Source organism: Streptomyces sp. NPDC001407 (genome assembly GCF_042895325.1).
Taxonomy (GTDB): domain Bacteria; phylum Actinomycetota; class Actinomycetes; order Streptomycetales; family Streptomycetaceae; genus Streptomyces.
On the sequence record NZ_JBIAWF010000002.1, the window covers coordinates 280,844 to 338,514 of the forward strand.

Below are 57,671 nucleotides of genomic sequence, written 5' to 3' on the forward strand. Positions count from 1 at the left end.
ACGGAGAACGAGTCGGTCGACTGGTCGCTGGGCGAAGGGGTGGCGCAGTACGCGGCCGCGTCGGACGCGCCTCGGTCGCCCTGACGGTGCGGTCACCGTCCTCGCACGCGTTCGCGAGGCGCGGGGAAGGAAGACTCCCCGCGCCTCGCGTCGCCGGCTCAGTCGTTCGTCGAGCCCTTGAGTCGTCGTATGCCGAAGGACCAGATGCCGCGGCCGTGAGTCGCAGCGTAGAGACGGTTGTCGGGGCCGAGCTTGAGCTGGAGGACGGCGGTGGTGGGGAGGCCGGTGCCGAGGACCTGCCACTCGCTCGCGCCGGGCGGGCGGTAGAAGGTGGCCAGGTCCGTGCCGAGGGCGAGGGCGCCGTTCGGCAGGAGCTTGACCGTGTCGGCGGGGACGTCGGGCAGGTTCGCCGAGATGTCCGTCCAGTTGCCTCCGCCGTCACGGGACTCGAAGACGTGCCCGGAGCCCGCGCCCGGGCCTTCGGTCCACTTGCGGGAGAAGCCGTTGACGGCGACGTACACGTGCTGCGCATCGGCCGGGTCGACCTCGAAGCCGGAGATGTAGCGGTTCGGGAGCGCGCCCTCGACGGGAAGGCCGAGTTGGTGCCAGCCGGTGCCATCGGCCTTGCCGACGGCGATGCCGCGGCTGAAACCCTGGCTGTCGCAAGGGCCGCACCAGCCGGCGTAGACGGTGCCGCCCGAGGCGGCGACGGCGGTGGCCACATGGCCGGCGCCGAGGTCGTAGGCGTTCTTCCACTCCGCGCCGGAGCGGATCGCGAAGCCCTTGTTCTGCACCCACACGTGCCGGCCGCCCGCCACCCAGGTGTTGATGTCCTTGGCGTCCGAGGTGATCGGTGCGATGAAGCGGGCGCCCGCGCCGCCCAGATCCTTGTCCGGCGGCGCGACTTCGTATTCGGTGGCCTTGGCCGGGTCCGTGGCCCAGGCGCCGTTGTTCTCGCCGCAGTCCTGGGTGACCCACATGTCGAGGTAGACGTATTCCGCGGCGATGTCGCAGCCGTTGCCCGGGTCGGCGAGGGTGTCGCCGCCGTCGCCGCCGAAGTTCGAGCCCATGACCTTGTCATGGCCGCGCAGGATCGACTGGCCGTTGTCCTGCAAACCGCCGGTGACCGAGACCCCGCCGTGGTTGCGGTCCTTGCCGACGCCGACCGAGTAGAACTGAAGGACGTCGATGGTGCCGTCGTTCAGCGACTGCCAGTCCTTGGCGTGCCCGCCGGAGTCGACCGCGCCGCTCAGCGGGCGCCGGTAGATGCCCCCGTCGTTGCCCACATACATCCAGGGCTTGCCCTTGTAGGTGCCGACGGCGACCGCGTGCTGGTCGGAGTGCGTGGTCGGCGAGCAGTCGCCGGTCTGCTTCGCGGGGTCGACGCTCCAGCAGGGGAAGGGGAAGTTCCAGTACGGGCCGGGGGTGATCCAGCTCGCCCCGCCGTTCTTGGTCTCGAAGACCTCTTCCAGACCCAGGTAGACGTGGTCGGCGTTGCCCGGGTCGACCTGGAGGAACTGGTTGTACCAGGACTGGATGCCCGGCATGTAGCCGGCGCTCTGGAGCGCCGATCCGGAGTTGCGCAGCTTGGTGTAGTCGGCGATCTGCGTCCACGGCCCGAGCGGCGAGCCGCCCTTGGAGACGTACACGCCTTTGAGACCGCTGTCCGGGTTGGACGCCATCTGCGCCGGAGACTGGGCCACCGCGTACAGCCGCGACCCGTCGGCGGCGGCCGCGAAGGTCACATTGCCGACGTCCTCGCTGGTGGACGGCAGGTCACCGATCCCGGTCACGCGCTTCCAGCTGCCGCCCTGCTTGCTGTACATGCCGTTGTAGGTGTCCCCGCCGCGCCAGCCGACGGCCAGCAGCACCCTGTCCGGGGCCTTCGGGTCCACGGCGATGTCGTTGGCGATGTTCTTGTACGGCGCGCTGGGGTCGGCCTGCTTCGAACCGCCCGGCAGATAGTCGGGGTTGGGCGCGAACTCCAGCTTCCACGGCCCCGAGAGCGTCGTGGTGGAGTGCGTCCACACGCCACGGCTGGTCGCGGCCCACACCGTGGTGCCGGCGAAGCGCAGCGCGTGGACGACCGTGCTCTCCAGTTCGGCGCCACCCACGCGTCCGCCGGGCTGGAACCGGCCGTGCCGGGGGTCGGCCAGGACGTAGACGCCCGTGCCGACGTAGGAGGTCGCACCGGTGTTGGACTCACCGGTGGCGTACCAGAGCCGGCGGGAGCCGTCGAGCGCGAGCGTGCCGGTCGACAGCGAGGGCAGCTTGTCGGCGATGGGTTCCCAGTGTCCGCCGCCGGTCCGCGAGCGGAACACCCCGCCGTTCGCGCCGCCCGCGTACACATATCCCTGGTCGTCGGCGGCGATTCCGGTGATCCGGCCCGTGACGTTCCCGGAGCCGCCGCTGGAGTTGGAGTTGATGTCGCGGTAGCGCGGATCGTCGGAGTTGTAGGGCTTCTTGGTGACATGGTCCCAGCCTCCGCCTGTGTGCCGCATCGACTGCAGCTGGGACCAGGCCGCTCCGTACGCGCCCGGCGCGACCACGCCGGGCGCGGTACGGGCCTCGGTGTACTGGGCGGTTCCCTCGGCGGAGTTCTCCGCCTCGTCGGAGCCGCCGTCGTCGCGTCCCGGTGCCACCAGGGCGGACTTGCCGGAGCCGAGGGACCGGACGTGCTGACGGCCGATGTCTGCCTGATGGCGCGCGTTCCAGGGCCGGGGTCTGGTGTCACCGGACGCGGCGGACGCCTGCGCGCCGGCGAGTCCGAAGGCGGTGGCGACGACGGCGCAGGTCATGAACCGCCGCCGGTGCCGTGGGGGCATCATGTGCTCTCCTCCCTACGATCGGGCGCGCCGGATGCGGCCCGACGCGGGGAGAGCTTGGCGTGCTCGCGACAGAACGGAAGGTGAAGCGGGGAAAGATGGGAGGGAGTTTGCCATTCCGGCCGGCTCGCGGGTACGGACGGCTACGCCTGTCGTCCTGCCGGGGAACGGCCGCCCCGAGCCGAGGAGTTCCCGGTCACGCCGGGGGCGCGCCAGAGCCTCGGCTCGGTCGGCGGAGCGGCCTCAGTGGTCGGAGTAGCTGAAGTCGCCGACGGTCCAGGCGCTGACGTCCTTGATCGCGACGCGGTACATCCCGCCCGTTTCGGGGATCCCGATGCTGCCCTGGAGGATCCGGGCGACGTGGAAGTGCAGATGCGTGGGCCCCTCGTCCGGGCCGGACCGGTTCGCCGCCCGTCCGGTGGTGAAGATGCCGGAGAACGGGCCGAGGTGGGCCGAGTCCGTCAGGACCTCCGACACGCGTTCCCTCCACACGGCCTCGGGGGCCAGCCGTCCGGTGATGACAGCGCCGGAGGTGACCACGGTCAGGGACATCTGATTGCTGCGCTCGGACTCCACGAGGGTGGCGATGTCGACGAGCAGCTCGTCAGGGTTCGACATGAGAGCCGATTCTATTCGCCGGACCGCCCGCCGGGTCGAGCCCGCCCCGGAACGGGGGGGTGTTGGGCAGTGCGCACATGAGCCGCCGGGCGCAGATTACCTCTGTCTCGAACGCTCCTCAATCTGTGCTCGCCGTGGTAGACGCCGGGCAATCGCGTAGTTAACGTTTTCCGCGGGGCCTCGGTGCCGCACATGGGCCGCCGGGGCCCCTCGACGCGCTGCACAACGAGGTGAGGATGACGGCAGACACCCCGCTCAGTGGTCGTCTGGACGACGACGACTACCCCGCGTACACCATGGGACGGGCCGCCGAGATGCTCGGCACCAGCCCCGGCTTCCTCCGGGCGATCGGCGAGGCCCGGCTCATCACCCCGCTCAGGTCGGAGGGCGGCCACCGCCGCTACTCCCGCTATCAGCTGCGGATCGCCGCCCGCGCCCGCGAACTCGTCGACCAGGGCACCCCGATCGAGGCGGCCTGCCGCATCATCATCCTTGAGGACCAGCTCGAGGAAGCACAGCGCCTCAACGCCGAATACCGGCGCGCCGCGGCCGAGTCGTACGACAATACGCGCTGAGCGGGCCGAGGCGCGGCATCGTTAAGCGGGGGCCCTCCGCCGAGCCGGCGCGTAACGCCACAGACGTCATTGACGCGTACACACGGCTCGTTGAGACTGGCGGCCTCACGACTTCACGGGAGGCACTCATGCGAGCACGCGTCCTTGCCGTCACCCTCGTCACCGCCGCCATCGCCGCCGCGGCGACCCAGGCCACCGCCCAACCGGCCGCGCCTCACCCCAGCACCCCCGCGAGCTGGTGCGCCGAGCAGGGCGGCGACGCCGCCGTCCACCGCGCGTACTTCGACGCCGGCCGCAAACTCACCCCGCTCGGCGGCCGGCGCGAGCTGTGCTTGTTCGAGGCCAAGGACGGGTCGCGCATCGCCGTGGCGGCGGACACTCTCGCCGCGGACCTGCCGACCCTCGCCGCCCTCGCCTACGTCCGCAAGCCCCCGCTGCCCGAACACCCCCAGGGCAACCCCTCGGCCGCCTACTGCGCCGCGATCGGCGGGACGACCCAGTTCGGCAACCGCAAGAGCGACACCGGTGGCTGGATCAAGGACGGCGAGCCGGTCGACCGCGATCACCTGCACACGCTGTGCGTCTTCGCCGACGGTTCCGCCCTCGACGCCTGGGGGCTGACGTACCACACCAACGGCGTCATCCGGGGCGCGGACCTGACGAAGAAGTTCCGTGCCACCGTCCCCGCCGGCGGTCAGCCGATCTGACGGCGGACCAGTTCGTGGAACAAGCCGCCCGTGTCGGCGAGCAGTTCCGCGGGGGATCCCTGCTGGACGATCCGGCCGTCCGCCATGGCGATCACCCGGTCCGCGTCCATGATCGTGGAGAGCCGGTGGGCTATCACGACGCGGGTGGAGCGCAGGGCGCGGGTGGATTCGATGACCACGCGCTGGGCCTCGTTGTCCAGCGCGCTGGTGGCCTCGTCGAAGAAGAGGACGCGCGGCTTGCGGACGAGTGCCTGGGCGATCATCAGCCGCTGGCGCTGGCCGCCGGAAACGGTGCCGCCGCCGTCGGAGAGCACGGTGTGCATGCCCATCGGCATGGCCTTGATGTCCTCGGCCAGGCCGGCCATCGCTGCGGCCTCCCACGCCTCTTCGAGCGAGAACGCCTCGGCTCCGCATATGCAGTCGCGGATCGAGCCGCTGAAGGGCTGGGCGTTCTGCAGGACGACGCCGCACTGGCGGCGTACGGCCGCCTGGTCGAGCGCCGCCAGATCCTGGCCGTCGTACAGCACGCTGCCGGAGGCCGGCTTGTCGAAGCCGATGAGCAGGCGCAGCAGGGTCGACTTACCGCAGCCGCTGGCGCCGACGATGGCGACGAACTCGCCCGGCCGCACCTGGAAGGACACGTCGTCGAGCACGAGCGGGCCGTCGTCGGTGTAGCGGTAGGAGAGGTTCTTCGCCTCGACGGCCCCGGTCAGCGCGCCCGGCTGGATGCTGGAGCCGCGTACCTCGGGGGTCTCCTGGAGCACCGGTCTGATCTGCTCGAACATCGGCTGCACGGCAGCGGCGGACAGGAGGGCGCCGGTCAGCTGGGTGGCCGAGGAGAGCATCATCGTCACGGCGGTGCTGAAGGTGAGGAAGCCGGCGGCGGACATGCTGCCCCGGGCCGGGCCTGCCAGCAGCATGAACATCACCAGTGTGCACAGGGGCAGGTGGACGGCGTTGAGCACGGTGACGATGTTCTTGATCCGGCCGATGCGCTGGTGCAGCTCGCGGGTGCGGGCGAACTCCCGTGCCCAGGCGGCGTAGGCGAAGCTCTCGGCCGCGGCCACGCGCAGCTTGGGCAGCCCGCGCAGGGTCTGGAACGCCTGGTTGTCGAGCTTGTTGCCGAGCTTGATCAGCTGTCGCTGGTAGCGCAGCTGCCACAGTCCCAGGCCCAGGAAGACGGCGGCGACGACGAGCAGCATGGCGACCGCCGCCAGCGCCAGGGGCACGCTGTAGCAGAGCAGCAGCACGAGGTTCATCGTGCCGACGGTGCTCGCCTGGAGGGTCACGGAGCCGATGCCGGAGAGGACGCGGCGGATCGAGCTGATGCCCATGGCCGCGGCGGCAAGTTCTCCGGTGGAGCGGCCGGTGAAGAAGGTCGTGGGCAGGCGCAGCAGCCTGTCCCAGACGGCTGGTTGCAAGGTGGCCTCGATGCGGCCTTCCAGGCGCAGGACGGAGATGTTCTGGAGCAGCATGAAGGCGGCCGAGACGACGCCGGTCGCGATGAGGGCGAGGGCCGTCTGCACGATGAGGCCGTTCTCGGCGGCGGGTACGTACTGGCCGAGCACCTTGCCGGTGGCGATGGGGACGAGCGCGCCCAGGCCGACGGCGACCAGCCCGCCCAGGGCGAGGCTGCCGAGCTCCCCGCGGGTGCCGCGCACGCTGAAGCGCAGCAGCCGCGGCAGGGTCAGCTTCGTGTCGGGCAGCGGGCGGTAGAGCATGACGGCGCTCGGGGCGAGGCCGGCGGCGGCAGCCTTGTCGACGCGCTCCCGCGCTCCGGTGGCGGGGTCGACGGCCTCGTATCCGCCGCGCCGCCACAGCAGGGCGACCGGTGTCCCGTCGGTCTCGCGCCTGCCTACCAGGGGGCCGCTGTTCTCCCGCCACCAGCGCCCGTCGAGCCTGACGGTCCGGGTGCGGACGCGTGAGGCGAGGGCGACGCGTTCGACGGGGTCAATCCGGCCGGAGGCGGTGGCCGGCGCGCCGGGTTCGGTCAGGGTGATGCGGGCCTCGTCGGCGACCAGGCGGCAGGCGGCGAACGTCGCGTCGTCGCCCGCGCGGCGGCGGGCCGCTCCGCCGGCGCGGTCGATGGAGGCCAGGAGCGCCTGGTCCGCCTGGGTGCGGGCGGTCTCGCCGGCCTCGATACCGGCCGCCGCGCGGTCCTCGTGGGCGCGCTCCAGCTGTTCGATCCAGCGGTCCAGGGCGTACAGCAGGCGGTACTGCTGGTCGACCATTCCCTGCCACATCGCCGGGTCGACGAGGAGGGTGCCGACCGCTTCCGCTTCGTACGCGGCTCCGTACTGCACACTGCCCGGGACGATCCGCATCCACAGGATGTCGTCGTCGGCCGCGCCCTGGCCGGTGGTGGTGCGGCTCTCCAGCGGTGCTTGGCAGAGCACGCGCAGGCCACGGCCGACGCCACGCGCGAAGGCGTCTTCGAGGGGGCTCGGCGGGACGTCGTACCCCCATTGGTCCGTGGCGGTGTTCCACGGGTCGCCGTACTCCGGGCGGGAGAGCTCGCGCAGTTCGATGCGGCGCAGCCGGCAGCCGGGCAACGGGCGGCCGACCAGGGTGTGTTCGGGGCCTTCGGCCGGGCCCAGCAGCAGTGTGCCCGCCGTCAGCCGTCCCAGGAAGTGCCACGGGCCCGCCTGGGCCGTGTCGACGGCGAACAGGTCGAGCTCGCCGTCCACGACGAGCCACAGCACGAGCGGGTTCTCCAGGGACAGGCTGCGCGGGCCGGTGCAGTCGGCCTCCGAGCCGAGTGCGCCCAGGGCCGCGACGACCGGGTCCGGGGCGACGTGGGGCGGGTGCGGGTACGTCACCTCAGTGCTCCTTGACCAGTGCGGCGTACGGGCCCCGGGCGGCGACCAGGTGCTCGTGCCGCCCGCGTTCGACGACGGTGCCCCGGTCGAGCACGACGATCTCGTCGCTGTCGCGCACCGTGCTCAGCCGGTGGGCGATGACCACGCAGGCGCAGCCGCGGCGCCGCAGGTTGTCGATGACGATCTGCTCGGTGGCCGCGTCCAGGGCGCTGGTCACCTCGTCGAGGACCATGACGCTGGGGCGGCGCACCAGGGCCCGGGCGATCTCCAGGCGCTGGCGCTGGCCGCCGGAGAAGTTGCGGCCGTCCTGCTCGACGCGGCTGTGGATGCCGCCGGGGCGGCGGGCGACCACGTCGTACACGGCGGCGTCCTGGAGGGCGGCGACGACGGCCTCGTCGGGGATGGAGGGGTCCCACAGGGCGACGTTGTCGCGGACGGTGCCCTCGAAGAGGAAGACGTCCTGGTCGACGAAGGAGACGGAGGCGGCCAGCGCGCCGCGCGGGATGTCCTCCAGCCGCATCCCGTCGATGCGGATGGCGCCCTCCCAGGGGGCGTGGAGGCCGGATATCAGCCGGGAGACGGTGGACTTGCCGCTGCCGGAGCCGCCGACGAGCGCGACCTGCTGCCCGGGGCCGACGGTGAGGGAGAAGTCCTTGAGCAGCGGGGCGTCCAGGGGGCTGTAGCCGAAGGTGACGTGGTCGAGCTCGACGTGGCCCTTGAGGCGGCGGGTGCCGCCGGGGGGTTCGCGCCGGGAGTGGTGCGGGTCGGCGGGGAAGTTCTCCACGTCTTCGAGGCGGGTGACGTCGGCCGCGAACTCCTGGATCCGTCCTGCCACGCCGTTGAGGCGGGTGATCGGGGCGGTGAAGCTGGTCACCAGGGCCTGGAAGGCGACGAGCAGGCCGACCGAGAGGTGTCCCTCCACCGCCCGCAGGCCGCCGATCAGCAGGATCAGCGCGCTGTTGAGCGCGGCCAGGGTGGGGGCGACGATCGCCAGCCACGCGCCGGGCACGCCGAGCCGCTGCTGCACGTCGAGGGTGACCGCGTGCTGTCCGGCCCATCGGCGGAAGAAGCCGTTCTCGCCGCCGGTGGCCTTCATCGTCTCGATGAGCGTGAGGCCGCTGTAGGAGGTATTGGTGAGCCGGGCGCTCTCGGCGCGGAGCTTCTGGGTGCCGGTGGCGCGCAGGTGGATCACGATCCGCATGGCCACCACGTTCAGGAGCGCGATCAGCACGCCGACGACGGTCAGTTGTGGGTCGTACGTCCACAGCAGCACGGCGTAGAGCACCACCACGACGGCGTCCACGCCCGCGGCCGCGAGGTCCCGGGCGAGGGTCTCGGCGACGGCGTCGTTGGACTTCAGCCGCTGGACCAGGTCGGCGGGGTTGCGCTGGGAGAAGAAGGTGACCGGCAGTCTCAGCAGGTGCCGGAAGAAGCGGGCGCTGCCCAGGGTGGAGGAGATGACGCGCCCGCGCAGCAGGTTCGCCTGTTGCAGCGCGGTGAGCGTGGCGGTGAGCACCAGGGTGACCGCCATCGACGCGAAGAGCACGCCCAGCGCGGACGTCTGGTCGCCGATCAGGAACATGTCGATGTACGTACGGCTCAGCGCGGGCACCGCCGCCCCGACGGCCACCAGCAGCAGGCTGGAGAGCACGGCGGCGAGCATGGTGCCCGATGTGCCGCGCAGCCGGGCGGGCATGGCGGCCATGACGCCGGGCTTGCGGCCGGTGCGGCGGAATCCCCGGTCGGGTTCGAAGGTGAGCACGACGCCGGTGAAGCTGGTGTCGAACTCCTCCATGGGCACGAACCGGCGCCCCTTGGCGGGGTCGTTGACGTACACGCCGCGGCGGCCGAAGCGGCGGCCCGTGCCGTCGTAGACGACGTAGTGGTTGAACTCCCAGAACAGGATGGCCGGGGGGCTCACCTCGGCGAGCGCGGCGAGGTCCATCTGCATGCCCTTGGCCTTCAGCCCGTAGCCGCGCGCGGCCTTGAGGAGGTTGCCCGCGCGGGAGCCGTCGCGGGAGACGCCGCAGGCGATGCGCAGCTCTTCGAGGGGGACGAAGCGGCCGTGGTGGCCGAGCACCATGGCCAGCGCGGCGGCGCCGCACTCCACGGCCTCCATCTGCAGCACGGTGGGGGTGCGTACGGTGCCCGGTGCCCTGCCCCGGGGTCTTTCCGCGCGGCGGGTGCCGCCCTGCGGTGCCGGGCGGTGGCGTCGGCGTCCGGCGGGCGGGAGTTGGGGGGCGGGGGGCCGGGAGCGGTCCTGGGCGGTCCGCGGTGACGCGGTCACGGGAGCAGCCAATCGACGGGGCGCTGGGCGGAGAGGTGGACGGCGGCGGTGACCGGTGTCGTGGAGTCGAGGGGGTACGGGGGTCCGTCCGTGGAGGACCAGCGGTAGCCGGACCTGGTGTCCGGCGAGCGCTCCAGTCGCACGAGCACCGCCACGGGGTTCCCCTGCCGGGAGAACTGTGCGGCGAGCCGGCTGTCGCCGAGGAAGCCGGCGAGCTGCGCGGGCGTCTGAGGCGTGCGGCCGACCGCGGTGACGCGGCCGCGCAGCACGCCGAACTGCCGGGGCACGGACGGGACGCTCAGGTCGACCTGGGCGCCGACGGGGATCGCCGCGCCGTTCCCGCCGGGTACGTAGACCATGGCCACCAGCGGCTCGTCCGGGTTCGTCACGCGCTCCACGACCGCCACGTCGGCGCCGGTCGTGACGACCGAACCGGTCCTGGCGACCAGGGTCGTCACCCGTCCCCCGGCCACCGCGCGCACGGCCCGGGTGCCGCGGTCGGTGCTGACCTCGAGCAGGGGCGCGCCCGGGGAGAGCGACTGGCCCTCCTTGGCGAGGACTCCGGTGACCTGCCCGGCGAACGGGCTCTGCAGCGTGTAACTGCCCTCCGCGTGGATGAGGATGCCGGGTGCGCCGAGCTTGGAGGCCACGGATCCGGTGAATGCCCAGATGCCCGCCACGGCCATGACGACGATCGTGACGGCCAGGACGAGGCGGCCCTGCGGGCGCGCGAAGCGTACGGGCAGATCGAGTTCTTCGGGCGATTGCAGCTTGGAAAGCGCCTTCTGGCGGAACTGCACGAACTATTCCTTCGACTGCATTCGTGACATGGGTTTCTTTATTGCATGCCTGTCGCCCGTCGGCCATGGGCCGACGGGCGGCCATGAACCCCGGAAAGGGGAGTTCCGGGGTTCATGGAAAACCTCACGGCGGCGTACGGGCCGCCGTCAGGCCGTGAATTCCACCGGACCGCCGGGTCCGGTGGCGGAATTCACGATCAGAGACCGGCGACACCGGCCTGGACGCCGACGATGCCCTCGACCTGGCCGGGCAGGGCCTGCGCGGCGTGCACCGTCTGCAGGGAGGTCACGGTGCCCAGCACGTTGTGAACGTCGCCGGTCACGGCGCCGACGAGGCCACCGGAGAGGCTGACACCACCGGAAACGGCGTCCAGCTCGGCGTCGGCGATCTCGCGGGTCTCGATGTCGTTACGCATGATGCGCACCCTTCATTTGGCTGACTGTTTATCAATGATTGCGGCAGGCCGTACCGAAACGGCCCGACCACACCGGGCAGCCCGGTCTGAATCGACCGCCGTTCCAAGAACTGCCGCGGTGCGCAGATATAAGCACGCGAACGACTGGCACAGCCAACCGCGTTGACGTCTCCCGGTTCCCGCGGCACCGCTCCGACCAGCCCTCTTTTGGATTCATTTGCCGAACCGTCACACCTTCTCCACAAGATCGAGTAACAGATTCCAGGGGTCCACCGCGCTCACGGAACATAAATGGACACACGATCACCAAGCGCGTCGGTCATAACCGGCATATCGAGGACGGCGAGAGGTCCGGCCCCTCTCCCCCGCGGGCAATGTAAAGATTTGCCGAAGCGACGCTCGGTGACGGGACACTCACGCGAGGTGCCGGACCGGCCGGAGCCTACGGCGGACGCACGGCGCACGGCGCGCTCGACGCCCCGGTCTTCGCAACCGCACCACCGGCCTGAGCGCCCCGGCCTAGGCGCGGCCGGTTTTCGCCGGTGGTGGCCGGGAATCGTCGGTGCGGCAGGGATTTCCGAGGGAACGGCGCATCGATCGGAGGAGTTCTGTGCCCGCTGCGCAGACCGGGAAGCAGCCCGCGGCCCGCTCCTCCGTACCGAGGACCGCTGCCGGCCAGGACGGAGAGGATCACCCGAGTTTCTTCGGCTGCTTCGAGCAGGACGCGTCGGGCCGCTTCTCCCCCGACCGGCTGCTGAAGGTGCTGCGCCAGGCCGGCATCCTGACCGACGACCCCAGGATCGCCGAGACCGTCGCCAATCTGGACCGCCCCGCACCCGCGCCCGCCGAGCCGTTACTCCTCTCCGCCGAGGAGTTCGCCGCCGCCACCCGGCGCAACCGCGGCATCATCGAGCGGGCCGCCCGCGGGGAGCTCGCGGTCCCCGACTTCCCCGCGCTGGTGGAGGACCTCCGGCGCATCCACCAAGAGGTGCGCGCCGACCGGACCGGCGCCGTCGCCGCGTACATCCCCCAGCTCGCACGGGTCGCGGCCGACCAGTTCGCCATCTCGGTGTGCACCGTGGACGGTCAGCGCTTCTCCATCGGGGACGCGGAGGTGAACTTCTGCCTGCAGTCGGTCTGCAAGACCGTCAACTACTGCCTCACGCTGGAGGAGCACGGGCCCGACACCGTCCACCGGCACGTCGGGCGGGAGCCCAGCGGGCAGGGCTTCAACGAGCTGACGTTCAACAAGGCGGGGCTGCCGCACAACCCGATGATAAACGCCGGGGCCATCATGAGCTGTGCGCTCATCCAGCGCGAGCTCGACGCCGCGGACCGCTTCGACTTCGTGGCCGAGACCTGGAAACGCCTCGCCGGCGGCCGCGGCGTGGGTTTCAACAACTCCGTCTATCTGTCCGAGCGCAACACCGCCGACCGCAACTTCGCCCTCGGCTACTCGATGCGGGAACGCGGCGCCTTCCCGCCCGGCACCGATCTGCTGGCCACCCTGGAGTTCTACTTCCAGTGCTGCTCGATCGAGGTCGACGCACGGCAACTGGCCGTCGCCGCCGCCTCCCTGGCCAACGCCGGGGTCTGCCCGCTCACCGGCGACCCCGTCTTCTCCGCCCGGACGGTGCGCCACTGCCTGTCGCTGATGTCCTCGTGCGGGATGTACGACTTCTCCGGCGAGTTCGCGTTCACCATCGGCCTGCCCGCCAAGAGCGGGGTGTCCGGCGCGCTGATGCTGGTCGTGCCCCAGCTGATGGGCATCGCCGTCTGGTCGCCCCGCCTCGACGCCCAGGGCAATTCGGTGCGCGGGATCGAGGTCTGCCGGCGCCTGGTCGAGTGCTACAACGTCCACCCCTACGACCTGCTCACCGGCACCGGTGCCGGCAAGCGTGACCCCCGCCTCAAGCGCCAGCAGAGCGCCATCGAGGGCATCGTGGGCCTGTGCCTGGCCGCCAGCCAGGGCGACCTCAACGAGATCCGCCGCCTGGCCGCCTGCAACGTCCCCCTCGGCGCCACCGACTACGACGGACGCACCGCCCTGCACCTGGCCGCCGCCGAGGGGCACCGGGACACCGTGGACTTCCTCCTGTCGATGGGGGTCGACCCGCAGCCGGTGGACCGCTGGGGCGGGACCCCCCTGGACGACGCCAACCGGTCCGGTCACCGGAGGCTGGCCCAGCAGCTCGCCGACGCCGCCGGCCCACCCCGCAATGCCCCGGGCGCCAAGCAGTAGTTGCCCCGGCGGCCCGGTTCACCGCCCGGCATACGGAGGGGTGGCGCCCGCCGCGAGGTGGGGCGGGGTGACGGACGCGTGACGGTTGAGGGTTTCGACGAAGGCGACGGTGAGCGGGTCGGGGCGGTGGCGGGTGTACACCGTCAGTGGCCGGCGTACCGCCGGTTCGGGCAGCAGGACACGGCCGTCGAAGTGCGCGGGCACGATGTTCGCGGGCACCAGCGCCGGGCCGATCCCCGCGGCCGCCAGCAGCGGTGCGGCCGCGGTCTGCTGGGTGCGTACGGCGGCCCGCGGCTCGAAACCCGCCCTGGCGCAGACGTGGTCCAGGAGCTTCGCCAGGCCGTTGTCGGAGGCGTAGTGGACCCACTCGCGGTGGGCGAGATCGGTCAGCCGGATGCGGGAGCCGCCGTACGCCGCCGAGGGAAGGCCCTGCACGGCCGGGTCGTCATGGGCCATGACCACGACGAACTCCTCGGTGCCCAGCGGTGTCATCCGCCCGGTCCACTCCGTCGGGACGGGCCCGATCGCCACGTCCGCCCGGCCCGCCGCCATCGTGTTCTGGAGCGCCGTGGCGTGCGGCTGTTCGGCGACCATGACGCGGACGTCCGGGTGGGTCCGCCGCCATGCCCGCAGCACGGGCGGCAGCACCCCGAGGCTGATGGAGTGCAAGGTGGCCAGCCGCAGCTCACCTCCCGCCGTGCCGCTGACCCGCAGGGCGGCGGCCTTGACCTTGTCGGCGCCGGCCAGCGCGGCCTGTGCGTGCGGCAGCACCGCCCGGCCCAGCGGCGTGAGCACGATCGGACGCGGTCCGCGCTCGATCAGGGGCCCTCCGCAGGACCGCTCCAGCGTCTGGATCTGGCGGGACAGCGCGGGCTGGGACACGTGCAGCCGCTCGGCCGCCCGCGTGAAGGAGCCGGTGTCCACGATCGTCACCAAATACTGGAACTGCCTCAGAGTCATGGTCATAGCCGGAGGTTATGCAGCGGTGATCAACGTTTGATGGACGGATCACCTCAGCGGGCAGCGCCCGCCCGCTCCTCGGTCAGGACCTGCTCCCCTTCCGTCGCCGTGGGGCGGCGGATGACCAGTGACATCAGGGCGGCCACGCCGCAGAGCGAGCCGATGGACACCCACACGGTGTCGTAGGAGCCGAAGGCATCCCGGGCGACGCCGCCCAGGAAGGCGACGGCGGCGGCGCCCACCTGGTGGGCGGCGTTCGTCCAGCCGAAGACGATGGCGCTGTCCTCGCCGTAGAACTCCCGGCACAGCGCCAGGACCGGGGGCACCGTGGCCAGGTCGAGCAGGCCGAAGAGCACCACGAAGAGCATCATCGACGGCTGCACGGTCGCCGTCATCATCATGGGCAGGAAGAGCAGCAGCAACCCGCGCAGCGCGAAGCACCCCGCAAGGAGCCGGCGCGGGTCGTAGCGGTCGGTCAGCCAGCCGGAGGCGATGGTGCCCGCGACGTTGAAGACGCCGATGACCGCGAGCAAGGAGGACGCCGTGGTCACGGCCATGCCGTGGTCGTGGGCGGCGGGGGTGAAGTGCGTCCACATGATGCCGTTGGTCGACGCGCCGCAGATGGCGAAGGCCCCGGCGAGCAGCCAGAAGGGGCCCGTGCGCGCGGTGTCCCGCAGGACGGTCAGGGCCCGGCGGGCGGCCCCGCGCGTGGGCGGCGGCTTCGGGACGAAGTCCCGTGCGCCGTAGGGCTCCCGGCCCACGTCGGCGGGGTGGTCGCGCAGGACGAACCACACGAAGGGGACCACGGCGCAGGCGGCCAGGGCGACCGTCACGAGGGCGGGACGCCATCGGTAGTGGTCGACGATCCAGGACAGCACGGGCAGGAAGACCATCTGGCCGAAGACGCTGCCCGAGGCGAGCACACCGGTGACCAGGCCGCGCCGACGGACGAACCAGCGGTTGGTGACGGTCGCGCCGAAGGCCATGGCCATCGATCCGGTGCCGAGGCCGACCAGCAGTCCCCAGTAGAGGGTCAGCTGCCATGCCGCGGTCATGACGGTGGTCAGGAGCGCGCCGGCGGCGACGACCGTGAGCGCGCCGCCGACGACCCGGCGCATGCCGAAGCGGTCCATCAGGGCCGCGGCGAAGGGCGCGGTGATTCCGTAGAGCACCATGTTCACCGAGCTGGCGAACCCGATGGACCCGCGTGACCAGTGGAATTCGTCGTGCAACGGGCCGACGAGCAGGCCCGGCATGGTGGAGAAGGCGCCCGCGACGACGATCGCCACGCAGGCGACCGCGGCCACCCACCAGGCGCGGTGCACGCCCCGTCGGTGGCCGGGCCCGGGGGCTTCGACGCTTTCGCTCATGGAGGGATTCCTTTGCGTGAGGTGGCTACCCGACGCGCGTGCCCGGCACGGCGCCCCTGACACCGTCCGGGCCGACCGGGCCCCGGACGGCCGGGTGCGCCGCGAACGGCGCGTACCGTTCGCGGCGCACCCGGCGCGCGGTCACCGTGCGGACAGCGGACCGATGCGGTAGAGCACTTCGTCGTGGTGCTCGCCGGGGAACTGGTCGCCGGGGAACAGCACCTTGGTCTCGATCGCGGCGGAGTGGGACTTGGCCAGCTTCCTCAGCACCATGATGATCGCCTTGTTGTCCGCGGAGACCGTGGCCTCCACATAGCGCGCGCCCGCGCCGGCCGCCCGTCCGACGGCCTCCTCGAAAAGCTTGACGCCGAGGAACGGGATGCCGTGGCGCGGCTTGGCCGCCGTCTGCCAGACCATGTACGTGTCCGGCTCGTCCGGCCTGAGGTATCCGGTCAGGAAGCCGACGACCTCACCGTCGACGGTGGCGACGAGCGAGCTCGCGGCGAAGTCGCGGAACCACAGCGCGTAGTAGTACGGGCTGTTGTTGTCGAGCTCCTCGCTGCGGTCGACCATGTCCCATACGGTGAGCGCGTCGCCGGGCTCCGGCCGCCGGTAGACGACGTGGGCGCGGGGCGCCGGTGTGCCTGTGGTGACGGTCATGGCGATGCTCTCCTCTCCCGGCCTCCCTCAGGCACCCGTCGGCTCGGTGAGCAGGGGGTAGACGCCGTTCTCGTCGTGGTCCTCCCGGCCGGTGACCGGTGGATTGAAGACGCAGACGTAGCGCGAGTCGGTCCTGGGCCGCAGCGTGTGCCGCTCGTGGCCGTCGAGCAGATACATCGTGCCGGGGGTGATCCAGTGCTTCTCGCCGGTCTCCTCGTCGGTGAGCTCGCTCTCGCCCTCCACGCACAGGACGGCCTCGATGTGGTTGGCGTACCACATGGAGGTCTCCGTGCCCGCGTAGACCGTGGTCTCGTGCAGGGAGAACCCCACACCCTCCTTGGCCAGCACGATGCGCTTGCTCTCCCAGGTGCCGCTCTTGGCCCTGACGTGCCGGTCGGTGTTCTCGATGTCGGCGAAGGAACGCACGATCATGGTGGTGTGCCTTTCGGTATGAGTCGGTACGAAGGCGCGGTTCAGGCCGCGGAGGTGTCCCCGGCGGGGCGTTCGGAGAGTACGAAATCGGTGAACGTGGCCACGGATTCGAAGTCGTCCACCTCCAGTTCCTCCGGGTCGACCTCCAGCCCGATGGAGTCCTCCAGGGCCATGAGCATTTCGAGCATGGTGGTGGAGTCCAGGTGCAGGTCGTCGAAGAGCCGGACCTCTCCCGTCAGGCCGGAGACTGGCCGGTCCAGCACATCGGTCAGCGCGGCTTCGAGGGCCTGGACAACGTCTTGACGGTTCATCACAACTCCTTGTGCGGGGGTGGGGGCGAGGGTGTTCACCGGGCTGTCCGGCTCTCGACGAGGGCCGCCAGGGCGCGGCGGTCGACCTTGCCGTTCCCGTTGGTCGGCAGGGTGTCGAGTTCCACGCAGCGGCGGGGCACCTTGAATTCCTCGATGTGTTCCCGCATGTGGTCGAGAACCTCCGAGGAGCTGATGTCCGCCACGACGGCGAGCAGCGCGCTCCGGTCGCCTTCCGGGGGCAGCACGGCGGCGGAGGTCACTCCGGCGACCCGCCGGGCCGCCGCCTCCACCTCCGTCGCGCTGACCCGGAAGCCCCGTTCCTTGTAGAGGTCGTCGCGGCGTCCGCTGAAGTACAGATAGCCGTCCTGGTCCTGCCATCCGTAGTCGCCGGTGCGCAGTTCGGGGAAGAGCCCGTCCCGGCGGAAGAACCGCTCGGCGGTGAGCTCGGGCCGACGCCAGTAGCCGGCCATGACGTGCGGGCCGCGCACGACGAACTGGCCGGTCTCGCCGGGCGGCAGGCGGTTGCCCTCGTCGTCGACGACGTGGACCTCCGTGCCGGGCAGCGGCAGCCCGCAGGATCCGGGCCGGTCCAGGTCGCCGTCGGGCGGCATGATGGCGGTGCGCTTGCACTCGGTGAGGCCGTACATCACCTGGATCCGCAGGCCGGGCAGGGCCCGGCGCAGCGCGGCCGTCGTGGTGTCGCACAGGGCGGCGCCGGTGGTGGTGAGAAGCCTGAGCCGGCGGAGCCTGCCCTCGCCGCGGCGGAGCAGCCAGGCGAGCCGGTCGGCCACGGAAGGGACGGCGGCGAGCACGGTCGCCCCGCTCTCCTCCAGGCTGCGCAGCAGCGGCGGGCCGGCTTCGGCGGCGGTGCCGAGCCGCAGGTGACCGCCGCTGAGGGCGGCCAGGAACAGCTGGTACAGGCCGTAGTCGAAGGACAGGGGGAGGGGGCTGTAGAGGATGTCGTCGGCGCGGTAGCCGAGGCGGTCCTGGATGGCCGTGGCGGCGAAGAGCATCTGTTGGTGGGTGCTCACCACCGCCTTGGGCAGGGATGTGGTGCCCGAGGTGTAGATGAGGCAGGCCGGGTCGACCGTCAGGGGTGCGGCGGCCTCGGCGGTTCGCGGGATGTCTGCCGGGGGTGCGCCGTCGGCGAGTGCCGTGCGCAGCAGTTCGCCGGCGTCGAGGAAGGGGACGGTGTGCTCGGCCGCGGTACGGGCCGCGGCGGGGTCGTCGCAGACCATCAGGGCGGGTTCGCAGTCGTGGAGCACGTGGACGAGCGGTGCTCCGCGGACCTGCTCGTGCAGCACGCTGAAGACGGCGCCGAGGCGGGATGCCGCGTAGACGAGGACGGCGACCACGGCCCCGTCGTCCGCCGACACGACGACGCGTTCGCCGCGCCTGACTCCTCGTGCGCGCAAGGTCTCGGCCGCGCCGGCGCTCGCCGAGGCGAGCTCCGCGTAGGTGAGGCTCGTCGTCGAGGTGGTCAGGGCACGGCCGTCCGGCCGGTTCCGGGCCGCCTCGTCCAGCAATTCGTGCAACAACTGAGGCGCTGGGCGCATCACTTCTCCTTACGGGCGGCTGCTTTCCTGACGGGGATGACCGTGGTCGCCGTCGCGGCACACACCAGGACGGGCGGCCGGAGGACTTCGGCGGCGCTCGCCGCGGTTTCCGGGCGGGCCGCGATGACCTTGTGCGCCTCCAGCTCGACGACCCTGCGCAGTCTGGTGGTACGGGTGAGGCGGGCGGTGGCTTCGATGTAGTCGCCGGGGCGGACGGGGGCGCTGAAGCGGACGGAGGTGTACTCCGACAGCAGCCCCTCGTCGCCGTCCGTACGGATCGTGATCTCTGTGACGAGGTCTCCGAAGAGCCGCAGGACGCGTGCTCCGTCGACCAGCCCACCGCCGTAGTGGGCATCTTCCTCGCCGATGCGGACGCGCAGCAGTGCGGTCGTCGGCGCTTCTTCGTCATCGCCGGGCGGCGGCATCGTCCGGGTCTCCTCTCGTCGTCGGCGTCGTGGGGGACGGCCGGACGATCGCGACCGCCGCGACGACGTCGTGTTTGTGGGTGATGGACACGGTGACGGCCGGTCGCCCCGGGCCGGCCGCGCGGCCGCGGAGGCTCACGCGCGGGGAGCCGTCGGCCGCGCGTTCGACGCAGATCTCCCGGGGGGCGATGCCCTGGAGCATGCCGGTGCCCAGCGCCTTGAGCACGGCTTCCTTGGCGGCGAAGCGGCCGGCCAGGAACTCCAGCCTGCGCTCCTCCCCCAGGCTCCCGGCCGCGGCCAGTTCCTCGGGGGCGAAGACGAAGCGGAGGAACCAGGGCCGGGTGAGGAGCCGGCGCAGCTCGTCGCGGTCGAGGACGTCGATGCCGATGCCGATCGTCTCCGCCGTCTCCGCCGCCTCCGTCCCGTCTGTCTCCGCGGGGATGGCGGCCGCGTTCACGTGTCCGTGCCGAAGTCGACCAGCCGCTGTCTGGCCAGCAGTTCCTCGGCCGAGTCGGGTTCCCTGACCAAGGTGGCCCGGCCTCGGTGGACGAGCACCTCGGCCGGGAATCCGTGGCTGAGGAAGTGCCCCGGCGAGGCGGTGGGGCCGTACGCTCCGGACCGCTCGACCCCCAGCAGGTCTCCCGGCCTGACTTCGGGCAGGGAAACGCGTTTGGCGATGACGTCGTTGGGGGTGCACAGCGGGCCCGTCAAGGAATAGCGGTGCGTCACCGGATCGTCCGGGCGGGTCAGGTGCCGGACCGGGAAGTTGCGTTTGACGAAACTCCCGACGCCGACGGCGGCCATGTGGTGATTAGTGCCGCCGTCCGCGACGATGAACCAGTCCCCCATGGACTCCTTCACATACCGCGCCTTCACCACGTACGTGCCTGCCAGGGCGGTGAGATAGCGGCCCAATTCCATGATCAGCCGACAGGTGGGGTGACGGCCGTGAAATCCTTCCACTGCCGCGCGCAGTCCTCGGCCCAGGGCGGTGACATCCGGATCGGTCTCGTTGTCGAAATAGGCGACGCCGAGGCCGCCGCCGAAGTCCACCGTCTCCAGTGGAATGCCGAGTTCACCGGCGAGTTCCTCGGCGGCCGCCAGGATCTGCTCGGTGTTGCGGATCACGTCCGACGCGTCGAGGAAGCGTGTGCCCATATAGGCGTGCAGACCGGTGACCGTCACGTGCCGCAGAGCGGACACCACGCCTTTCGAACGGCTCAGGGCCTCCTGGTCGATGCCGAACTGCCGTGGCTTGCCGCCCATGGCGAGCCCGGAGCCCTTGCTGTGAAAGGCCGGGTTCATCCGCAGGACGGCCCGGCACCCGTCGGCGCCCCGCAAGCCCGCCAGTTCGTCGAGCTGTCGCAGCTCTTCCAGGGATTCGCAGACCACGGCGTGGATTCCCGCGTCGACGCAGGCTTCGAGTTCGCGCCGGTCCTTGCCGGGCCCGAGGAAGATGATGTCCTCCGGTGCCATCCCCGCACGGAGAGCCGTCAGAAGCTCCACATAGGAGGAGACTTCGGCACCGGCTCCCTGCCTCCCCAGAAAGGCACAGACGCTGATGTTGGGATTCGCCTTGAGGGAGAAGAATATATCGACGGATTCCGGTAGCAATCCCCGCAGTTCACGATAGGTGTGCTCCAGGACATCGGTGTCGTAGACGAACAGAGGGGTGCCGAACCGTTCTGCCAGCTCCGACACGGGGTTTCCTTGAACGCGGGCTTCCGTTGCGCCCATCCGCCCTCCCGCCATGTTTTCCGTATGCGGTTTCGCTGATGGACAAGAGCTTCACCGGGCGCCTTCGCGTTGACAAGCATTCCGCTCTGGACCGATCCGGCCCCTGTCCTGTTCAGTCCAGCTCGTTCAGTCCGGCGGCGGGTCGTTCTCCGGCGGGAGGTCGAGCAGGAGAAGTGGCGCCTCCGCGCAGCACAACTCCCATTGCTTCAGCCAGTGTTGGGCTTCCCGGGCGCGAATCCAGAGTGCCTTTGCGGTGGCCTCGGCCGTGCGGAGATCGGCCGCTCTGAGAAAGAGCCCGATGACCGGCCCCGGCCGCGCGTCGGCGTGGACGACGACGTGCTCGACCCCGTCCCCGGGTGCCGCCGACTCGGTCAGGGCCATGGCCACCCGATTCGGAATCCTTCCCTCCGAATTCCGTGCGCGAAGGTGGAGATGAACGAGATACATTCCCCGACCATGACGAGCCCGGCACTCCGGCGGCAATGTGCGGGACCGGGCCCGTTCAGCCCATGTCCTAAAGCGTCCGCGATGCCGGTCGTGAGCCGGATGTCCGCCGGGGCGCGCCCACCACGGAGAACCAACGCCTGTAACAGGCATGCAATTTGCTCCGCCGGGCACGCTACCAACGCTCTGACGTCGATGGGATCAGGGAGGGAACGGGCGACGTGCTCGACATCCTCGGACTGGACCGCACCACCGAATCCGTCTACCGCGAGATGCTGGCCGCCCCGGGGGCGGGGGCCCGCACCCTCTGCGCCCGCCTGGGGCTCGCGGAATCCGAGCTGCGCGGCGCGCTGGACAGGCTCAGCGAACTGGGGCTGTTGCGCACCTCCCCCGAGGACCGGCAGGTGGACCCGGTGAGACCGGAGCTGGGCCTGGGCCTGCTGCTCGCCCGCCAGCAGGCCGAACTGGCGACACAGCAACAGCGCGTCGAGGCCAGCCGCATCGCGGTCGCCGAGCTGATCTCCGAGGCTCCCCCGGCTGCCCCGTCCCTGGGCGACAGAACCGTGCTGCATCTCAACGGGGCCGGGGACATCCGCGATTACGCCATGGCCGTCTGCGAGGAGACCGAGGAGGAGCTACGGGTCTTCGCCCCCACGGCGGGCCGGGCGGCACCCGAGCCGGTGGAACTGCGCCCGCTGCACCGCCGGCTGCTCGCCCGCGGTGTTGCTTCGCGGACCGTCTACATGGACAGCGTCCGTCTCGACCCCGCCGGCGTCGCCCACGCCGAGTGGCTCACCTCCCTCGGCGCCGGTGTCCGCACAGCGCCTTCCCTGCCCACCCGGATGATCATCTGCGACCGGCGGGTCGCGCTGGTCGTCCGGTGTGACGACGGCTCCGGACCGGGTGCGGTGGCCATCGCCTCGGCCGAAGTGGTCGAAGCGCTGGGCGCCTTGTTCGAGACGGTGTGGGACTCCGCCGCCCCATGGGGAGCCCCGCCCCGGCCCTCCCCCTCGGACCTCAGCCGCCAGCAGGCGGAGGCCCTCCGCCTGCTGGCCCAGGGCCACACCGACGAGGCGATAGCCAAGCGGCTCGGTGTATCGACGCGCACCGCGCGGCGCATCGCCTCCGCGGTGATGACCCACCTGGACGCACGCAGCCGCTTCCAGGCCGGAGTGCACGCCGTACAGCGCGGCTGCCTCCCACGGACCGACGTGCCGCCGTGACGGGGGCAGGCCGAGTGAGTTGCCACTGTGTTCATCAGGACCGGCTCCGAAGCCGTACCGCCCAGCGGACGAGGAGTGGAGTGAGCAGGACCATCGCGAACAGGCGGAGGCTCTGGACGCTGGAGATCAGCGGTACGTTCGCGTGTGTGGCCACAGCGGTCGCGAGGACGGCGTTGATGCCGCCCGGCGTGGTGGCCAGATAGGCGTCGGCCAGCGGGATGTGCGCGGTGGCCGACAGCAGCCAGGCCAGTGCCGCGCAGGCGGCGCTGACAGTGAGGGTGCAGGCCAGGGTGATCGGCAGCAGATGGCGTACGCGTGCCACGGCGGGGCGGGTGAAGCGCAGGCCGATGTCCAGGCCGATCGCGGTGAACAGGGCCGTACGCAAGAGGCCGGCCGGGGCGAAGCCGGTGGCGGTGCCGGTGCTTGTCACAGCGGCGGCGAGCAGCATCGGGCCGAGCAGTGCGGGGCTGGGCAGCCGCACCCGGCACCCGGCCGCGGCTCCGGCGAGTGCGACAACTGCCAGCATCAGCAAGCCGGTTCCCTGGTGCGGGCCGTCGACCAGGTACCGGGCCGCCGGGCGGAGCACTGCCCGCCCCGGCGCGGTGGGGCCCGAGGCCGGCAGCGCCTGGACGAGTACGGGGGCGGTGGCGGCGACGAGGGCGACGCGCAGGTATTGCATGAAGGCGACGAGGCGGGGGTCGGCGTCGAGCTCCTCGGCGCAGGAGACGACGGCGGCCGATCCTCCCGCGACCATGCCGAGAGTCGCGGTGGCCCGGTCCACGCGCCCGACCCGGGCCAGCACCGCGGCGGCGGCCAGGCTGAGCACGGCGGTGGCGGCGGTGACCGCCGTCAGCGGGAGGACGGCCGCCGATGCCTGGTCAAGGGTTCGCGGGTCGAGGTAGCTGCCCATCAGGACCCCGAGGAGGGCCTGGGAGAGGCGGTTCACTCGTACGGGGAGTTTTCCCGCGGTGAATCCGGCGAGTGCGAGGGCGAGTCCGGCCAGTATCGGGGCCAGCAGATGCGGGGCGGGCAATAACGGCTCGGCCGCCTCGCCCGCCGCGTACGCGGCCACGGCGAGGGCCGGCCATGCAGTTCGGCGGCGTCGGGGAGGGTGGGCGAGCGAGGGCGACGGGGCCACCGTACGCCGGAGAGTCGTGACCACATCCGTGAAACTACAGGATGTAGGAGTTCGCTACCGTCGTGACATGCGGAACGACGAACGACGCCCCGGCGCGGCCCGATTGGCGTGGCAGGTCCTGCTCGCACCCGAACTGCTGCCCGAGGCACTGGGCGTCTTCCTGCGCGGGGCCGAGATCTGCCGGCACCCTCCCCACCCGGAGGCCGGAGCCGCACCCTCGGGTGACGCCTCCCCGCTACGGCTGCCGGACCCCGCGGGCGTGATTCTTACCGCGCGGCGCCCCCAGGGCGGATTCACCCGCCGCGAGCGTGCCGGAGCGAAGGCGCTCGCCTGGCTGGCCCGTAGACCCGCGTGGACCCGTGCCCACCGCCGGAGGGTGACCCTCCCGGCGGGGGCCACCGTCACGCTCCGCCGCGCGGGCGCCGCGGACCTACGGGCGGTGACCGTCCTGCATGTCCTGTGCGCACCGCCCGCCGGGCAACGAGCCGAAGGTATCCCCGGCCGCGAGGAACTGCCCCGCCTGCTGTCCCCACGGGTGGGCACCAGCCTCCTCGCCGAGGCTCCCGGCCGGCGACCCGTCGCCTGGGCGTCCCTGACCTGCGACGGCCCCGACGCCGACGTGGTCCTGCTGGTCGCCAACGCGTGGCGGCACCGCGGCCTGTGCACCGCCCTGCTCCGGGAACTGCACCGGGCCGCCCGCGCCACCGGCGCCCGGACCCTGTGGATCCACACCGCGGGCGGCGACGCGGCCGTGCAGCGCGCGGCGGCCGAGCTGAAACTGGCCGTGGCCGCCACGGACGACGACGGCGCGACGACCCTCTCCGCTTCGCTCTCGCCAGTCGTGTGGCCGCAGAAAGCACCCGTCCGGGAGGCTCAGGGCCGGCGGGCGAAGACGTACACCGCGCTCCTCATGAGGAAGTCGGGGTCCAGCGGACGCCCGTAGCCCGTGGCCGCCTCGGGAGCCGGTACGTCCCGCGTCTCCCAGCCGAGGTCCGACAGGCGCGCTCCCGGTGTGGGCCGCTGGTCCGTGTGGAGCAGGTCGCCGACGTCGACGCCCGCGCTCCGGGCGTTGTCCCGGATCGCGTCGGAGTCCAGGGCTTGCCGCATGTCCCCTACGTACTCCACCGCCAGCCGGCTGCCGGGAGCGGAGAGCCGGTGGATCTCGTGGAACAGCTCCTCCTCGGCCTCGGGCGGGAGGTACGGCAGGAGGCCCTCGGCGAGCCAGGCGGTGGGACGCGCGCGGTCGAATCCCGCCTTCTCCAGGGCGGTCCCCCAGTCGAGCCGCAGATCTATCGGCACCGGCCGGTGGTCACAGGCCGTGGTGGCGCCGCACTTCCGCAGGACCTTCATCTTGAAGTCCAGCACCTGGGGTTGGTCGATCTCGAAGACGACGACGGCCTCCGGCCAGGGCAGCCGGAACGGGCGGGCGTCGAGCCCCGAGGCCAGCAGCACGATCTGGGTGACCCCGGCGTCGAGGGCCCGCTGGAAGTAGTCGTCGAAGGCACGGGTACGCACGGCCACATAGGTATCGACACCCGGCGCGCCCGACTCCCCTTCTATGGCCGTCGCCTCGGCCTCGGTCGTCGGCAGCGGCAGCGGAGACCCGGCCTCCGCGACGAAACGAACCGCGTACGGGTCCTTGGCCAGGGCACCGTCCCGGCTCGTCTCGACAGCTCTGCTGGCGGCGACCGCCAGCGCCGTGATGCCGATCCCCGAGACGATGTCCCACTCTTGTTCCGAGCTCACGGGTGCCTCCGCACAATCGGGCTGCCCGCTTCCCGCGCATCGGCCGCGGGACGACAGCCGCTGAAACGTTGGCCATGCTAGGCCGCGCCCTGTGGGCCTTGTGCCCAGGTCCGCGGGCCGATCACCTATCGGAGGTGAGTTGGCCTGATGTGGGTGCGTGTGCACGCCTGTTCCGGGCAACGACCGGCACACTGGAGCACCTCACGAGCCACCGGACGACCTGTCAGTTTTCGGCATACCGCCTGGAACCGTGGCCGATGGCCCTCCGACGTTCGCAGCCCGGGGGAGCCTTCGACATCAGTCTTGTCGAACGCCATGCCGTAGGGCTGATACTCGATATCGAAGTTGACAGACCGAGCCCGACCGCCGTTCATTGGGTGAACCACGCACCCACCGGCAGAATGCGGACCATGAACGACCGGACCGACCACGTCCCCGACGCCCCCACGGCGGCTCAGGCGACCCACTGGATCACCACGCCCATCACCGCGGACCTCCTGCGCGGCGCCCTGGACCTGGAGCGCACCGAGCACGGGGTGCTGCCGCACCGGCTGCCCGCCCGGGCGCGTGCGCAGTGCGCCGACGGGCAGCTGGCCATGGCGGAGGCCCAGCCCTCGGGTGTCAGGCTGGTGTTCCGTACGCGCGCCACCGTCGTCGAGCTGGACACGCTGCCCACCAAGACGGTCTATGTGGGCGCGCCGCCGCGTCCTGACGGGGTGTACGACCTGCTCGTCGACGGCCGCCTGTCAGGGCAGGGCAGTGTGACGGGCGGCAATGTGCTGACCGTGGACATGACCACCGGATCCGCGGAGACCCGGCCGGGTCCGGTCGGCACCGTCCGGTTCCCCGGCCTTCCCGACCGCGTCAAGGACGTCGAGATCTGGCTGCCGTACAACGAGATCACCCAGCTGGTGGCCCTGCGCACCGACGCTCCCGTCGAGGCCGCGCCGGACAGCGGGCGCAAGAAGTGGCTGCACCACGGCAGTTCGATCAGCCACGGCTCCACCGCCGCGAGCCCCACCACGACCTGGCCCGCGCTGGCCGCCTCCCTCGGTGGCGTGGAACTGACCAATCTGGGCCTGGGCGGCAGCGCCCTGCTCGACCCGTTCACCGCCCGGGCCCTGCGGGACACCCCCGCGGACCTGATCAGCGTCAAGATGGGCATCAACCTCGTCAATCTCGACCTGATGCGTCTGCGCGCCTTCGGCCCCGCGGTGCACGGCTTCCTCGACACCATCCGTGACGGGCACCCCACCACGCCGCTCCTGGTCGTCTCGCCCATCCTGTGCCCCATCCACGAGGACACCCCCGGTCCCGGCGCCCCGGACTTCAGCCGCCTCGACGAGGGAATCCTCCAGTTCCGGGCCACGGGCGACCCCGCGGAACGGGCCGCGGGGAAGCTCACCCTCAACGTCATCCGCGACGAACTGGCCCGCATCGTGAAGCAGCGGGCGGCCGACGACCCGAACCTGCACTACCTCGACGGCCGCGAACTCTACGGCGAGGCGGACTTCGCCGAACTCCCCCTCCCCGACCAGCTCCACCCCGACGCCCCCACCCACCACCGCATCGCCGAACGCTTCGCGGCCCTGGCCTTCACCCCGGACGGCCCGCTGGCCGCCGGGCGGGCCTGATACGCCCACTCGCCGGATGGGGCGGGGCCGACACCGGCTCCGCCCCATCCGGCCCGCCGGCCAGCTGGAGGGGGACGGGGTCATCTCCCAGGAGGAGTACGCCGCACGAGCCGAGCGCGTGGCGTGGGCCTCGGGACGCACGAAGGACGATCCCCTCGTCGTCACCGCGCTGACGGCGGGGCAGCGCGCCTGGGCGTCGATGGACGCGAACGGCGACGGAAAGGTGACCTTCGACGAGTACGCGGCATGGGCCGGTGCCGAGGCGTTCGACACCGTCTGCGAGCCCGTGCTCGGCGCGCTGTTCGACCTCGTCGACACCGACAAGGACGGCGCGCTGGACCTGCCGGAGTTCACATCGCTGCGCACGGCGCTGGGGAACCCGGCCGGCAGTATCGCGTCGGCCTTCGACGCGCTGGACACCGACGGCGACGGGTATGTCAGGCGGGCCGACTACCTCGCCTCGGTCCGTGCCCACGTCAGCGGGGAGGACTCGCCCATGGGTGAGGCGCTGTACAGCGACGGGACGACGGAGGCCGCGGAGAAGGTGGGCGGGTAGGGACCGGTCATCCCCTCGGCACCGTGCCCCGGCTGTGCACGGATGTCCGGGGCACCGCTTTCACGTGGTCCGCCACCACCCCGCCGCACCGGGGCGGCGGCCCCATGTCACCCCGCTGCCTCAGGAGTCACTTGTTGCACGCGGGGACCGGCGACAGGTTCTGCACATAGCGTGCCGCGACATAGCCCGGCTTGGTGGCCAGCAGATACCACAGGTCGTTGCCCTCGACCTTCTGCCCGTGTTTCTTGCAGGACAGCTCGACGACCGTCCCCGGCTTGAGCGCGCCGAGGAACGTGGAGGTGGACGTGGGCTGTTCGCGGATCGACAGGGGCAGTCTGGCGACCACCTTGCCCTTGGGTGCCGCGGGCGCGACTGCCGGTGCCGCGGGTGCCCCGGCCGGGGCGTCCTCCGCTCCGGCCGGGCTCGCGGCCAGCAGCGCTGCGGAACCGGCCAGCAGGACCGCCGCACCGGCGGCCGCCGTGCGGCGCATCGACGGATACATCATCGGTTTCTCCCTTTCCATCCTCGAGGGCGTCAACGGGAGTTACATGGCGTATGACCCACGAGGGCGCGAAAGGGTTGCCCCGCGTCGGGCAGGACACGACCGCGAGGGTGCGCGGGACCGGCGCCCCGGCGGGACACACTCACCGTATGAGCACCGGAAACCAGAAGACCGCCGCCGCGCTGCTGCGGACGCACGGGAAGACATACGCCGAAGAGGCCGGCATCCGGTTGCGGGACACCCCGCAGCCGCTCTACCGGCTTCTCGTGCTGGCCTGTCTGCTCAGTGCGCGCATCCGGGCGCCCGTCGCGGTCGATACCGTGCGCAGCCTGGCAGAAGCGGGGATGAAGGATCCACGGCGGATGGCCGGGGCGACGTGGCAGCAGCGTGTGGACGCGCTGGGCGAGGGCGGCTACCGCCGCTACGACGAGCGCACCGCCACCCAGCTGGGGGACGGCGCGCGGCTGCTGCTCGACCGGTGGCGGGGAGACGTCCGCCGCATGCGCGCGGAAGCGGCCGGTGACACGGGGCGGTTGCGGAAGCTGCTCCAGGAGATCCCGGGGCTCGGGCCCACGGGCGCGGACATCTTCCTGCGGGAGGCGCAGGGTGTGTGGCCGGAGGTGTATCCGCGTTTCGACGGCAAGGCCGCCGAGGGGGCCGACCGCCTCGGGCTGCCGCGTGAACCCGCCGCCCTGGCCCGCCTGGTCGAGCGCGACGAGGCTCCGGCGTTCGCGGCCGCGCTGGTGCGCGTGGCGCTCGACAAGGAGCTCGCCGACGAGGTGCGGGAAGCCGCACGGGAGGGAAGCTGACCGGCGCGGGACGGGTCCTGTGGGGGCCGGGGGTGCTCCCGGAGGCCCCGCCCCGCGCGCTGGGGATGAGCCGCGGCCTCCTACCAGGTGACCGGCAGCCCGTGCAGTCCGAAGATCGCCGCGTCGTGCTTCAGCGGCAGGTCGTCGACGCTCCCGGCCAGCCGGAGGCCGGGGACACGGCGGAGCAGGGTCTCGTAGACGATCTCCAGCTCCATCCGCGCGAGGCTCTGGCCGAGGCACTGGTGCGGGCCGTGCCCGAAGGCGAGGTGCTGGCGCGCGCCGCGGTCGACGTCGAGCTCGTCGGGGTTCTCGAAGACCGCGGGGTCGCGGTTCGCCGCGCCGCCGAGCGCGAAGACGCCCTCGCCGACACGGATGGTCTGTCCCCCGATCTCGACGTCGTCCTTCGCCACACGGGCGGTGATGATGTCCGTGATGGTGAAGTAGCGCAGGAGTTCCTCGACGACGTCCGGTGTCGAGGAGGGGTCGTCCGTGATCCTCGCCCGCAGCTCGGGCCTCTCCAGCAGGGCCAGCATGCCCAGGGAGATCATGTTCCCGGTCGTGTCGTGCCCGGCGGTCAGCAGGAGGAACGCGAGGTCGACCAGGGCGGCGTGGTCGTACGTGCCCGCCTGCCGGCCCTTGGCGATCTGGCGGCTGAGCAGGTCGTCCTCGGGGGCCTTCTCCTTGGCGGTCACCAGCTCGTCCAGATAGGTCTGCAGGTCGAAGAACGCCTGCTGCCGGGTGAGCGGCGGGAGGGCCATGCTGAGCATGCGGGAGGTGCGGTCCTCGAAGAAGTCGCGGTCGGCGTCGGAGACGCCGAGCAGCTCGCAGATGACCAGCGAAGGCACCGGGAAGGAGAGCGCCTTGACCAGATCGGCCGGCTTGGGTCCGGCCAGCATCTCGTCGACGCACGCGTCGACGATGTCCTGGACGCGCGGGCGCAGCGCCTCCATCCGCCGGAAGGTGAACTCGCCGACCACCGCGCGTCGTGCGGTGGTGTGTTCGGGCGCGTCCATGCCGGCCAGGGAGAGCGTGGAGTCCCGGTCGCTCTTGGCCTGTTCGACGAGCATCGGGTAGTCCGGGTGTCCCCGGTCGGAGCTGAGGCGGGGGTCGGTCAGCGCCTTGCGGACGTCCTCGTACCTGGTCAGGATCCACGCGGGCCTGCCGGTGGGCAGGGTCACCTTCGACACCGGGCCGTTCTCGCGGAGACCGGCGTACTCGGCGGGCAGCTGGTACGGGCACGTACGGGGGATGGGGAAGGCGAGCGCGGTGTTGTCTTCGGTGGGTGCGGTCACAGAACTTGGCTCCTGAGCAGTGCGTTGACAGGGGTGCGCCGGAAATCCGTCGCCTGGTCCGGGCGCCCGCGGCCCTTCACCGCCGGCCGCGTGGCCGGCGGTGGGGAAGGGGCCGCGGACGCGCCCTGCCGTCTCAGACGGGCTTCTGCGCGGTCAGCAGGACGGAGCCGAACTCGTCGACGTCGATCATGGCCGCGGGGCTGAACTTCTCGTCCGCGTCCTCGTCGAAGACGGGGTCCAGGTCCTGCTCGCTGCGGCTCATCTGCTCGAAGGTCTGGCGCACGCTCTGCTCGGTGATGTCGCGGAGCTCGACGAAGCGCAGGCCCGCGCGGCTGAGCATGGGCACGTAGTCCTCGGGGCGCGCCAGCGTCATGATGAAGTCGCGGAGCAGGCGGTCCACGGCGGGCTGCTTGTCGGCCGGGATCGGGGCGCGCTCGAAGAAGTCGGTCAGCACCAGCCGGCCACCGGGGCGCAGCACACGGCGGATCTCGCTGAAGACCCGCTCGCGATCGGGCATGTGGAAGATCGACTCGATGGCGATGGCCGCGTCGAAGGAGTTGTCGGGGAAGGGCAGTTCCATGGCGTCGGCGTGGCGGAACTCCACCTTGTCGGCCAGGCCGGCCGCCTCGGCGAGCTCGGTGGCGCGGGCGATCTGGTCCCGGCTGATCGCGATGCCGGTGACGTGGGCGCCGGTGCGCTCGGCGATCCGCATGGCCGGCTGTCCGACGCCGCAGCCGACGTCGAGCACCTGGTGGCCCTTGTCGAGCCGCAGGGCGTCGGTCATCAGGTCGGTGAGCCGGTCGGCCGCCTCCACGAGGGGCACCTCGTTGTCGTCGAGGTCCCAGTAGCCGAGGTGGAGGCTGCCGCCCTGAGCGGCGGTGTCGAGCGCGGTGAGGCGGTCGTAGAGCAGGCCGACCTCTTCGGGGACGGGAACGGTGGTGGTGGGGTTCGACATGAGGAGTCCTCCGTTGTCTTCATGCGGGAAGTGACTTCATAAGGGAAGTTCTCGGCGCGCGGCGCATCCGGCACGGTCGCGCGGATTCGGCAGGCGGGGGTTTCGAAGAGAAAGGCGGCGAGGGGGAATTCGGCCGCGAGGTGCGTACACATCGACGATGTCGATGGTTGCGCGTGAGGAACACGCTACCGGTCCGGGGGTGAACAAGGAACAGTGCACCGGGTCGAATATTGGCGTTCTTTCGGGAACGGCGCGTTCAGTCGGCTATCTTGACGAGCATTTTGCCGGTGTTCGCGCCGCGCAGCATGTCGATGAATGCGGTCGGCGCGTTCTCCAGCCCCTTCACGACGGTTTCCCGGTGGACGATCCGGCCTTCGGCAAGCCAGCGTCCCATCCGGTCCAGGAACTCGTCCTTGAGATCGCCGTATTCCGCGACGAGGAAGCCGCGCAGGGTGATTCCCTTGCCGATGGCCTGCATCAGATGACGCGGACCGACGGTCTCGCCCTTGAGGTTGTACTGCGAGATGGCGCCGCAGAGCGCGAAGCGCGCTCCCCTTCTGCCCAGGAGCAGTGCGGCGTCCAGGTGTTCGCCGCCGACGTTGTCGAAGTAGACGTCGATGCCGCCGGGCGCGGCTTTCGCCAGTTGTTCCCAGATAGGGCCGTCCTTGTAGTTGAACGCGGCGTCGAAGCCCAGTTCCTCGGTGAGGTAGGCCGCCTTCTCCGCGCTCCCGGCCGATCCGACCACTCTCGCCGCACCGGACAGCCGGGCGATCTGGCCGACGAGCGAGCCGACCGCGCCCGCGGCCGCGGAGACGAACACGACGTCGCCTGCGCGGAATTCGGCGGCCTTGAGCAGCCCCGCGTAGGCGGCGTGGCCGGGCATGCCCAGCGCGCCCAGGTACGCGCCGGGCGGTGCGAGGCCCGGGTCGATGCGCACCGCGCCGGCGCCGCCCACGACGGCGTACTCCCGCCAGCCGAGGCCGTGCTGCACCAGGTCGCCGACCGCGAGAGCCGGCGACTTCGACACGACGACCTCGCCGACGGCTGCCCCGTCGAGCGCCTTGCCGACGGCGAACGGTGGCATGTAGGAACGGACATCGGTCATCCGTCCGCGCATGTACGGGTCGACGCTCATCACCAGATTGCGCACCAGCACCTGGCCGGGGCCCACCGGCGGCACCTCCGCCTGCACGACCGAGAAGGTCTCCGGGGTCGGCCAGCCCTCGGGGCGGGCGGCGAGATGGATTTCGGTCCCCTTGGACGGAACGGTCATCACTCTCCTCAACTACCGTAAAGAATCGGGTCGGTGTCCGACGCCACTGAATTGCTCCGCCCGGCCTCCTCAGGAGGCGAGGAGGCGCAGAGGTTTCCGGCTTTCGTCCGCGGGAGGGGACGCGAGGGTGCCGCGCCAGTTCCTCATGGCGGCTTCGATGTGTGCGGCGGCGCCTTCGAGCATCATGAGGCCGATCCGGTCGACGTGCCGGTTGCGCCATGGCTCCACGTCGGTGCCCGCGACCCATTGGTTGAACGCCCCGAGTGCCGGACCGGTCTGGATCTGGTAGTTCACCTTGTCCGAGCCGTCGCCCTCCATGGCGAGGCGCGTCGTGTGGAAGAAGTACCACCGGAACACGAGCGCCATCTTCTGTTTGGGCTGTGCCTCGGCCTGGGTGATATCGGCGTCCCTCCCCCGCGACCGGAGATAGTCGCGGACTTCCTCCCAGACGCGGTCGAGGCTCCTGCCGAAATATGTCCTCTCCAGCAGGGAGCGTGTTTTCGCCGGTATCTCCTCGATGCCGTCGTGGTGCGAGTAGAGGGAGAACAGTTTGTTGGCCCGGGTGGGGAAGAAGACGCCCTTGCGGAGCACCTGGACCTTGGCACCCAGCTCGAACATGTCCCCGGCCGGGGCGTAGGCGGTGTCGGCGATGCCGAGGTCCTGGAGCATGTCCTTGACCGCGTCGCTCGTCGCGGCTTCCACCGTGCACTGGTTGACGGAGCCGGTGAGGACGTAGTCGGCGCCCAGCATGAAGGCCGCCGCCACCGCCTCGGGGGTGCCGAGGCCGCCGGCGAGTCCCACGCAGAGGGGTTCGGCGTAGCCGTACCGCTCCTGTGCCTCCTGCCGGAGCCGGAGCATGGCCGGCATCATGACCGTGGCGACGCCGCCGTCGGTGTGCCCGCCGGAGTCGGCCTCGACGGTGATGTCGTGGCTCATCGGGACCTGCCGGGCGAGTGCCACCTGTTCGTCGGTGAGCGCGTTCTCCCGGCGGAGCTTCTCCAGCACCGCCTCGGGGGCGGGGGCCATGAACGCCCGCGCGACTTCCGGGCGCGACACCTTGGCCACGATGCGGTGGTCGCACACCGGCTTGCCATCGGCGCCGCGCCGGAGTCCTCGCGCCCGGTGCAGGACGAGGGCGGGTGTCATCCGCATGAAGGCCGATGCCTCGATGACGCGCACGCGGTGGCGCGCCAGCAGGTCTATCAGCTCGCGCTCGGCCGCGGGGTCGCCGTGGTCGGCGAGCACGTTGACACCATAGGGCTCCCCTTCGGCGAGGCCCTTCTGGATGTCCAGCACCCCGCGCTCGATCTCCGCAAGCGACAGTCCGCCGGTTCCCAGGAAGCCGAGCATGCCGTTCCTGCCGAGCCTGACGACCATCTCGGCCGAGGCGATGCCCCGGTACATGCCGCCCACGACGTAGGCGTGCCGCACCCCCATCCGCTCGCGGAACACGGGGCTGCCCAAGGCGGGCGCCGGCGGGGCGGGCCGCGGGGCCGGGCGCGGGGCGGAGCGGATCTGGTCGATGAGTTTGCCCAGCACCCGGCCGCCGAGTTCGACGAAGTCGGTGACGCCGTGGTCCAGGAGGTGGCGCACGCTGTCGGTCCAGCGCACGGGCCGCACGATCTGCTCGGTGAGCGTGCGCGCGGTCTCGCCGCTCCCGTACGGGCGGGCCGTGGCGTTGGCGATCACGGGGGTCGTCGGGTCGCCGAGGGCGAAGCCGTCCACGAAGCGGGCGAAGTCCTGCTGCGCCTGCCGCATCAGGGGGGAGTGGAAGGCGCCGGACACGCTCAGCTTCGCGCAGCGCACGCCGCGGGATTCGAGGTAGGGCACCAGGGCGCGGATGGTCTCGGTGTCACCGGAGACGACCTTCTGGGCCGGTGCGTTGTCGTTGGCGACGGTGAGGGTGGAGAAGCCGCCCTCGTCGAGGAGCACGCGCAGCTGTTCCGGGTCGACCCCGACCACCGCCGCCATGCCGCCGCCCTTCGCCTGGGCCATCAGTGCGCCGCGCTTCTGGACGAGGCGCAGGCCGGTGGTGAAGTCGAAGGCGCCCGCGGCGTGCAGCGCGCTGTACTCCCCCAGGCTGTGGCCGGCGAAGAAGGCCACCTCGTCGTCGTTGTCCTCGCACCACTGCCGGTAGGCGAGCGCGCCGACCACGAACAGCGCGGGCTGGGTGTACTCGGTGCGGCCCAGCCGCTGTCCCGGGTCGTCCAGGCACAGCTCGCGGATCGAGTAGCCGAGCACGTCGGAGGCTTCCCGCACGAGTTGGGGGTAGGCGTCGAAGAGCTCGCGTCCCATGCCGCGGCGCTGTGCGCCCTGGCCGGGGAAGACCACTGCCTTCATGTCAGCGGCCTCCCCGCGCGGAGAGGGCGGCCGGGACCTCGGCGGCGTACAGCCTGTCGCACAGGCGCATCAGCTTGTCGAGCGACTCCGGGGCCGTCATGACCTCGGCGTGCATCGAGGTGTCCACGTCGATGGTGAAGAAGTCGTCGATCTCGTCCGCCCACTGCTGCCAGTAGGTGATGCCGTCCACCGTGGGCAGCTCCGGGTTGGGGAAGAGCACCATGTGGTCCTCGAAGGCACCGAAGAACTCGCCACCGCGGTTGCGCAGGTAGTAGCAGCGCAGCCCGTCGCGCCGGGGCAGCGGGTCCACGGTGTAGGTCTCGCCCTGCATGGCCTCGAAGTAGCGCGCCAGCTGCCGGACGCGGGCGCGCAGTTGTGTCTCGGTCTTGTTGATTCCGCGCGCGAGGGCGGCGTCGATCAGGGAGTCGAGGAACTTCGTGCCGTCCAGCGTGGTGTCGACGTCGTCGCGGTGCAGGATCGGGGTGGCGCCGCCGTGCGAGTCGAAGCGGTTGTTCCCGAGGATCAGGTTGACGGCGCGGAAGTTGCTGACCTTGCTCACCACCTCGGGGCTGAAGTCACCGCCGACGATGAGGGCGTTGGCCTTGTTGGTCGCGTCGGCGTCCAGGGTGTCGAGCATGACCAGCGAGGCGACCTCCGCCCCGCGCTGCTGGAGCTGCCGCACGACCTCGTAGGCGAAGAGGCCGCCGAGGGAGAAGCCGCCGATGTCGTACGGGCCTTCCGGCTGCACGGCGAGGATGACGGTGGCGTAGTAGTCGGCCATCGCGACCTGGCCGGTGAGGATGTCGGTGGAGTCGATCCAGCCCTTCGGCTGGATGCCGTAGAAGGGGCGCTTGCAGCGAGCGGCGAGGGGCGCGTAGGACTCGACCCCGCCGTTGCCGTGGTGGACCCAGAAGACGGGCCTGCCCTCGGTGACGCCGTTCATGCGGACCAGCTCGGGGAAGCTGTTCGGCGACACCGGCTCGGCCGGGCGCGCCGGGGGCTCCTCCGCGCGGGGCTCCTCGGCCGGGCGGGCTTCCGGCGCCGGCCGGGCCTCTTCCGCCGGGGCGGGCTCGGGGGAGGTCGCGGCGGCGATCTCGTCGACGATCTCCTGGAGCGTCTGGCAGCCGCCGATGACGTCGAGGGTGAGGGAGGCGTCGATGTGCGTCTGTGCCTGGGTGAGGAACTGCATCATGAAGATCGAGTCGAAGCCGTAGTTGCGCAGCGGCTCGTCCCACCGCAGGGTCGCGGCGTCGACTTCGAGCAGGGTCGCCATGAGGTCCGCGACGACGTTGCCCATCGTCGACGGCTCGGCCGGTTCCGGGGCGGTGACGGGCTCCGGTGCCACGGCCGTCACGGGCTCGGCGGCCGCCACCGGCTCGGGCAGGAACCGCTCCCGCATCCGCGTGTGGTCACCGTCCAGCGCGATGACGTTCGGCCGCCGGACCGCCCAGGCGCGGTGCAGGGCGTCGATGCCCACGGCCGCGCGCATGGGCCGCATGCCCACGGACTCCAGGAGGCTGACGGTCGAGGCGTCGGCGCCCATGCCGCCCTTCTCCCACAGCGGCCAGTTCACCATCAGGGTGCGTCCCGAACGGCTGCCCTGGGCGACCAGGGACTCGCGGTGGGCGGCGTAGCCGTCCATGAAGCCGTTGGCGGCGGCGTAGTCGGCCTGGCCGACGTTGCCGAAGGCGGCCATCGAGGAGAAGCCGATGAAGCAGTCGAGCGGCGTCCCGGCGGTGGCCTCGTCGAGGTTGCGGAGCCCGGTCACCTTGGCGGCGAACACGTCCCGCAGATCGGCCGCGCTCTTCCTGGCGACGAAGCCGTCGCGCAGCACTCCCGCCGCGTGGACGACGCCGTGCAGCGCGCCGTGCTCGGCCTCGATGTCGCGTACGGCCCGGAGCACCTCGGCGCGGTCGGCGACGTCCAGCACGCGGTAGCCGGCCTTGGCGCCCGACGCGCGCAGGGCGGTGAGCAGTTCCTCCTGTGCCGGTCCGGCCGGGCCGCGGCCGCAGAGGACCAGGGTGGGCGACTGGACCCGGCGGGCGATGTCCTCGGCGAACAGCGCGCCGAGTCCGCCGGCGCCGCCGGTCAGCAGATAGACCCCGCCGTCGCGCCAGGGAAGCGCCGGGGCGGGCGCGGGGAGCTCGCGCCAGTGGGACACCTGCCGGCGTCCGCCGTGGTGGCGCACGGCTTCCTGGTCCGTGTCAGCGGCGTCGCGCCGCAGCCGTTCGGCCAGTTCGGCCGGCCGCGGTGCGTCGTCGAGCTCGATCCACTGGGTCAGCAGCTTGGGGTGTTCCATGCGCGCCGTGCGCAGCATGCCGCTCAGCCCACCCAGCCAGGGTGTGTGCGCGGGGGTGACGAGCTGGACGACGCGCTGCGGCTGTCCCGCCTCCTGTGCCTTGCCGCGCAGCAGTTCCAGCAGGCGCTCGGCGTAGGTGGTGTAGCGCGTCTCGGGCGCGCCGTCGGTCTGCCAGCTCTCGCAGGTGCCGCCCAGTGCCGTGCCGAGCGCTGTCGCGTCCAGCTCGGGCAGCTCGCACAGGACGACATGCCGGATCACGTCGGCGCCGCGGTCCTGGGGTGCCGCGCTGTCGCGCCAGTCCGCGTGGACGAGCAGCGCGGGCGTCCCGTGGGCCTCGACGGCCGCGGTCGGCCGGTCCTGTCGCACGCGGGTGCTGAAGCCCAGCAGGCGTACGCAGACGTTGCCCTGGGTGTCGCACAGGTCGATGTCGAGGCGGCGCACGCCGGAGTCGCGGCGGTCGTCCTCGGCGCGGCGTACGAGCGCCCAGCCCTCGGCCGGGGTGGCGGCGAGCACGTGCACCTCGCGCACGCTGAAGGGCAGGGAGTTCTCGGCGGGGGCTGCGCCCTGCTCGCCGAGCACCAGGCCCAGGGTGGCCTGGAGGGCGGCGTCGAGCATGCCGGGGTTGAGCGTGAGCGACGATGCCGCCGCCGCGGGCAGGCGCAGCCGCGCCAGCGCCATGTCCTCGCCGTAGTGCACCGTCTCGACGGCCTGGAACGCGGGGCCGTAGCCCATGCCCATGCGGGCGAACAGGGCGTAGAAGTCGGCGCCGTCGCGCCGGGACGGGCAGTTGGCGCGCAGCGCGTCGATGTCGTGGGTGCCGTCCGACGCGAGCGGGGCGGGGTCGAGGCGCACAGTCCCCTGCGCGTGCAGGACGCGCTCACCTGCGTGGTGGGTGTAGACCTCGAACGTCCCGCTGGCCGCGTCCAGTTCGACGCCGAGGGAGCGCGGCGCCGTCACCTCCAGGGGGCGCAGCCAGGCCACGTCACGCAGGCGGACACCGGTGAGGGAGGCGCCGGGCCCGGCTTGGACGGCGGCTTCGCGTACGAATTCGAGGTAGGCGGCGCCGGGCAGTACGGGTGTCCCGGCGACGCGGTGGTCACGCAGGTAGAACTCCCGCCCGTCCAGTTCCCGGCGGTAGGGGGCGGGCAGCGTGCTCGGTGGGGGCGGTGTGGCCGGTGTGGCGGCCGGTGTGGCGCCCTTGGCGTCGGCGATCCAGTAGCGCTGGAGGCGGAAGGGGTAGGTGGGCAGCGGGACGCGGCGCATCGTGCGGTCCGCGTAGAGCCGCTGCCAGTCGAAGTTGAAGCCGGTGACCCAGAGCTTGAGCAGGCGTCCGGTCTTGCCCTTGGCTATCCAGCTGTCGATGGCGACGGCGATGTCGTCGTCCCCGACGAGTTCGTTCCACGGCCCCTGGCGCTGTGCCCGTCCGGTGTGGAGGCCCTGGGCCTTGCCGCCGTCGAGATACGCGCGCAGCCGCTCGCGCAGGTCGGCGAGCGAGTGGGTCAGGAAGGCGAGGCGCTCCTCCATCGCGACGCGGCCGACCTGGAGGGTGTAGGCGAGTGCGGGCAGGTCGGCTTCGCCGAGGCGGCCCGTGTCGATCCAGTCGGCGAGTTGCCGGACCCGTGCGCGCAGGGTCTCGGGCTCCGATGCCGAGATCACGACGGCCACGGGGTCCGGCGTGCTCGTCGCCGGGGCGGGCTGGGGGACGTACTCCTCCAGGACGACATGGGCGTTGACGCCGCCGAAGCCGAAGGAGCTCACGCCTGCCCGGCGCGGCAGTTCACGGCCCTCCGCGTCGCGCGGCGCGGTCCAGGGCCGCTGTTCGCGCACCAGGTGGAAGGGGCTGTCCTCCAGGTCGATGTAGGGGTTGACGGTCTCGCAGTGCAGGCTCTTGACGAGCGTTCGGTGGCGCATCTGGAGCAGCACCTTGATCACACCGGCGACGCCCGCCGCGAGTTCGAGGTGCCCGATGTTGGTCTTCACCGAGCCCACGCCGCAGTGGGCCTCCTCCACGGTGGCGCCGTGTGCTTCGTAGAGCTCGCGGAACGCCGCCTTCAGCCCGTTGATCTCGATGGGGTCGCCGAGCTTGGTGCCGGTGCCGTGGGCCTCGATGTAGCCGACCGTCCGGGGGTCGATGCCGGCCTTGCTGTAGGCACGCTGGATCAGCGCGGCCTGTGCCTTGGGGTTGGGCGAGGTCAGGGAGTTGGAGCGGCCGCCGTGGTTCTCGGCGGTCGAGCGGATGAGGCCGTGGATGTGGTCGCCGTCGCGTTCGGCGGCGGAGAGCTTCTTCAGCACCAGCATGCCCACGCCCTCACCGCGGACGTAGCCGTCGGCGCGGTCGGAGAAGGTGCTGCACCGTCCGCCGACGCTGAGCATCCCGGACTTGCTGAAGCTGATGTGGCCGTCGGGGATCACCATGGTGTTGACGCCGCCGACGACGGCCATGTCGCACTCGTCGCGTTCGAGCGCGGCGACGCCGCGGTGGATGGCGACCAGGGAGCTCGAACAGGCGGTCTCGATGGGCTCGCTGGGGCCGTGCACGTCGAGGAAGTAGCTCATCCGGTTCGGGCCGATCGACGGCACGCTGCCCGTGGGCGTGACGCTCTCGCCCCTGCCGCCGGTGCGGTCGGCCAGCAGGCTGTAGCCGGTGTCGTTGGTGCCGACGAACAGCCCGAGGTTCTCCCCCGCCAGCCGGTCGGCGGCGTATCCGGCGTCCTCCAGCGCCTTCCAGACGTACAGCATCAGCAGGCGCTGCTGGGGGTCCATGTGGACGGCGTCCTTAGGCGCGATGCCGAAGAACAGCGGGTCGAAGTCGGCGACGCCGTCCATGAAGCCGCCCCACTTGACGTTGGTGCGCCCCGGCTCCAGGAGCGGGTCACCGAAGTGGGCGCGCCAGTCCCACCGGTCGGCGGGGACCTCGCTGACGCAGTCGCGCCCGTCGCGGAGGTTCTGCCAGAAGGCGTCGATGTCCTCGGCCTGCGGGAACCGGCCGCTGAGGCCGACCACGGCGATGGGTTCGGCGTCCTGCCGGTGCGCCTGCCGGGGAGCGGGCGCGGGCGTGGGGGCGACGGCCGGCCGCGGGGTGGCGACAGGCCGCGGGGGCTCGGCCGCCACGGGGGCGGGCGGCCGAAGGCCGAGGCGGGTGGTCAGGGAGGGGCCGTACTCGTCGGCGAGGTGCGCGCTGAAGGCCCGCAGGGTCGGGTGCTCGAAGAGGACCGTGGGCACGAGCTCCAGGCCCAGGGACTCGTTCACCATGTTCACCAACTGGCTGATGACGATGGAGTCCAGGCCGTACTCGCTCAGGTCGACGTCCACGTCGAGGTCCGCCGCGCTCACCTTCAGCAGCTCGCAGACCTTCTCGACCATGACGTCGCAGATCCGGTCCACCAGATCCTCGGTGCCGGCGGCCCGCGGCTGCCCGGCCTGTGCCCGCTTCCAGTCGCGGATCAGGCGGAGCGCCTCGTCCTGGCCCACCCGTCCCTCGCGAATAAGCCGGTGCAGCTCGTCCAGGGATTCGACTCGGGTGCTCATATCAGGCTCCTCTTGAACTCGTCCGCGCTCAGTTCGCGCCGGCCGATGGCTTCGATCAGGTGCAGCAGGTGCGCGTCTTCGGACTCGGCCGGGGGTGCCGCCGGGGCCGGCTCGGTGGGCGCGCTGTCGCCGAGGGTGCGGGCGCTGAAACCGCGGAGGCGTACGCAGACGTCGCCGTCGTCGTCGCAGAGGTCGAGGTCGAGCCGGCGGACGGCGCCGGGGTGGTCGTCCTCGGCGAAGCGGATGATCACCCACCCCGTGGCCGGGGTGGCGCGGAGCACCTCCAGCTCGCGCAGGGCGAAGGGCAGTGCGGTGCGGGCGGTGCCGGGTTCGCCGACGAAGAGTCCGACCGTGGCCTGGAGGGCGGCGTCGAGCATGCTCGGGTTGAGCACGAGACCGCTCTCGCGGGCCGCGCCGGCGGGCAGGTTCAGGCGTGCCATGGCCTGCCGTGAGCCGGTGTGCAGTTCCTCGATGGCCCGCAGCGTCGGGCCGTAGGTCATGCCGATGCCGGTGAACCGCTCATAGCAGGCGTCGGCGTCGAGCACGGGGCCGTCGCACCGCGCGCGAAGCGCCGCGAGGTCGAGGCGATCGCCCGGTGCCGCGTCCTGGCGGCGCAGCTGCCCCCGGCCGAACACGGCGCGTTCGCCGTGCTCGTCCACCGAGTACACCTCGTAGCCCAGTCCGTCACCGGTCCGGGTGGTCAGCGCGACGTGCACGTCGGTCTCCTGCTCGACGGTGAGCGGGCGCAGCCACGAGGCGAGCTTCAGCGACCAGGTCCGCTCGTCGCCCCCGGCGGCCTGGACCGCAGCGGCGCGCGCCATCTCCAGGTAGGCCACGGCGGGCAGGACGGGTACGGCCTGCGGGCGGTCGTCGGAGGCGACGACCGCGCGGCCGGGCCGCCATCCGGACACCTCCTCCATCACCCGGCTCTGCACGCGGTGGTCGGTGAGGAAGAACTCGCGGCCGGTGAAGCGCGAGGTGTAGCGGTGCTCGTCCAGGTCCGAGGTGTTCACGTGCACCAGCGGGTGCAGTACGGCCGGCCGGGCACCGTTCGCGGGGCGGGTGGTGTCGACCCAGTAGCGCTGGAGGCGGAACGGGTAGGTCGGCAGCGGGATCCGGCGCGGACGGCGCCCGGTGTGCAGGCGGTCCCAGTCGAAGGCGGCACCGCGCACCCACGCCTCCAGCAGGCTCGCCCGGTCCTGCCGGCTCGCGGCGGTGAGGTCCGCCCCGGGGGCGAACGCGGCCGGTACGTCCGGGAGATCGACGCCGCGCGGGACCCGGCCGCTGAAGACGTCGCCCGTGGGCTCACCGCGCAGCCAGGCCTCCAGCGCCTGGGCGAGCTCGTCGACGGTCCGGGCCAGGCAGGCGAGGCGCTCGGTCATCGGCGTGCGGCCCGTCTGCGAGGTGTAGGCGACCGACGCGAGGTCGGTGTCGTCGTACGTGCCGCAGCGCAGCGCGTCGACCCAGCGCGTGGCGATCTCGCGCAGCACCTCCGGGCGGGCCGCCGACAGCAGGAACGGGAGGCGCTCGGTGGGCGCCCGGTCCGGCTCGGGGGCGGTCCGGGGCACGTACTCCTCGAGGACGACGTGGGCGTTGACGCCGCCGAAGCCGAAGGAGCTCACGCCTGCGCGGCGCGGCAGTTCACGGCCTTCCGCGTCGCGCGGGGCCGCCCACGGCTGCCGCTCGCGGACGAGGTGGAAGGGGCTGCCTTCCAGGTCGATGTAGGGGTTGACGGTCTCGCAGTGCAGGCTCTTGACGAGCGTGCGGTGGCGCATCTGGAGCAGCACCTTGATCACCCCGGCCGCGCCGGCGGCGAGTTCGAGGTGGCCGATGTTGGTCTTCACCGAGCCCACTCCGCAGTGGGCCTCCTCCACGGTGGCGCCGTGCGCCTCGTACAGCTCGCGGAACGCCGCCTTCAGCCCGTTGATCTCGACCGGGTCGCCGAGCTTGGTGCCGGTGCCGTGGGCCTCGATGTAGCCGACGGTGCGCGGGTCGATGCCCGCCTTCTCGTACGCCTCCCGCAGGAGTGCTGCCTGTGCCTTGGGGTTGGGGGCGGTCAGGGAGTTGCCGCGGCCGCCGTGGTTCTCCGCCGAGGAGCGGATGAGGCCGTGGATGTGGTCGCCGTCGCGTTCGGCGGCGGAGAGCCTCTTGAGCACCAGCATGCCCACGCCCTCGCCGCGCGCGTAGCCGTCGGCGCGGTCGGAGAAGGACTTGCAGCGGCCCTCCGGGCTGAGCATCCCCGCCTTGGAGATGCTGATGTGCCCGTCGACGCTGACCATGGTGTTGACCCCGCCCGCGATGGCCATGTCGGACTGGCCCTCGCGGATGGCCTGGATGGCCCGGTGGATGGCGACCAGCGCGCTGGAGCAGGCCGTGTCGACCGGCTCGCTCGGGCCGTGCAGGTCGAGGAAGTAGCTCATGCGGTTCGGGCCCATCGAGGGCGCCGCGCCGGTGATGTCGTAGCCCTCGATGACGGGTGAGTACCGCGTGACCAGGGTGCTGTAGCCGGTGCTGGTGGTGCCCGCGATGAGGGCGGTGTTGCTGCCCGCGACCGCGCCCGCCGAATAGCCCGCGTCCTCCAGGGCCTTCCACACGTACAGCATCAGGAGCCGCTGCTGCGGGTCCATCAGCTCGGCTTCCTTCGGGGAGATGTCGAAGAAGAGCGGGTCGAAGTCGCCGACGCCGTTCATGAAGCCGCCGGACGTCACGTTGGACGTGTTGGGGTCCTTGACCGGGTCGCCGTAGCAGGCCCGCCAGTCCCAGCGGTCCGCGGGGACCTCCTGGGTGCAGTCGCGCCCTTCGGCCAGGTTGTCCCAGAACTCGTCGAGGTCGTCCGCCATCGGGAAGCGGCCGCTCATGCCGATCACGGCGATCGGCTCGTCACCGGGCGCGGCCGCCTCGGGCCGGCGGGCGGCCGGTGCCGGGGCGGGCTGTTCCTCCCGCGCCTCGGGGGTGACGGTGACGCGGTCGGCGTGGTGGTCGAGTAGGTGGTCGGCGACGCCCGCCAGGGTGGGGTTCTCGAAGAAGAGGGTCGGTGCCAGCGAGAGCCCGAACTCGGCGTTGAGCTCGTTGGCGAAGCCGATGAACGAGAGGGAGTCGAAGCCGTACTTGCTCATCTCCGCGGTGCCGCTGATGCGTTCGGCGGGCACGTCCAGGAGGACCGACGCACGGGCGACCAGCTTCTTGAGCAGGGCCTTGTGCCGCGTCTCCCGGCCGGCCGGCGTGGGTGCCGGGGCCGGGGCGGCCGTCCCGAAGCGATCGGGGTGGGTGTCGAGGAGGTGGTTCACAGCCTCTTCCAGGGTCAGGTGTTCGGGGAACAGCTTCGGGGTCAGCGAGAGCCCGAACTCCGCGTTGAGCTTGTCGGCGAACTCGGTGAGCGAGACCGGGTCGAAGCCGTACTCGCCCAGCGCCACCGCGCCGTCGATCTCGTCCGCGCGCACGCCCAGTACGGCCGAGGCATGGGCGATCAGGCGGCTGAGGAGGGTCGCGTGCGGGGTGGTCCGGTCGGGTGCGGTCTCCGGTGCGGGGTGGCCGGTCCGCGCGGGGGCGAGGAGGGTGGCGTCGATCCGGGCGCGTTCGCCGTAGACCGCCAGCACGTGCGGCGCGCCGCTGCCGTAGGCCCGCTCCAGCGCCTCGACGCCCTGACGGGCGCGCATCGGCACCATGCCGACGCTCTCCCTCAGACGGCGTTCGGTCGCGGCGTCGACGGCCATGCCGCCGTCGGCCCACAGCGGCCAGCCGACCACCAGCGTGCGGCCCCTGCGCTCGCCCCTGGCGACCAGTTCGTGGCGCCGGAGCGCGTAGGCGTCCATGAAGGCGTTGGCCGCCGCGTAGTCGCCCTGGCCCTGGTTGCCGAAGGCCGACAGCGAGGAGAAGCCGATGAAGCAGTCCAGGTCGAGACCGGCGGTGGCCTCGTCGAGGTGGACGAACCCGGCGACCTTGGCCGCGAGCACCTCCCGCAGCTCCTCGGCGCTCTTCTGGCCGAGGTAGCTGTCGCGCACCACTCCGGCGACGTGGACGACGCCGTCCAGCCGCCCGTGCTCGGCGACGATCGCGCTCACGCGGCCGGCCACGGCCTCGCGCCGGCTCACGTCCAACGGGTGGTACGCGGCGCGGGCTCCCGAGCCGGCCAGTTCGCCGAGCAGTTCGCGCTGCTCCGGGCCCTCCGGTGAACGCCCGCACAGCACGAGGGTGGCGCCGGGCGCCTGCCGCGCGATCTCGCGGGCGAACAGCCCGCCGAGTGCTCCGGCTCCCCCGGTGACGAGGTAGACGCCACCGGCCTTCCACGGCCGCACCGGCGGGGCGTCGTCGACGGCGGTCCACTGGGGCACCTGCCGCCGGCCGTCGGCGTACCGCACGGCGACGTCGTCGAGACCGGCCGCCGCTTCCTGGCGCAGGCGCTCGCACAGCGTCGCGGTGTCGACCGGGGTCTCCATTTCAACGAGCTGGGTGAGCAGTTTGGGGTGTTCCATGCGGGCCGTGCGCAGCAGGCCGCCCAGTCCCGCGAGCAGCCGGCCCTCGCCGTCGGCGGGCACGACCACCTGGAGCAGCGCGTGTCCGTCGCGGGTCGCCGGGATAGCCTGCCGCAGCCGTGCCAGCACGGTCTCGGCGTGGCGGGTGTAGCGCAGGGCGAGATCGTCCTCGTCGGGCAGCGCGGCGCACGGCACGCCCAGTCCGGCCTGGACGTCCCGGGGGTCGATCGCACCGAGCCCGCCGAGCAGGACCTCGTGCCGCACCAGTGGGCGCGGTGCCCCGGTGGCCTGGGCGGTTCGCGTGTCCACCCGCATGAGGGTGAGCGAAGCGCCGTCGGCCTCCTTCGGTGCGACGGCCGCGGGCAGCACCCGGGTGCTGAAGCCGAGCAGTCGCACGCACACGGCGCCGTCGTCGTCGCACAGTTCGATGTCGATGCGCCGTACGGCACCCCCGCGGTCGTCCGCCGCGGGCCGCACCACGGCCCAGCCGCTCGCCGGGCTCGGCGCGAGGATCCGCGTCTCCTCCAGGACGAAGGGGAGCGCGGCCGCCACGGTGTCGGTGTCCTCGGTCAGCGACAGGCCCAGCGTGGCCTGCACGGCGGCGTCGAGCATCGACGGGTGGAGGGTCCAGTCGGCGCCGTCGCGCGCCGCCTGCGGCAGGCTCAGGCGTGCCACGGCGAGCCCGGAGCCGACGCTGAGCCGGCGGATGCCCCGCAGCGCGGGCCCGTAGCCGATGCCCATGCCCGCGAAGAGGCGGTAGCACTCCTCGTGGTCCAGGGTGCGCACGTCGCACCGCTCGCGCAGCCCGGCGATGTCCAGGCGGGTGGGCGCGGGCGCCTCGCACCGTTCGACGCGGCCCTGTCCGTGCGGTACGGGCAGGCCGTCCCCGGTCGCCGTGGTGATCTCGTACGTGAAGCCGCCGTCCTCGCGCGGCCGCAGGGCGATCCCGGCCGAGGCCGGCCCGGTGATCCGGGCGGGGCGGGACCAGACGACGTCGCGCAGGCGGAAGCCGGTGGGCGCGATGCCTTCGGCCCGCGCCGCCGCGCACGCCAGCTCCAGGTAGGCCACGCCGGGCAGCACCGGCACGTTCCGTACGCGGTGGTCGTCGAGGAAGAACTCCTCGCCGGTCAGCTCGACGGCGTAGTGCGAAGCGCCGGACTCCGTACGGACCTTGCGGCCCGCCAGCGGCGAGGGGGTCGCGGCCCGGGAGGGTCGCGTCCCGACCCAGTAGCGCTCACCGGCGAAGGGGTAGGCCGGGAGGGACACGACCCGGAAGCCCCCGTCGTCGAACAGCGGGGCGAAGCTCAGGTCGAGGCCCTGCGCGAAGAACCCGGCGAGCTCGGTCAGGCAGTCGTGGCGGTCGCGTTCGGCCATCAGGTGGCTCACGCGTGTGCGCAGGGCGGGGTCCTGGCGGCGGTGCCCGTCGGCCGCCTCACCGGTGACGACGCCCGGGGCCCGGCCGTCGCGCAGCCAGGTGCGCAGGGCTTCGACGAGCTGTTCGCGGTCCGAGGCCACGCATGCCCACCGGTGGGTGCAGTGACGGCGCCCGGTGGCCAGGGTGTAGGCCACGTCGCCGAGGTCGAGGTCCTCGTGCGTGAGGGCGTGGTCGAGCAGGCGCTCGGCCTGGGCGCGGCGTGTGGCGTCGTCCTGTCCCGACAGGACGACCAGCCAGGCGGGGCGGGCGGCGTGCGGGCCGCCGGCCCGTGCGGGAGCCTCCTCGATCAGCGCGTGCGCGTTGGTCCCTGCGGCGCCGAACGAGCTGACTCCGGCGCGGCGCGGGCCGTTCGCGGGCGCGGGCCACGGGCGCAGCTCCGTGTTGACGTGGAAGGGGCTGCCCTCCAGTGTGATCGCCGGGTTGCTCCGCTCGAAGTGCAGCGACGGCGGCAGTTGCCCGTGCCTGAGCGCCAGCAGCACCTTGATGACACCGGCCACACCCGCGGCGTACTGGGTGTGCCCCAGGTTGGTCTTGACCGAGCCGAGCGCGCAGCCGCCCTCGGGGGCGTCGCCGAACGCCGCGCTCAGTGCCTCGAATTCGATGGGATCGCCCAGCGGTGTGCCGGTGCCGTGCGCCTCGATCAGCTGGATCTCGGCGGGGTCGACCCCGGCGCGCTCGTGGACGCCGCGCAGCAGACGCTTCTGCGAGCCGGCGCTTGGTGCGGTAAGTCCATTCGTGGTTCCGTCCTGATTCATGCCGGACCCCCGGATCACTCCGTAGACCTGGTCTCCGTCGCGCACGGCGTCGGCCAGCCTCTTGAGCACGACCACACCGGCGCCCTCGCCGGGCACGAAGCCGTCGGCGCTCGCGTCGAAGGTGTGGCAACGCCCGGTCGGCGAGAGCATGTTCGCGCGCACGGCGGACTTGTAGAAGATCGGCGTGGACTGGATGAAGACGCCCCCGGCCAGCGCCATCGACGTGTTGCCCTGGCGGAGGTCCTGGCAGGCCTGGTGGATGGCCACCAGGGAGCTGGAGCAGGCCGTGTCCACCGACAGGGCGGGGCCCTGGAGGTCGAGGAAGTAGGAGATCCGCGAGGCGATGACCGAGGAGATGTTGCCCCAGAGCGTCTGCGGCGGCGCGTCGTCGCCGATCAGCTGCTGGTAGTCGCTGGGCGAGCCGCCGACGTAGACGCCGCACCCGCGGCCGTCGAGCCGTTCACCGGCGTAGCCCGCGTCCTCCAGGGCGTGCCAGCACTCCTCCAGGAAGATCCGCTGCTGGGGGTCGGTGTAGGTGGCCTCCTTGCCCGACATGCGGAAGAACCAGGCGTCGAAGCGCTCGATGTCCTCCACGAAGCTGCCCTGCTGGCGCGGGGCACCGGCGCCCAGCTCCTTCTCCATGTCCCAGCGGGTGACGTCACCGACGAGGTCGTCACCGGCCGCGAGGTGCGCCCACAGTGCCGCGGCGTCGGGCGACTGCGCGAACCGGGCGGCGATGCCGACCACCGCGATGCCGTCGTCGTCGGGTGCGCCGACGGGAGCGGCGGGTGCGAGCTGTACGGCTTGTGGGGCTTGTGCGCGGTCGGCGGGCGGTGCCTCTTCGGCTTCGGCGGACGGCTCGCCCAGTGCGCCACTTGCTCGCAGCTGAGGCCCGTACGCGTCGACCAGATGGTCCGTCAGCCGGTCGAGCGAGCTGTGCTCGAACAGGGCCGTGCTGGACAGGTCGACGCCGAGGGCGGTGTTCACCGCGCCGACGAGCTTCACGCTGAGGATCGAGTCGACCCCGAAGTCGGAGAACGACGCCTGCGGGTCGATCTCGTCGGGCTCCATGATCAGCACACGGGACAGCTCGGTCAGCAGGCGGTCACCGACCAGGAAGCGCAGCGTCGACACGTCCATCGCGGGGACAGCGGGGGCAGTGGGGGCAGTGGGGGCAGTGGGGGCAGCAGGGGCCGCGGGCGCGGGGGCCGGAAGGACGGCCGGTGCCGCGGTGCCGCGGCCGCGCCGGGCCGGGCCGGCCTGCGTGGCGACCCAGTAGCTCTTGCGCTGGAAGGGGTACGTCGGCAGCGGTGTGCGGCGCACGTCGAGCCCGGAGAACAGGGGCGTGAAGTCCACCGTGGCGCCGGCCAGATACCGGTTCCTGGCGCGTTCCTGCGCGGAGCCACCACTCGCGCCCGTCTCGCTCCGCCCGTCCAGCCAGGCTTCGAGCAGACGTGTCAGCTCGTCGCGGCCACGGGCGACGAACGCGGCCCGGTGGGTGAAGTGGTCGCGGCCGACGGCCAGTGTGTAGCTGACGTCGCCGAGCACGGCGCCGGGCGTGCGGCGCAGGTACGCCAGCAGATCCTGGGCGCGGCCGCGGAGCGCCGCCGGCTGCGGGGCGGAGAGCACGAACAGGTGCGTGCCGTCCGTGTTCCGGTGCCCGGCGCGGGCCGGGGCGTCCTCCACGATCACGTGCCCGTTGGTGCCGCTGAACCCGAACGCGCTCAGGGCCGCGACGCGCTTGCCTTCGCTGTTCGGCCGCCAGGGCCGCAGCTCGGTGTTCACGTAGAACGGGCTGCCGTCGAGCCGGACCGCGGGGTTGGTCCGGTGGTGGTGCAGGGACGGCGGGATCTGCCCGTGGCGCATGGCGAGCACGATCTTCAGCAGGCCGGCGACGCCGGCCGCCGAGGTGGTGTGCCCGAGGTTCGTCTTGATCGAACCGAGCGCGCAGGAGCCGGGGGCCGCGTCCGCCGGGAAGGCGTTGGTGAGCGCCTGGCACTCGATGGGGTCGCCGAGCTGGGTGCCGGTCCCGTGGGCCTCGACCATGCCGATCCCGGCCGGGTCGATACCGGAGTCGGTGTGCGCCTGGCGGATGAGCCGCTCCTGCGACAGCGCGCTCGGGGCGGTGATGCCGTTGGTGGCTCCGTCCTGGTTGACGACCGAGCCGCGGATCACCGCGTGGATGTGGTCGCCGTCGGCCAGCGCGTCGGACAGGCGGCGGAGCACCACCACGCCCACGCCCTCGCCCGGCACGAACCCGTCGGCCGCGGCGTCGAAGGTGTGGCAGCGCCCGGTGGGCGACAGCATCCCGCCCCGGCTCGCCGCCAGATAGGTCTCCGGCGTGGTCTGGACGCTGACGCCGCCGGCGAGTGCCAGCTCCGTCTCGCCGCTCCACAGGCCCTGGCAGGCGAGGTGAACGGCGACCAGCGAGCTGGAGCAGGCCGTGTCGACTGCGATGGCCGGTCCCTGGAGGTTCAGGTGGTAGGCGATGCGCGCGGGTACGACCGACGGCGCGTTGCCCCACGCCGCCTGGGCGGGCGGCGCGTCGTCGAACCACTTCGCGTAGTCGCCGCCGGTGCAGCCCACGTACACACCGCACTTGCGGCCGTTCAGCGAGGCGCCGGAGTATCCGGCGTCCTCCATCGCCGTCCACGCCTGTTCCAGGAAGAGGCGCTGCTGCGGGTCGGTGTAGGTCGCTTCGAGTCCGGTCAGGTTGAAGAAGTTCGCGTCGAACCGGTCGATGCCGTCGAGGAAGCTGCCGGAGCGGCAGGAGAGTTCGTCCTCGCTGTAGCCGGAGAGGTCCCAGCGTTCGACCGGGCCGACGAGGTCGTCACCGGCGGCGAGGTGCTGCCACAGCGCTTCGGCGTCGTCCGACCCGGCGAACCGAGCGCTGATCCCGACGATGGCGATCGGCTCGCGCCCGCCGGGTCCGGACTCTCGCTTCTCGGCAAGGGGCGGCGTGCTGACGGTCCGGGGCGCCGGTGCGGGGGCGGGCAGCTTCGGCCGGTGGCTCTCCGCGATGTGCGCGGCGAGCTGTCCCACGCTGCGGTAGTCGAAGATGACCGTGGTCAGCAGGTCGGTGCCGAGCTCTTCGTTGAGGCGCTGGACGAACTTGGCGCCGACGATGGAGTCGAGGCCGTAGTCGGCGAACGCCTGGTCCGCGTCGATCCGTTCGGTGGACAGGCGCAGCGCGGACGCGAGCTCCGCCAGCACCACATCCGCCACCGTCGCGACCGCGTCCGGCGCCTGGGCGGGGGCCGGGGCCGGGGAGTGTGCCGACGGGCGGGCCGGGAGGCTGTTGGCCTCCGGCGCGCCGGGCAGCGTCCGCGGGCTGCGGGCGAGGCCGTCGCTGTGGGCCACCACGACCTGCTGGCCCAGGGGCAGGGCGTCCTCGGCCGGGTGGCCGACGCAGGTGAAGCCCTCCTGCTCCAGCACCAGGCGCCAGCCCTCCGGGGAGAGGGCGGGGCTGCCCGGCACGCGCAGTTCGGCGTCGTCGTAGAGCCACCAGCCGTCGAGCAGGCCGAACGTCAGGTGGTTGACGAGATAGAAGCCGCTGATCTCGTTCAGCGCCAGCATGCCGTTGCCGCGCAGGAGCGCCTTGGCGTGCCGCAGGGCCGGGCGGATGTTCTCCGTGGCGTGCAGCACGTTGGCCGCGATCACGACGTCGAACGCCCCGGTGTCGAGCCCCTGGGTGTGCGGGGGCCTGGCCGCGTCGAAGATGCGGTACGTCAGGTGGTCGCGCCCGGGTCCGAAGGTGTCCTGGGCGTGTTGCAGGAAGGCCTGCGACAGGTCGGTGTAGCAGTATTCGGCCAGGTCGAGCCCGGCGCGGGCGAGGCGGTCGAGCACGGGGCCGGTGGTGCCGCCGGTGCCCGCGCCGATCTCCAGTACGCGCAGGCGGGCGCCCGGGTCGGCGTCCTGGCGGGCGCGCAGGAAGGACGCGACGTGTTCGGCCAGTACGGCGTTGAAGTGCCCGGCCACGCGGTTGTCGCGGTAGACGCCCTGCACCAGGTCGAACGAACCCTGGGGGAAGAGCACGTCGGTGGCTGTCGTCCGGCCGCACAGGATGTCGGTCAGCGCGGGCAGCGTCCGGCCCAACAGCCGCATGGGCGCGCGCAGATCGGCGTTGCCCTCGGCCCACAGCGCCTGGCCCTGGGCCCAGTCGGCGCGGCAGGCCTCGGCGTCCCGCGCGGTCGGGGCATGGCTGCTCCAGCGGCCCTGGGCGTCGATCAGGCCGTGTTCGGCCAGGGTGCGCAGGGTGGCCGTGAGCCAGCCGTCGAAGCGGGGCTCGACGCCGTTGCGCTCCTTCCACTCCGCGAGGCCGTCACTCGGGTTGTCGAGGCCCGCCCGGCGCAGTTCCGCCACGAGGTAGCGGTGCAGGCAGGCGTCGATCTCGCCCGGCACCGGGCCCGCGTGGTAGGCGGCCAGGCCGGCCGGTACGGGCACGGTGGCGGCACTGCCGCGCGTCGCCGCGCCGAACGGGTGCGGGGTCAGCGTCTCCGTGGTCAGTGCTCCTTCGATGGGCAGCGGGCGCCCGAGGCGCATGAAGCCGATCTGGTCGAGCGGCCCCGCGAGGAGCCGTTCCAGCGCGCCCATCGCCGTGGCCGGGTCGATCGCGGCCAGGCCCATCGCGGTCACGTCGCGCATGAGCTCGTCGGGGACGTTGCCCCAGTAGCCCCAGTTGACGACCTTGACCGGGCAGTCCAGGGATGTGCGCAGTTCGGGGGCGCGCGCGTCCTCGAAGGCGCAGGCCGCCGAGTAGTGCGCCTGGTGGGAGTTGCGGATGAAGCTGACGAGGGAGGAGATCAGCAGGATGAAGTCCAGGCCCTGGGCGGCGAAGGCGTCGGCGAAGTGCACGCACGGGTCGACCTTGGCCGACAGCGTGGCCTCCAGCTCGGCCTCGCTCATCGCGGCCAGCGGCGTGTGGCTGAACACCATCGCCAGGTGCACGACGCCGTCGATGTGGCCGTACCGGCGGAGCACCTCGTCCCGCATCCCGGCGAGCGCCTCGGGGCCGGAGGCGTCGGCGGACACGTAGACGGGGGCGCGCCCGACCGTGGCCACCTGGGCCGCCTTGGCCCGGATGCCGTCGTCCTCGGCGCGGCGGCCGACCCACACGACGTGCGCGTCGTACTGGCGGACGAGGTACTCGCTGAGCATCACCCCGAGGTCGCCCGCGCCGCCGATGAGCACATAGACGCCGTCGCGGCGCAGCACGGGCTCGGCCGGTGCGGGGGTCGCGTCCACGGGCAGGAGCTGCCTGCGCAGCCACTGGCCGCCGCGGCGCGCGAGGGGGTGGGCGCGGTGGTCGGCGGGCAGGGCGAAGACCTCTTCGGCGACGAAGGGTTCGCCGTCGGCCAGGTCGACGGCGCGGATGCGCCAGCGCGGCTGTTCCTTGGCCAGGCCGCCGAGCAGGCCGTGCAGGCTCGCCTGTGCCGGGTCGACGGGCCCGGTGCCGCTCGGGTCGAAGGCGCCGTGCGTGAGGAGGGTGAGCCCCAGGCTCCGCTCCTCCAGGCCGAGGGCCGTCAGTGCCTTGAGGACGCGGAACATGCGCCGGATCACGGCGCGTTGCGCGGCGATCCGCGCCGTGGCGGTGGTGGCGGGCGCGGTGGGGAACCGCATGATCACGTGGTCGAACGCGCCAAGCGCGGCCAGTTCGTCCCGCACCTCCTCGGCGGAGGACGCGGCGGTGTGCAGCGCCACCAGGCCCGGGTAGCGGGCGCCCAGCGCCGCGAAGTCCTCGGGTTCGAGGCCGACGGCCACCACACGGGCGGTCGCGGACGGGTACGGCTTGCCGCGCAGCAGCCGGGCCGGCTCCCAGACGGGGTGCAGGGTGAGGTCGCCCTCGGGAAGCTCGTAGGAGTTCACCGGCTGCGCGGGGGCGGCCGGAGCGGGGGTCTCCTGTACGGGGCGGCGCGGCGCGGCGGGGGTGACGGGGGCGGGCACCGCGGATGAGGCCGCCGCAGCGGGCAGTTCGGGGAGCCCGTCGGTGAACCAGTAGCGCTCGCGGGCGAAGGGGTAGCCCGGCAGGCCGACCTTGCGCGGCTTGGGTCCTTCGGCGTGGAGGCGCGCCCAGTCCACCGTGAGGCCGCTCGTCCATGCCTCGGCCAGCGGTGCGAGCTTTCCGCGGCGTGCCCAGCGCACGACCGTCTCCTGGAAGTCCTCGTCGGTGACGAAACCCTGGACCGCGCCGGCCCGGTCACCGCCGGAGTTCGCGTACGCGCCTTCCGGGAGCTCGTCGCCGCGTGCGCAGGCGTCGAGCGCGTCGACGAGGTCCGGGAGGGCGCTCACCACCACGGCGAACCGTGCGGCCATGGCCTCGCGGCCGACCTGGAGCGTGTAGGCGATGTCGCCGAGGTCGTCGTCGCTCCACTCCCCCGCGCGCAGCGCGTCGCGCAGCCGTCCCGCGGATTCGCGCAGCCGCTCGTCGTCGAAGGCGGACAGGACCACGACGGCGGGGCCGCCGCCGTGCGGGGGTGCCTTGGGCACGATGTACTCCTCGACCAGCAGGTGTGCGTTGGAGCCTCCCGCGCCGAACGACGAGAGGCCGCCGAGGCGCGGGCGGTCGCCGGACCGCGGCCAGGGCGCCGTCTCGCGCTGGAGCACGAACGGGCTGTCGGCGAAGTCGATCTCGGGGTTGGTGCGTTCCGCGTGCAGCGACGGCACCAGCGTGCCGTGCCGCATCTGGAGCAGCAGCTTGGCGAGGCCCGCGACACCGGCGGCCGATTCCAGGTGGCCGATGTTCGACTTCGCCGAGCCGATGGAGCAGAAGTTGCGCGCGTCGGTGAACTCGCCGAAGGCCGCGCTCAGTCCGGCGATCTCGATCGGGTCGCCCAGTGAGGTGCCGGTTCCGTGTGCCTCGATGCAGCCGATGTCCCGGGGGTCGGCTCCGGACCGGCGCCAGGCGCTGCGGATGACGGCCGCCTGCGCGAGCGGGTTGGGCACGGTGAACCCGTGCGTGTGGCCGCCGTGGTTGAGCGCGCTGCCGCGGATCACACCGAGGATGCGGTCGCCGTCGGCGACCGCGTCGGCGAGCGGGCGCAGCAGCACCGCGCCGACGCCCTCACCGGGCACGTAGCCGTCGCCGCCCTCGCCGAAGCTGCGGCAGCGGCCGTCGCTGGAGGCGAACTGCCCCTGCCCGATCATCAGGTACTTGCTCGGGTGCAGCGACAGGTTGACCCCGCCGGCCACGGCGGCGCCGCACTCCCCGCTGCGGATGGCCGCGCACGCGAGGTGGATCGCGGACAGCGCGGACGCGCACATGGTGTCGACGGTGACGCTGGGGCCGCTCGCGTCGAGGAAGTACGAGACGCGGTTGGCGATGGACGCCAGGCTGCCGGGCACGACGACGGGCTCGCCGCGCACGCTGTACTCCGCGCCGTGGAGCTGGTATTCGGAGTACATCGCGCCGACGAACACCCCGATGTCACCGGCGTCCTCGGCCACCCGGGCGCGGGCGGCGGCGCGCAGGGCGTCCCGTGTGTAGCCGGCGTCCTCGAGCGTGGTGTGGGCGCACTGGAGGAACAGCCGCTCCTGCGGGTCCATCATGGACGCCTGCTTCGGTGAGATGCCGAAGAACAGCGGGTCGAACTCGTCGATCCCGTCGAGGAAGCCGCCCCATTTGCTGTACGTCCTGCCGTCGATGCCACGGCGCGGGTCGTAGTAACGGCTGTGGTCCCAGCGGTCTTCCGGGATCTCGGTGATGCTGTCCCGCCCGGCGAGCAGGTTCTCCCAGAAGGCGTCGAGGTCGGGGGCGTCGGGGTAGCGGCCGGCCATGCCGACGATCGCGATGGCCATCCCGTCCTCGGGCTCAGCGTGTACGGGCTCAGCGTGTACGGGCTCAGCGTGTACGGGCTCAGCGTTCACGGGAGAGGCTGCGGGGACGGGTGCGGCGTTGGGTGCCGGGGTTTCGGCGAGGGGTGCGGGGGTCTCGTCGGCCGGGCCGACCAGGGCCGCGAGTGCGGCGGGCTGGGTGCGCAGGAAGTGCCGCACCAGGCCGTCGATCGTGCGTACCTCGAAGAACAGCGTGCTGCCGACGTTGTCGAGCACCTTGCGGACCGCGTCGGTCAGCTGGACGACGAGGATCGAGTCGATGCCGTAGCGCTCGAAGGGCACGTCGGCCCGGATGTCGGCGAGGGGCAGCCGCAGGGTGTCGGCGACCAGGCCGCGGAAGAAGTCGCGGGCCGGCTCCAGCAGGCGCTCGTCGTGGTCGCCGCCGGTGGCGGCCGGGGCGGGCCGGGGCGACGGGGCGGGCACCTCCGGCGGCGCGGCCTGGGGCCGCTCCTGCGGGAGGGCGCCGCGGAAGGCGGAGACGCCGTCCGGGCGCGGCTGGCGGACCACGCCGTCGCTCTCGGCGACGATGACCTGCTGGCCGAGGTCGTCGGCGCCTTCGGCGGCCACGAACGCCGCACGGAAGCCCACCTCGCCGAGCACCCGCCGCCAGCTCTCCGGCACCAGACCGGGCGAGCCCGCGATGCGCGGCGCCGGGTCGTCGTAGAGCCACCAGCCTTCCAGCAGGCCGAACGTCAGATGGCTGAAGAGGATGTTGTCGCTCAGCTCGTTGAGGAGCAGCAGGGCGTTCGCGCGGGCGGCGGCCTTGGCGTTGCGCAGGGTGTTGCGGATGTTGCGGGTCGCGTGCAGCACGTTGGTGGCGATCACCACGTCGTACGTGCCGGGGGCCACCGGCTGGCCCGCGAGCGGCTTCTCGGCGTTGAAGAGCTGCGGGTCCAGGTAGGGCGCGATCGGGCCGTACTCGCGCTGGGCGTGCAGGAGGAACGCCTTGGAGATGTCGGTGTAGCTGTACTTCTCGATGTGCCGGGCCCACGGGCGCAGCCTGCGGAACACCACGGCGCTGGTGCCGCCGGTGCCCGCGCCGATCTCCAGGATGCGCAGGCGTGCGGACGGGTCCTCGGCGAGGCGGCGTTCGAGGTAGGCGACGAGGGTGTCGGCGAGCACGTCGTTGAAGTAGTCGGCGACGGGGTTGTTCTTGTAGACGCCCTCGACCAGTTCGAGCGAGGCGTTGGGGAACATCACGTCGGTGGCCGGGCGGCGGCCGGTGAGGATGTCGGTCAGCGCGCGCAGTGTGGTGTCGACCAGGACGGCCTGCGGGCGCTTGGCCTCGTCGGCCAGCCAGCGCCGGTGCTCGCGGTCCCACTCCGCCCAGGCGTCGTCGAGGGATCCGGTGCGGGGGTCGAGGGCGGCGTAGCGGTCCTCCCCTTCGCGGCGCAGGTAGCCGGCGTCGGTCAGCACGGTGAGGCTGTGGGCCGTCCAGCGTGCGTAGCGGTCCTCGACGCCGCCGAGGGCGCGCCACTCGTCGGCGGTGGCCGCGCGGCCGTCGCGGAACATCCCGAGCGACTGGAGCAGGGCCCAGGTGATGCGGGCGAGCGCGTCCTGCATGGCTCCCGCGTGGCCGTCGGCCTTCTCGCGCAGCCGCTCGATCCCGGCGCGCCGGTCGGGCCGGTCCTCCCGCAGGGCCGTGATCAGGGAGGGGGTGGCGGCGGGAAGGTGGGTGAGGGCGTCGTCGCCGTAGATGCCGTCGATGCTGCGGGTGTCCGTGGACTTGAGCAGGGCGAGCTGGGGGTGCGGGGAGGCGAGCAGCGCGTCGAAGGCCGCCATGCCCTCGTCGGGTTCGATGGAGCCGAGGCCGAGCCCGGCCATGCGCTGCCGGTAGCCGTCGGCGGTGACGATGCCGACGCCGGCCCAGTAGCCCCAGTTCATCACCTTGACCGGGCAGGCGAGCCGGGTGGACAGCTGCTCGGCGAAGGCGTCGGAGAAGGTGCAGCCCGCCGCGTAGTTGGCCTGGCCGGGCGCCTTGAAGAAGGCTTGCATCGAGGAGAAGAAGGCGACGAAGTCCAGCGGCTGGCCGGCGAAGACGTCGGCCAGGTTCACGGCCACGGACGCCTTGGCCGCGTAGGTCGTGCGGAAGAGGTTCTCGTCCATCCGGGCCAGGCTCCGGTCGCCGAGCACGATGGCGGTGTGCAGGACGCCGCGGACGGGGCCGTGCCGCCGGACGATCTCGTCGCGGGCGCGGCGCAGGGCGTCGCGGTCGGTCGCGTCGGCCTGGACGTAGTCGGGCCTGGGTCCGTACGCCGCCAGGTCGTCCTGCCGTGCCGCGATGTCGGCGTCCAGCGGGCGGCGGCCGATCCAGACCACTCGGGCGCCGTGCCGGCGCATCATGTGCTCGGTCCACACGACGCCGATGCCGCCCGCGCCGCCGATGGCCACGATCACGCCACCGGGCTCGCACGGGACGTCCGCCGTGCCCGGCTCGGGCACCTCCAGCAGCCGCTGGCGGTACCACTCGCCGTGCCGGTGGGCCAGGGTCTCGCCGCGGGGGTCGGCGGGCAGTTCCAGCAGTGCCGGCCAGGGCACTGGGGCGCCGGCCTCGATGTCGGCGACGCGGACGCTCCAGTGGGGGTACTCCTTGGCCAGGGTGCCGAGGAGGCCGTGCACTCCGGCGTGGGCCGGGTCGGAGTGGCTGTCACCGGGCAGCAGGCGCGCCTGCCGGGTGACGGCGGTCAGGCCCAGCTCACG

34 protein-coding genes (2 of these 34 running past the window's edge) are annotated in these 57,671 nt (G+C 72.2%); 9 read left to right on the forward strand and 25 right to left on the reverse strand.

Going from position 1 to position 57,671, the window contains the following annotated elements:
* Positions 1–84 carry the 3' portion of a tautomerase family protein gene (locus ACFY1P_RS04840; RefSeq protein ID WP_390749709.1) on the forward strand. The gene continues 324 nt to the left of window position 1, outside the view, so 84 of the gene's 408 nt are visible here — the last part of the coding sequence; the start codon falls outside the window, past its left edge; it ends in the stop codon at positions 82–84.
* Positions 85–158: 74 nt separating this feature from the next.
* Here the strand turns inward: ACFY1P_RS04840 and ACFY1P_RS04845 are convergent, their stop codons facing one another.
* A complete protein-coding gene (locus tag ACFY1P_RS04845; protein WP_390749710.1) occupies positions 159–2,828 on the reverse strand; it encodes a glycosyl hydrolase in 2,670 nt (889 codons plus the stop codon).
* A 240-nt stretch (positions 2,829–3,068) separates the two neighbouring features.
* Entirely contained in the window at positions 3,069–3,443 is a 375-nt protein-coding gene (locus ACFY1P_RS04850; RefSeq protein WP_361529007.1) for a hypothetical protein, read from the reverse strand.
* Between the two features lie 236 nt (positions 3,444–3,679).
* Here ACFY1P_RS04850 and ACFY1P_RS04855 point away from each other — a divergent pair, with 236 nt between their 5' ends.
* Together ACFY1P_RS04855 and ACFY1P_RS04860 are read left to right on the forward strand one after the other, a co-directional pair.
* A complete protein-coding gene (locus ACFY1P_RS04855; protein ID WP_390749711.1) occupies positions 3,680–4,018 on the forward strand; it encodes a MerR family transcriptional regulator in 339 nt (112 codons plus the stop codon).
* Positions 4,019–4,146: 128 nt separating this feature from the next.
* Positions 4,147–4,725 (forward strand): hypothetical protein, encoded by a 579-nt coding sequence (locus ACFY1P_RS04860; RefSeq protein ID WP_390749712.1) that lies wholly within the window; start codon positions 4,147–4,149, stop codon positions 4,723–4,725.
* Here the strand turns inward: ACFY1P_RS04860 and ACFY1P_RS04865 are convergent.
* From ACFY1P_RS04865 to ACFY1P_RS04880, 4 genes are all read right to left on the reverse strand, one after another.
* Complete coding sequence (locus ACFY1P_RS04865; protein WP_390749713.1) at positions 4,713–7,544, reverse strand: NHLP bacteriocin export ABC transporter permease/ATPase subunit; 2,832 nt, start codon at positions 7,542–7,544, stop codon at positions 4,713–4,715. The genes ACFY1P_RS04860 and ACFY1P_RS04865 overlap by 13 nt on opposite strands.
* 1 nt (position 7,545) lies before the next feature.
* Positions 7,546–9,843: an NHLP family bacteriocin export ABC transporter peptidase/permease/ATPase subunit gene (locus ACFY1P_RS04870; protein ID WP_390749714.1), complete on the reverse strand. Its 2,298-nt coding sequence runs from the start codon at positions 9,841–9,843 to the stop codon at positions 7,546–7,548.
* Positions 9,828–10,631 (reverse strand): HlyD family efflux transporter periplasmic adaptor subunit, encoded by an 804-nt coding sequence (locus ACFY1P_RS04875; protein ID WP_361529022.1) that lies wholly within the window; start codon positions 10,629–10,631, stop codon positions 9,828–9,830. The genes ACFY1P_RS04870 and ACFY1P_RS04875 overlap by 16 nt, the downstream gene beginning before the upstream one ends.
* Before the next feature lie 197 nt (positions 10,632–10,828).
* The gene (locus tag ACFY1P_RS04880) at positions 10,829–11,047 is read right to left on the reverse strand and encodes a hypothetical protein (RefSeq protein ID WP_361520122.1); all 219 of its coding nucleotides are present in this window, start codon (positions 11,045–11,047) and stop codon (positions 10,829–10,831) included.
* A gap of 610 nt (positions 11,048–11,657) precedes the next feature.
* Here ACFY1P_RS04880 and glsA point away from each other — a divergent pair.
* On the forward strand, positions 11,658–13,289 hold the full coding sequence (glsA, locus tag ACFY1P_RS04885; RefSeq protein WP_390749715.1) for a glutaminase A: 1,632 nt from the start codon (positions 11,658–11,660) through the stop codon (positions 13,287–13,289).
* A gap of 18 nt (positions 13,290–13,307) precedes the next feature.
* On the opposite strand, the gene ACFY1P_RS04890 is transcribed toward glsA, so the two are convergent.
* The 10 genes from ACFY1P_RS04890 to ACFY1P_RS04935 all read right to left on the reverse strand — a co-directional run bounded on the left by ACFY1P_RS04890 (position 13,308) and on the right by ACFY1P_RS04935 (position 21,127).
* Positions 13,308–14,255 (reverse strand): LysR family transcriptional regulator, encoded by a 948-nt coding sequence (locus tag ACFY1P_RS04890; protein WP_361520116.1) that lies wholly within the window; start codon positions 14,253–14,255, stop codon positions 13,308–13,310.
* Positions 14,256–14,302: 47 nt separating this feature from the next.
* Positions 14,303–15,619 carry an MFS transporter gene (locus ACFY1P_RS04895; RefSeq protein WP_390749716.1) on the reverse strand — a complete coding sequence of 439 codons (1,317 nt, stop codon included), beginning with the start codon at positions 15,617–15,619 and terminating at the stop codon, positions 14,303–14,305.
* Positions 15,620–15,760: 141 nt separating this feature from the next.
* Entirely contained in the window at positions 15,761–16,279 is a 519-nt protein-coding gene (gene ectA, locus ACFY1P_RS04900) for a diaminobutyrate acetyltransferase (protein ID WP_361520110.1), read from the reverse strand.
* Between the two features lie 27 nt (positions 16,280–16,306).
* Complete coding sequence (locus ACFY1P_RS04905; protein WP_361520108.1) at positions 16,307–16,711, reverse strand: ectoine synthase; 405 nt, start codon at positions 16,709–16,711, stop codon at positions 16,307–16,309.
* A gap of 41 nt (positions 16,712–16,752) precedes the next feature.
* Positions 16,753–17,022, reverse strand: coding sequence for a phosphopantetheine-binding protein (locus tag ACFY1P_RS04910; protein WP_361520105.1), 270 nt, complete (start codon positions 17,020–17,022; stop codon positions 16,753–16,755).
* A 35-nt stretch (positions 17,023–17,057) separates the two neighbouring features.
* Entirely contained in the window at positions 17,058–18,578 is a 1,521-nt protein-coding gene (locus tag ACFY1P_RS04915) for a class I adenylate-forming enzyme family protein (RefSeq protein ID WP_390749717.1), read from the reverse strand.
* Positions 18,578–19,003, reverse strand: coding sequence for a hotdog domain-containing protein (locus ACFY1P_RS04920; RefSeq protein ID WP_361520100.1), 426 nt, complete (start codon positions 19,001–19,003; stop codon positions 18,578–18,580). Before ACFY1P_RS04920 ends, ACFY1P_RS04915 begins: the two co-directional genes overlap by 1 nt.
* Complete coding sequence (locus ACFY1P_RS04925; protein WP_390749718.1) at positions 18,984–19,460, reverse strand: holo-ACP synthase; 477 nt, start codon at positions 19,458–19,460, stop codon at positions 18,984–18,986. The genes ACFY1P_RS04920 and ACFY1P_RS04925 overlap by 20 nt, the downstream gene beginning before the upstream one ends.
* Positions 19,457–20,755: a diaminopimelate decarboxylase gene (locus ACFY1P_RS04930; RefSeq protein ID WP_390749719.1), complete on the reverse strand. Its 1,299-nt coding sequence runs from the start codon at positions 20,753–20,755 to the stop codon at positions 19,457–19,459. Before ACFY1P_RS04930 ends, ACFY1P_RS04925 begins: the two co-directional genes overlap by 4 nt.
* A 111-nt stretch (positions 20,756–20,866) precedes the next feature.
* A complete protein-coding gene (locus tag ACFY1P_RS04935) occupies positions 20,867–21,127 on the reverse strand; it encodes a hypothetical protein (protein WP_390749720.1) in 261 nt (86 codons plus the stop codon).
* Between the two features lie 278 nt (positions 21,128–21,405).
* On the opposite strand from ACFY1P_RS04935, the gene ACFY1P_RS04940 reads away from it, so the two are divergent.
* Entirely contained in the window at positions 21,406–22,407 is a 1,002-nt protein-coding gene (locus tag ACFY1P_RS04940) for a helix-turn-helix transcriptional regulator (protein WP_361520092.1), read from the forward strand.
* A 34-nt stretch (positions 22,408–22,441) separates the two neighbouring features.
* On the opposite strand, the gene ACFY1P_RS04945 is transcribed toward ACFY1P_RS04940, so the two are convergent.
* Positions 22,442–23,569, reverse strand: coding sequence for an AbrB family transcriptional regulator (locus ACFY1P_RS04945; protein WP_390749721.1), 1,128 nt, complete (start codon positions 23,567–23,569; stop codon positions 22,442–22,444).
* Positions 23,570–23,612: 43 nt separating this feature from the next.
* Here ACFY1P_RS04945 and ACFY1P_RS04950 point away from each other — a divergent pair, with 43 nt between their 5' ends.
* Entirely contained in the window at positions 23,613–24,488 is an 876-nt protein-coding gene (locus ACFY1P_RS04950) for a GNAT family N-acetyltransferase (RefSeq protein WP_390749722.1), read from the forward strand.
* Here ACFY1P_RS04950 and ACFY1P_RS04955 read toward each other — a convergent pair.
* Positions 24,419–25,291 carry an SAM-dependent methyltransferase gene (locus tag ACFY1P_RS04955; protein WP_390749723.1) on the reverse strand — a complete coding sequence of 291 codons (873 nt, stop codon included), beginning with the start codon at positions 25,289–25,291 and terminating at the stop codon, positions 24,419–24,421. The genes ACFY1P_RS04950 and ACFY1P_RS04955 overlap by 70 nt on opposite strands.
* Positions 25,292–25,701: 410 nt before the next feature.
* On the opposite strand from ACFY1P_RS04955, the gene ACFY1P_RS04960 reads away from it, so the two are divergent.
* Positions 25,702–26,925, forward strand: coding sequence for a GDSL-type esterase/lipase family protein (locus tag ACFY1P_RS04960; RefSeq protein ID WP_390749724.1), 1,224 nt, complete (start codon positions 25,702–25,704; stop codon positions 26,923–26,925).
* 16 nt (positions 26,926–26,941) lie between these two features.
* On the forward strand, positions 26,942–27,481 hold the full coding sequence (locus ACFY1P_RS04965) for an EF-hand domain-containing protein (protein WP_361520078.1): 540 nt from the start codon (positions 26,942–26,944) through the stop codon (positions 27,479–27,481).
* Positions 27,482–27,608: 127 nt separating this feature from the next.
* On the opposite strand, the gene ACFY1P_RS04970 is transcribed toward ACFY1P_RS04965, so the two are convergent.
* Positions 27,609–27,986, reverse strand: coding sequence for an SH3 domain-containing protein (locus ACFY1P_RS04970; protein WP_390749725.1), 378 nt, complete (start codon positions 27,984–27,986; stop codon positions 27,609–27,611).
* Positions 27,987–28,132: 146 nt separating this feature from the next.
* Here ACFY1P_RS04970 and ACFY1P_RS04975 point away from each other — a divergent pair, with 146 nt between their 5' ends.
* Positions 28,133–28,792, forward strand: coding sequence for an endonuclease (locus tag ACFY1P_RS04975; protein WP_361520072.1), 660 nt, complete (start codon positions 28,133–28,135; stop codon positions 28,790–28,792).
* Between the two features lie 80 nt (positions 28,793–28,872).
* Here the strand turns inward: ACFY1P_RS04975 and ACFY1P_RS04980 are convergent, their stop codons facing one another.
* From ACFY1P_RS04980 to ACFY1P_RS05005, 6 genes are all read right to left on the reverse strand, one after another.
* On the reverse strand, positions 28,873–30,084 hold the full coding sequence (locus ACFY1P_RS04980; protein WP_361520069.1) for a cytochrome P450: 1,212 nt from the start codon (positions 30,082–30,084) through the stop codon (positions 28,873–28,875).
* 133 nt (positions 30,085–30,217) lie between these two features.
* Positions 30,218–31,039, reverse strand: a complete 822-nt coding sequence (locus ACFY1P_RS04985) for a methyltransferase domain-containing protein (RefSeq protein WP_361520066.1) — start codon at positions 31,037–31,039, stop codon at positions 30,218–30,220.
* A gap of 256 nt (positions 31,040–31,295) precedes the next feature.
* Positions 31,296–32,312 carry an NADP-dependent oxidoreductase gene (locus ACFY1P_RS04990; RefSeq protein ID WP_361520063.1) on the reverse strand — a complete coding sequence of 339 codons (1,017 nt, stop codon included), beginning with the start codon at positions 32,310–32,312 and terminating at the stop codon, positions 31,296–31,298.
* Positions 32,313–32,381: 69 nt separating this feature from the next.
* On the reverse strand, positions 32,382–34,652 hold the full coding sequence (fabD, locus tag ACFY1P_RS04995; RefSeq protein WP_390749726.1) for an ACP S-malonyltransferase: 2,271 nt from the start codon (positions 34,650–34,652) through the stop codon (positions 32,382–32,384).
* Between the two features lies 1 nt (position 34,653).
* Positions 34,654–40,479: an SDR family NAD(P)-dependent oxidoreductase gene (locus ACFY1P_RS05000; protein ID WP_390749727.1), complete on the reverse strand. Its 5,826-nt coding sequence runs from the start codon at positions 40,477–40,479 to the stop codon at positions 34,654–34,656.
* A protein-coding gene (locus ACFY1P_RS05005) for an SDR family NAD(P)-dependent oxidoreductase (RefSeq protein WP_390749728.1) crosses the window boundary here: on the reverse strand, positions 40,476–57,671 show its 3' portion. The gene runs 6,519 nt beyond the window's last position; only the last 17,196 of its 23,715 coding nucleotides appear in the window; the start codon falls outside the window, past its right edge; its stop codon occupies positions 40,476–40,478. Before ACFY1P_RS05005 ends, ACFY1P_RS05000 begins: the two co-directional genes overlap by 4 nt.

Coding starts and splice junctions, on each gene's coding strand:
- ACFY1P_RS04845 (WP_390749710.1), bottom strand. CDS start 2,828: ATGATGCCCCCACGGCACCGGCGGCGGTTCATGACCTGCGCCGTCGTC.
- ACFY1P_RS04850 (WP_361529007.1), bottom strand. CDS start 3,443: ATGTCGAACCCTGACGAGCTGCTCGTCGACATCGCCACCCTCGTGGAG.
- ACFY1P_RS04855 (WP_390749711.1), top strand. CDS start 3,680: ATGACGGCAGACACCCCGCTCAGTGGTCGTCTGGACGACGACGACTAC.
- ACFY1P_RS04860 (WP_390749712.1), top strand. CDS start 4,147: ATGCGAGCACGCGTCCTTGCCGTCACCCTCGTCACCGCCGCCATCGCC.
- ACFY1P_RS04880 (WP_361520122.1), bottom strand. CDS start 11,047: ATGCGTAACGACATCGAGACCCGCGAGATCGCCGACGCCGAGCTGGAC.
- ACFY1P_RS04890 (WP_361520116.1), bottom strand. CDS start 14,255: ATGACCATGACTCTGAGGCAGTTCCAGTATTTGGTGACGATCGTGGAC.
- ACFY1P_RS04895 (WP_390749716.1), bottom strand. CDS start 15,619: ATGAGCGAAAGCGTCGAAGCCCCCGGGCCCGGCCACCGACGGGGCGTG.
- ectA (WP_361520110.1), bottom strand. CDS start 16,279: ATGACCGTCACCACAGGCACACCGGCGCCCCGCGCCCACGTCGTCTAC.
- ACFY1P_RS04905 (WP_361520108.1), bottom strand. CDS start 16,711: ATGATCGTGCGTTCCTTCGCCGACATCGAGAACACCGACCGGCACGTC.
- ACFY1P_RS04910 (WP_361520105.1), bottom strand. CDS start 17,022: ATGAACCGTCAAGACGTTGTCCAGGCCCTCGAAGCCGCGCTGACCGAT.
- ACFY1P_RS04915 (WP_390749717.1), bottom strand. CDS start 18,578: ATGCGCCCAGCGCCTCAGTTGTTGCACGAATTGCTGGACGAGGCGGCC.
- ACFY1P_RS04920 (WP_361520100.1), bottom strand. CDS start 19,003: ATGCCGCCGCCCGGCGATGACGAAGAAGCGCCGACGACCGCACTGCTG.
- ACFY1P_RS04930 (WP_390749719.1), bottom strand. CDS start 20,755: ATGGCGGGAGGGCGGATGGGCGCAACGGAAGCCCGCGTTCAAGGAAAC.
- ACFY1P_RS04950 (WP_390749722.1), top strand. CDS start 23,613: ATGCGGAACGACGAACGACGCCCCGGCGCGGCCCGATTGGCGTGGCAG.
- ACFY1P_RS04960 (WP_390749724.1), top strand. CDS start 25,702: ATGAACGACCGGACCGACCACGTCCCCGACGCCCCCACGGCGGCTCAG.
- ACFY1P_RS04965 (WP_361520078.1), top strand. CDS start 26,942: ATGGGGCGGGGCCGACACCGGCTCCGCCCCATCCGGCCCGCCGGCCAG.
- ACFY1P_RS04970 (WP_390749725.1), bottom strand. CDS start 27,986: ATGATGTATCCGTCGATGCGCCGCACGGCGGCCGCCGGTGCGGCGGTC.
- ACFY1P_RS04975 (WP_361520072.1), top strand. CDS start 28,133: ATGAGCACCGGAAACCAGAAGACCGCCGCCGCGCTGCTGCGGACGCAC.
- ACFY1P_RS04985 (WP_361520066.1), bottom strand. CDS start 31,039: ATGTCGAACCCCACCACCACCGTTCCCGTCCCCGAAGAGGTCGGCCTG.
- ACFY1P_RS04990 (WP_361520063.1), bottom strand. CDS start 32,312: ATGACCGTTCCGTCCAAGGGGACCGAAATCCATCTCGCCGCCCGCCCC.
- fabD (WP_390749726.1), bottom strand. CDS start 34,652: ATGAAGGCAGTGGTCTTCCCCGGCCAGGGCGCACAGCGCCGCGGCATG.
- ACFY1P_RS05000 (WP_390749727.1), bottom strand. CDS start 40,479: ATGAGCACCCGAGTCGAATCCCTGGACGAGCTGCACCGGCTTATTCGC.